Origin of the sequence: Pseudomonas sp. D47 (assembly GCF_045447305.1) — a bacterium.
Taxonomy (GTDB): domain Bacteria; phylum Pseudomonadota; class Gammaproteobacteria; order Pseudomonadales; family Pseudomonadaceae; genus Aquipseudomonas.
Genome location: NZ_JBJGXU010000003.1, coordinates 57,672 through 114,380, shown reverse-complemented (window position 1 = coordinate 114,380; position 56,709 = coordinate 57,672). Strand labels below are relative to the sequence as shown.

At 59.8% G+C, this 56,709-nt stretch carries 50 protein-coding genes and 1 other RNA gene (2 of these 51 running past the window's edge); 28 read left to right on the top strand and 23 right to left on the bottom strand.

The genetic code is table 11. The features are described from left to right. The 4 genes in view from ACI77I_RS04385 to ACI77I_RS04370 are tightly spaced (at most 40 nt apart) and all read right to left on the bottom strand, a layout consistent with a single transcriptional unit that may run on beyond the window. On the bottom strand, nt 1-1,275 hold the 5' portion of the coding sequence (locus tag ACI77I_RS04385; protein WP_406997020.1) for a methyltransferase domain-containing protein. Its footprint begins 561 nt before the window's first position; 1,275 of the gene's 1,836 nt are visible here — the first part of the coding sequence; its start codon is at nt 1,273-1,275; its stop codon lies beyond the left edge, outside the window. A gap of 40 nt (nt 1,276-1,315) precedes the next feature. Next, entirely contained in the window at nt 1,316-2,437 is a 1,122-nt protein-coding gene (gene wecB, locus ACI77I_RS04380; RefSeq protein ID WP_406997019.1) for a non-hydrolyzing UDP-N-acetylglucosamine 2-epimerase, read from the bottom strand. Continuing rightward, a complete protein-coding gene (locus ACI77I_RS04375) occupies nt 2,430-3,440 on the bottom strand; it encodes a polysaccharide biosynthesis protein (protein WP_406997018.1) in 1,011 nt (336 codons plus the stop codon). Before ACI77I_RS04375 ends, wecB begins: the two co-directional genes overlap by 8 nt. Before the next feature lie 17 nt (nt 3,441-3,457). Next, nucleotides 3,458-4,312: a dTDP-4-dehydrorhamnose reductase family protein gene (locus ACI77I_RS04370; protein WP_406997017.1), complete on the bottom strand. Its 855-nt coding sequence runs from the start codon at nt 4,310-4,312 to the stop codon at nt 3,458-3,460. 830 nt (nt 4,313-5,142) lie between these two features. On the opposite strand from ACI77I_RS04370, the gene ACI77I_RS04365 reads away from it, so the two are divergent. Continuing rightward, the gene (locus tag ACI77I_RS04365) at nt 5,143-6,708 is read left to right on the top strand and encodes a PAS domain-containing methyl-accepting chemotaxis protein (protein ID WP_263273770.1); all 1,566 of its coding nucleotides are present in this window, start codon (nt 5,143-5,145) and stop codon (nt 6,706-6,708) included. Nucleotides 6,709-6,822: 114 nt separating this feature from the next. On the opposite strand, the gene ACI77I_RS04360 is transcribed toward ACI77I_RS04365, so the two are convergent. Then, nucleotides 6,823-7,509, bottom strand: coding sequence for an alpha/beta family hydrolase (locus ACI77I_RS04360; protein WP_094949615.1), 687 nt, complete (start codon nt 7,507-7,509; stop codon nt 6,823-6,825). A gap of 79 nt (nt 7,510-7,588) precedes the next feature. Here ACI77I_RS04360 and ccoN (ACI77I_RS04355) point away from each other — a divergent pair, with 79 nt between their 5' ends. From ccoN (ACI77I_RS04355) to hemN, 16 genes are all read left to right on the top strand, one after another. Further along, nucleotides 7,589-9,013, top strand: a complete 1,425-nt coding sequence (gene ccoN / locus ACI77I_RS04355; protein ID WP_406997016.1) for a cytochrome-c oxidase, cbb3-type subunit I — start codon at nt 7,589-7,591, stop codon at nt 9,011-9,013. Nucleotides 9,014-9,023: 10 nt separating this feature from the next. Then, nucleotides 9,024-9,632: a cytochrome-c oxidase, cbb3-type subunit II gene (gene ccoO, locus ACI77I_RS04350; protein WP_094949613.1), complete on the top strand. Its 609-nt coding sequence runs from the start codon at nt 9,024-9,026 to the stop codon at nt 9,630-9,632. Between the two features lie 3 nt (nt 9,633-9,635). Further along, complete coding sequence (locus tag ACI77I_RS04345; protein ID WP_094949612.1) at nt 9,636-9,836, top strand: cbb3-type cytochrome c oxidase subunit 3; 201 nt, start codon at nt 9,636-9,638, stop codon at nt 9,834-9,836. Next, nucleotides 9,833-10,780 carry a cytochrome-c oxidase, cbb3-type subunit III gene (gene ccoP / locus ACI77I_RS04340; protein WP_094949611.1) on the top strand — a complete coding sequence of 316 codons (948 nt, stop codon included), beginning with the start codon at nt 9,833-9,835 and terminating at the stop codon, nt 10,778-10,780. Before ACI77I_RS04345 ends, ccoP (ACI77I_RS04340) begins: the two co-directional genes overlap by 4 nt. A gap of 349 nt (nt 10,781-11,129) precedes the next feature. Continuing rightward, nucleotides 11,130-12,572: a cytochrome-c oxidase, cbb3-type subunit I gene (gene ccoN, locus ACI77I_RS04335; protein WP_094949610.1), complete on the top strand. Its 1,443-nt coding sequence runs from the start codon at nt 11,130-11,132 to the stop codon at nt 12,570-12,572. Continuing rightward, nucleotides 12,572-13,180: a cytochrome-c oxidase, cbb3-type subunit II gene (gene ccoO / locus ACI77I_RS04330; RefSeq protein ID WP_003193167.1), complete on the top strand. Its 609-nt coding sequence runs from the start codon at nt 12,572-12,574 to the stop codon at nt 13,178-13,180. The genes ccoN (ACI77I_RS04335) and ccoO (ACI77I_RS04330) overlap by 1 nt, the downstream gene beginning before the upstream one ends. A 5-nt stretch (nt 13,181-13,185) precedes the next feature. Continuing rightward, nucleotides 13,186-13,371 carry a CcoQ/FixQ family Cbb3-type cytochrome c oxidase assembly chaperone gene (locus ACI77I_RS04325; protein ID WP_003183474.1) on the top strand — a complete coding sequence of 62 codons (186 nt, stop codon included), beginning with the start codon at nt 13,186-13,188 and terminating at the stop codon, nt 13,369-13,371. Next, nucleotides 13,368-14,345 carry a cytochrome-c oxidase, cbb3-type subunit III gene (gene ccoP, locus ACI77I_RS04320; RefSeq protein ID WP_406980197.1) on the top strand — a complete coding sequence of 326 codons (978 nt, stop codon included), beginning with the start codon at nt 13,368-13,370 and terminating at the stop codon, nt 14,343-14,345. The genes ACI77I_RS04325 and ccoP (ACI77I_RS04320) overlap by 4 nt, the downstream gene beginning before the upstream one ends. Before the next feature lie 157 nt (nt 14,346-14,502). Then, on the top strand, nt 14,503-14,757 hold the full coding sequence (locus ACI77I_RS04315; protein WP_016979309.1) for a type II toxin-antitoxin system Phd/YefM family antitoxin: 255 nt from the start codon (nt 14,503-14,505) through the stop codon (nt 14,755-14,757). Then, nucleotides 14,757-15,167 carry a type II toxin-antitoxin system VapC family toxin gene (locus tag ACI77I_RS04310; RefSeq protein ID WP_406980198.1) on the top strand — a complete coding sequence of 137 codons (411 nt, stop codon included), beginning with the start codon at nt 14,757-14,759 and terminating at the stop codon, nt 15,165-15,167. Before ACI77I_RS04315 ends, ACI77I_RS04310 begins: the two co-directional genes overlap by 1 nt. A 207-nt stretch (nt 15,168-15,374) precedes the next feature. After that, nucleotides 15,375-16,790, top strand: coding sequence for a cytochrome c oxidase accessory protein CcoG (ccoG, locus tag ACI77I_RS04305; RefSeq protein ID WP_242151798.1), 1,416 nt, complete (start codon nt 15,375-15,377; stop codon nt 16,788-16,790). Nucleotides 16,791-16,821: 31 nt separating this feature from the next. Continuing rightward, a complete protein-coding gene (locus ACI77I_RS04300; RefSeq protein ID WP_094949606.1) occupies nt 16,822-17,361 on the top strand; it encodes a FixH family protein in 540 nt (179 codons plus the stop codon). A 149-nt stretch (nt 17,362-17,510) separates the two neighbouring features. After that, nucleotides 17,511-19,961: a heavy metal translocating P-type ATPase gene (locus ACI77I_RS04295; protein ID WP_406997014.1), complete on the top strand. Its 2,451-nt coding sequence runs from the start codon at nt 17,511-17,513 to the stop codon at nt 19,959-19,961. Nucleotides 19,962-19,983: 22 nt separating this feature from the next. After that, entirely contained in the window at nt 19,984-20,196 is a 213-nt protein-coding gene (ccoS, locus tag ACI77I_RS04290; protein WP_017735332.1) for a cbb3-type cytochrome oxidase assembly protein CcoS, read from the top strand. After that, nucleotides 20,189-20,872: a sulfite exporter TauE/SafE family protein gene (locus ACI77I_RS04285; protein WP_094949604.1), complete on the top strand. Its 684-nt coding sequence runs from the start codon at nt 20,189-20,191 to the stop codon at nt 20,870-20,872. Before ccoS ends, ACI77I_RS04285 begins: the two co-directional genes overlap by 8 nt. 103 nt (nt 20,873-20,975) lie before the next feature. Further along, nucleotides 20,976-22,358, top strand: coding sequence for an oxygen-independent coproporphyrinogen III oxidase (gene hemN, locus ACI77I_RS04280; protein WP_242151809.1), 1,383 nt, complete (start codon nt 20,976-20,978; stop codon nt 22,356-22,358). A gap of 5 nt (nt 22,359-22,363) precedes the next feature. On the opposite strand, the gene ACI77I_RS04275 is transcribed toward hemN, so the two are convergent. Further along, entirely contained in the window at nt 22,364-22,828 is a 465-nt protein-coding gene (locus ACI77I_RS04275) for a hypothetical protein (protein ID WP_406997055.1), read from the bottom strand. 153 nt (nt 22,829-22,981) lie between these two features. Here ACI77I_RS04275 and fnr point away from each other — a divergent pair, with 153 nt between their 5' ends. Both fnr and ACI77I_RS04265 read left to right on the top strand, forming a co-directional pair. Next, on the top strand, nt 22,982-23,716 hold the full coding sequence (gene fnr, locus ACI77I_RS04270) for a fumarate/nitrate reduction transcriptional regulator Fnr (RefSeq protein WP_242151813.1): 735 nt from the start codon (nt 22,982-22,984) through the stop codon (nt 23,714-23,716). Between the two features lie 81 nt (nt 23,717-23,797). Then, the gene (locus ACI77I_RS04265; RefSeq protein ID WP_046035975.1) at nt 23,798-24,346 is read left to right on the top strand and encodes an adenine phosphoribosyltransferase; all 549 of its coding nucleotides are present in this window, start codon (nt 23,798-23,800) and stop codon (nt 24,344-24,346) included. A 123-nt stretch (nt 24,347-24,469) separates the two neighbouring features. Here the strand turns inward: ACI77I_RS04265 and ACI77I_RS04260 are convergent, their stop codons facing one another. The 5 genes from ACI77I_RS04260 to dnaX all read right to left on the bottom strand — a co-directional run bounded on the left by ACI77I_RS04260 (nt 24,470) and on the right by dnaX (nt 30,161). Continuing rightward, nucleotides 24,470-25,618 (bottom strand): acyl-CoA dehydrogenase family protein, encoded by a 1,149-nt coding sequence (locus ACI77I_RS04260; RefSeq protein ID WP_263273777.1) that lies wholly within the window; start codon nt 25,616-25,618, stop codon nt 24,470-24,472. A 189-nt stretch (nt 25,619-25,807) separates the two neighbouring features. Next, entirely contained in the window at nt 25,808-26,410 is a 603-nt protein-coding gene (recR, locus tag ACI77I_RS04255) for a recombination mediator RecR (RefSeq protein WP_094949599.1), read from the bottom strand. 66 nt (nt 26,411-26,476) lie between these two features. After that, entirely contained in the window at nt 26,477-27,511 is a 1,035-nt protein-coding gene (locus tag ACI77I_RS04250) for an NADP-dependent oxidoreductase (protein ID WP_406997012.1), read from the bottom strand. A gap of 194 nt (nt 27,512-27,705) precedes the next feature. Then, the gene (locus tag ACI77I_RS04245; protein WP_094949597.1) at nt 27,706-28,044 is read right to left on the bottom strand and encodes a YbaB/EbfC family nucleoid-associated protein; all 339 of its coding nucleotides are present in this window, start codon (nt 28,042-28,044) and stop codon (nt 27,706-27,708) included. Nucleotides 28,045-28,088: 44 nt separating this feature from the next. Continuing rightward, nucleotides 28,089-30,161 (bottom strand): DNA polymerase III subunit gamma/tau, encoded by a 2,073-nt coding sequence (gene dnaX, locus ACI77I_RS04240; protein ID WP_406997011.1) that lies wholly within the window; start codon nt 30,159-30,161, stop codon nt 28,089-28,091. 133 nt (nt 30,162-30,294) lie between these two features. Here dnaX and ACI77I_RS04235 point away from each other — a divergent pair, with 133 nt between their 5' ends. Then, entirely contained in the window at nt 30,295-31,056 is a 762-nt protein-coding gene (locus tag ACI77I_RS04235) for an ABC transporter substrate-binding protein (protein ID WP_094949595.1), read from the top strand. 54 nt (nt 31,057-31,110) lie between these two features. After that, nucleotides 31,111-31,482 (top strand): VOC family protein, encoded by a 372-nt coding sequence (locus ACI77I_RS04230; protein ID WP_242151825.1) that lies wholly within the window; start codon nt 31,111-31,113, stop codon nt 31,480-31,482. Here the strand turns inward: ACI77I_RS04230 and ACI77I_RS04225 are convergent. Continuing rightward, nucleotides 31,396-32,355: a DMT family transporter gene (locus ACI77I_RS04225; protein ID WP_242151828.1), complete on the bottom strand. Its 960-nt coding sequence runs from the start codon at nt 32,353-32,355 to the stop codon at nt 31,396-31,398. The two genes, ACI77I_RS04230 and ACI77I_RS04225, sit on opposite strands and share 87 nt — an antisense overlap. A gap of 102 nt (nt 32,356-32,457) precedes the next feature. On the opposite strand from ACI77I_RS04225, the gene ACI77I_RS04220 reads away from it, so the two are divergent. Further along, nucleotides 32,458-33,321 carry a LysR family transcriptional regulator gene (locus tag ACI77I_RS04220; RefSeq protein ID WP_406990966.1) on the top strand — a complete coding sequence of 288 codons (864 nt, stop codon included), beginning with the start codon at nt 32,458-32,460 and terminating at the stop codon, nt 33,319-33,321. A 60-nt stretch (nt 33,322-33,381) separates the two neighbouring features. After that, nucleotides 33,382-34,284, top strand: coding sequence for a DUF2167 domain-containing protein (locus ACI77I_RS04215; protein ID WP_406997010.1), 903 nt, complete (start codon nt 33,382-33,384; stop codon nt 34,282-34,284). Nucleotides 34,285-34,341: 57 nt separating this feature from the next. Here ACI77I_RS04215 and ACI77I_RS04210 read toward each other — a convergent pair whose 3' ends face one another. From ACI77I_RS04210 to ACI77I_RS04165, 10 genes are all read right to left on the bottom strand, one after another. Next, nucleotides 34,342-34,932, bottom strand: a complete 591-nt coding sequence (locus ACI77I_RS04210; protein WP_406997009.1) for a hypothetical protein — start codon at nt 34,930-34,932, stop codon at nt 34,342-34,344. A gap of 1 nt (nt 34,933) precedes the next feature. Further along, a complete protein-coding gene (locus ACI77I_RS04205; protein WP_242151833.1) occupies nt 34,934-35,980 on the bottom strand; it encodes an N-acetylmuramidase family protein in 1,047 nt (348 codons plus the stop codon). A 156-nt stretch (nt 35,981-36,136) separates the two neighbouring features. Continuing rightward, nucleotides 36,137-37,138: an N-acetylmuramidase family protein gene (locus ACI77I_RS04200; RefSeq protein WP_406997008.1), complete on the bottom strand. Its 1,002-nt coding sequence runs from the start codon at nt 37,136-37,138 to the stop codon at nt 36,137-36,139. A gap of 177 nt (nt 37,139-37,315) precedes the next feature. Further along, entirely contained in the window at nt 37,316-39,277 is a 1,962-nt protein-coding gene (locus ACI77I_RS04195; RefSeq protein ID WP_406997007.1) for a hypothetical protein, read from the bottom strand. 222 nt (nt 39,278-39,499) lie between these two features. Next, nucleotides 39,500-39,596, bottom strand: an RNA gene (ffs, locus tag ACI77I_RS04190) — signal recognition particle sRNA small type. Between the two features lie 145 nt (nt 39,597-39,741). Then, a complete protein-coding gene (locus ACI77I_RS04185) occupies nt 39,742-40,908 on the bottom strand; it encodes a putative zinc-binding metallopeptidase (RefSeq protein WP_263273786.1) in 1,167 nt (388 codons plus the stop codon). Nucleotides 40,909-41,041: 133 nt separating this feature from the next. Further along, on the bottom strand, nt 41,042-43,408 hold the full coding sequence (ligA, locus tag ACI77I_RS04180) for an NAD-dependent DNA ligase LigA (RefSeq protein WP_406997006.1): 2,367 nt from the start codon (nt 43,406-43,408) through the stop codon (nt 41,042-41,044). Nucleotides 43,409-43,495: 87 nt separating this feature from the next. After that, the gene (gene zipA, locus ACI77I_RS04175; RefSeq protein WP_242151847.1) at nt 43,496-44,359 is read right to left on the bottom strand and encodes a cell division protein ZipA; all 864 of its coding nucleotides are present in this window, start codon (nt 44,357-44,359) and stop codon (nt 43,496-43,498) included. Nucleotides 44,360-44,665: 306 nt separating this feature from the next. Continuing rightward, nucleotides 44,666-48,154, bottom strand: coding sequence for a chromosome segregation protein SMC (gene smc, locus ACI77I_RS04170; protein ID WP_094949583.1), 3,489 nt, complete (start codon nt 48,152-48,154; stop codon nt 44,666-44,668). A gap of 2 nt (nt 48,155-48,156) precedes the next feature. Beyond that, entirely contained in the window at nt 48,157-48,816 is a 660-nt protein-coding gene (locus ACI77I_RS04165; protein WP_094949582.1) for a GntR family transcriptional regulator, read from the bottom strand. A 280-nt stretch (nt 48,817-49,096) separates the two neighbouring features. On the opposite strand from ACI77I_RS04165, the gene xdhA reads away from it, so the two are divergent. From xdhA to guaD, 4 genes are all read left to right on the top strand, one after another. After that, nucleotides 49,097-50,545 (top strand): xanthine dehydrogenase small subunit, encoded by a 1,449-nt coding sequence (gene xdhA / locus ACI77I_RS04160; protein ID WP_094949581.1) that lies wholly within the window; start codon nt 49,097-49,099, stop codon nt 50,543-50,545. Beyond that, nucleotides 50,538-52,967: a xanthine dehydrogenase molybdopterin binding subunit gene (gene xdhB / locus ACI77I_RS04155; protein ID WP_406997005.1), complete on the top strand. Its 2,430-nt coding sequence runs from the start codon at nt 50,538-50,540 to the stop codon at nt 52,965-52,967. The genes xdhA and xdhB overlap by 8 nt, the downstream gene beginning before the upstream one ends. 62 nt (nt 52,968-53,029) lie before the next feature. Then, nucleotides 53,030-53,869 carry a xanthine dehydrogenase accessory protein XdhC gene (gene xdhC / locus ACI77I_RS04150; protein ID WP_406997004.1) on the top strand — a complete coding sequence of 280 codons (840 nt, stop codon included), beginning with the start codon at nt 53,030-53,032 and terminating at the stop codon, nt 53,867-53,869. A gap of 14 nt (nt 53,870-53,883) precedes the next feature. Continuing rightward, a complete protein-coding gene (gene guaD, locus ACI77I_RS04145; RefSeq protein WP_094949578.1) occupies nt 53,884-55,188 on the top strand; it encodes a guanine deaminase in 1,305 nt (434 codons plus the stop codon). A gap of 156 nt (nt 55,189-55,344) precedes the next feature. Here the strand turns inward: guaD and ACI77I_RS04140 are convergent, their stop codons facing one another. Continuing rightward, nucleotides 55,345-56,109, bottom strand: coding sequence for a GntR family transcriptional regulator (locus ACI77I_RS04140; RefSeq protein ID WP_242151861.1), 765 nt, complete (start codon nt 56,107-56,109; stop codon nt 55,345-55,347). A 226-nt stretch (nt 56,110-56,335) separates the two neighbouring features. Here ACI77I_RS04140 and ACI77I_RS04135 point away from each other — a divergent pair, with 226 nt between their 5' ends. Beyond that, on the top strand, nt 56,336-56,709 hold the 5' portion of the coding sequence (locus tag ACI77I_RS04135) for a benzoate/H(+) symporter BenE family transporter (RefSeq protein ID WP_406997003.1). 817 nt of this gene lie beyond the right edge of the window; 374 of the gene's 1,191 nt are visible here — the first part of the coding sequence; it begins with the start codon at nt 56,336-56,338; its stop codon lies off the right edge, out of view.

Sequence of the window (56,709 nt, the reverse complement as noted above, 5' to 3'; positions counted from 1 at the left end):
TGCCGCTTCACGCCGAGCGAGGTCTTCCTGAATGCCATTCAGGTTGTTTTCGTGATTCAGCAGGTGCACTTCTTTCTCGACAACCGCCGTTTCACGACGTACCAGGTCGGGCTCAGATTTGGAAATGGCGTTTTCGCGCTCATTTAAAGCCGTCTCAATGCCATTCAGGTTGGTTTCGTGAGTCACCAGCCGCGCTTCTTTTTCAAGAACCTTGGCCTCACGGCGCTGAATACCGCCTTCCGTCTCGGCAACGACCATTTGACGAGGGTGCTGGCCCGCCTCAATACCTTCCAGATTGGCGCCATGTTCAATCAGTTGCTGCTCTTTTTCTGCAATCGCAATTTCACGCTCGGCGAGGGCTGACTTGATGCCGTTGAGGTTCACCTCATGGTTGACAAGCTGCGCCTCTTTTTCCACGATCCATGCTTCACGCCGAAGAATATCTTCTTCCATGTTCTTCAGGTTGGCATGGTGATTTTCCAGCTGGGCTTCTTTTTCAACAAGCTGAGTTTGTTTCTGAAGCGACAGCAACTCAGCAGTCTGAATACTTGCCTCAAGTGATTCGATGCCCAAATTCTGCAAAAATTCTGGTTTCCACGCTGGGGCGGGAAAATCAATAAGCGCTTTTACCGACTTCAACTCCGCCGCACTGGAAATACACACAATGGAGTTAGGCGGATCTTCTTCATCGCGCGCCACCTTAGTTACACCATCCAACCCCTCATAAAAAAACTCTTTATTAGGGTAAGCATCAAAATGCTCTTCTTTGATACGGTGTACAAGATGGTGAATATTACCTTCCGACTCATTGAACGGTACATTCACCATCAGCCGACGACGACACGCAATCCCCAGCGCAAAGTTCAAACCATTTTCGACGTGCTCGAGCGCGTGACGCGAAACCACGTAATCAAAGCCTCTGGATTGACTGACATAGGCTTCAGCATCGCAATTGATATAGTCGATATTGTCCGAACCATAATTATCCTTTGCGTACTGAATGGACTCAATACTCGGGTCAATGCCGACAATCTTGACACCAAGAATAGTGTCAAGCATGTAGGTGCCGTGACCGGTACCGCAGCCGATATCGAGTACGGTGATACCCGCCTCTATCAGCGCCGGATTTTCTCGAATGTCAGATTCAATGATGTCGCGAAAAAGTTGATAACTGCTTTTATGGCGAACAATCTCTGCACGGTCATGAGTCTCTCCTGGTACCAGACGCTCTCCTGCGTTATATATTGCGTCCAGCGTCTCAGTATCTGTACTCATATCAAATATCTCGCTGTTTTTTAGGTATATACGTTTCCAATCACTTGGACCAAACTGTCCTATTAATAAAGTCTACATAGCTCAATACAACACGCAAAACTTTCTGTGAAACAATGCCACCTTCATAATCCGGAACGATGCGCGGCGCAACGGCGTCTTGATGTTGGCTGGTGACGATACGAACGGCGTCAAGGACGCGCTCGGTTTTCAGACCGCTCATAATCAGCGTTCCCTGGTCCATACCTTCAGGGCGCTCGTGAGCATTACGGATAGTGATGGCGGCCAGGTTTAGCAGAGACGCTTCTTCAGTGATCGTGCCGCTGTCTGACAACACACAAAACGCTTCCATCTGTAAGCGTATGTAATCAAAGAAGCCGAACGGCTTGAGAAACTGGATTCTTGCGTCCAACCCTTCCATGCCCAGAGCCTCGAGGCGCTGCCGAGTACGGGGGTGGGTGGAAACGATTACTGGTTTGTCATAGGTTTCAACCAGCGCCTGCAGCGTATTGAGCAGGTCCTGCAGGTTGGCGGGTGTATCAACGTTCTCTTCGCGGTGAGCGCTGACGATGAAAAATTCTTTAGGCTTCAATTCAAGTTTTTGCAGAATCTCGGACTGGGCAATCTTAGGCTTAAAGTACTCCAACACTTCCTGCATATGGGAACCGGATTTGATAATACGGTCCGGCGGGATCCCCTCGTCCAGCAAGTAACGACGTGCGTGCTCCGTCAGAACAAGGTTGATGTCGCTCAGGTGATCCAGGACTTTACGGTTCAGTTCTTCCGGAACACGCTGATCAAAGCAGCGATTACCGGCTTCCATATGAAATACCGGAATCTTGCGACGTTTAGCTGCAATGACTGACAGGCACGAATTAGTGTCACCGTACAACAGCAATGCGTCAGGCTTCTCGACCTCCATCACTTCATCGGCTTTTTCAATGACGCGGGCGATGGTTTGTGCAGCGTTGCTGCCGACCGCATCGAGGAAATAATCAGGCTTGCGAATATCCAGGTCATCAAAAAAAACCTGGTTCAACTCATAGTCAAAATTTTGCCCGGTGTGTACCAGGATGTGTTGAGTATGCTCATCAAACTCCGCAATCACCCGGGACATTTTGATCAACTCAGGACGCGTCCCGACAATGGTCATCACCTTAAGCATTGAGTTGCCCCTGAATGTACGGCAGTTTTAGAAGCAATTGTTTGACACCATCAACACTGAGCTGAACAGTGTTGTGCGACGTGTAGTCTTCGGAACCGGCAATACCCAGCTCACCCTCCACGACGAATTTCGCGTAGTTGAGATCCCTATTATCGGCCGGGACGCGATAGTACTGGCCCATGTCTTCTGCTTTTGCCAGCTCCTCACGAGACACAAGTGACTCGTAAAGCTTCTCGCCATGACGTGTGCCGATGACGCGAATTTCGTTGGTCTTTTCGAACAATTCCTTCAGCGCTTGGGCAAGCACTTCAATTGTCGATGCCGGCGCCTTCTGAACAAAGATATCGCCTTGGCGGCCGTGCTCAAATGCGTGCAATACCAGGTCCACGGAATCCTCAAGAGACATCAGGAAACGGGTCATGGTCGGGTCAGTGATGGTAATCGACTTACCTTCTTTCAACTGCTCGATGAACAGCGGTATCACAGAGCCTCGCGAGGCCATGACGTTGCCGTAGCGAGTGGCACAGAACACCGTTTCGCCACTGCGCTGCATCCGCGCCTTGGCGACCATGAGTTTTTCCATCATGGCCTTGGAGATACCCATCGCATTGATTGGATAAACCGCCTTGTCCGTGCTCAGCACAATAACTCGATCGACATTGTTATCGATGGCAGCCTTCATGACGTTTTCGGCACCCAAAACATTGGTGCGGATCGCTTCCATCGGGTAGAACTCGCAGGACGGCACTTGCTTGAGTGCTGCGGCGTGAAAGACATAATCGACGCCTTTCATCGCATCTCGAATGCTGTCGTAATTGCGCACGTCGCCGATATAAAACTTCAGCTTCGGATTATTCAGCGCAATTCGCATATCTTCCTGTTTCTTTTCGTCACGACTGAAAATGCGAATTTCCTTCACATCCGTCTTGAGAAAGCGATTCAAGACAGCATTACCGAACGAGCCTGTACCACCAGTGATCATCAACACTTTGTTATCGAACATCGCCAGATACCTGAAAATTAATTGAAATCGTGCATGTACTTGACCAGTGCCGGCCACTCCGGGGCCACATACCCTGTCGCCGTTCGAAACCTACTCGAGTCCAGCGAGCGATCAATAGACAGCTCATCGGACGGTAGTATTTCGATATCTTTTCCGTACACGTCAGCAATTAACCCCAACAAGTCATACTTGTTGATCGGCTGAGCAGACACGTGATAGAGGCCGTGCAACTCAGGATGAGGCAGCACATAGTCATTTATTACCCTCGCGAGTTCCATCGTGGGCAAGCCGGAAAATATCGCCCGCGTAAAGCCCTTGACCTGACCCTCTTGGGCGAGGAACCACCCAACAAGGCTGCGATTCCCGGACAACTCTTTACCGATGATAGAGGTGCGCAATGTAATCGCGTGCGGATAATCAACTTCGCCCAACAATTTGGAGCGACCGTACAGGTCATAGGCGTCTGGGAAATCTGATTCGATGTAGCCGCCCTTCGTGCCGGAGAAAACGCAGTCAGTACTTACATGTACCAGACGTGCCTCAGTGGTTTTGCATAGCGCGGCCAATCGATGGGGCAGCAATGTATTGATGGGAACGGCCAAGAGGGGGTCATTGGCATCGGCGAGCTGTTTTACCAAGCCCACACAGTTAACGACAACATCCGGCTGAATACTGCCGAATACTTTTATAAGTGAGTCGTAGCTTTCAACATCTACACCGAATACTAAATTCTCGGCCAAAGCGGGCGAAAAGTGATTACGAGCACTTTCGCTGCGTGCGGTACCAAAAACATTCAAACCAGGATTATCAGACAGCACGCGGTACACCGCGTTACCCAGCATCCCGGAAACGCCCAAAACCATAACTTTCATTGCTTCAACCTCCACTTCCCTGCTACTACAAAGCCGCTCACTCTCTAAACGTGAACAGACACCGTCTGTTGAAGCCTTCAAAGGTGTAACAAAAAACATCATTCCTAACGGACAACGCGGGGCACATATTTGTTCGCGTGACCGCCTGATGTTTTCTACTCACCCCAAACCGCAGGCTTCGCGAGAGCCGACCCTCAGGCAAGGAGACTCCGAAATCGTCGCTATAACCGCAATCCAGAAGGGTTTTTTGTCGCCCCCCCCCACATGCTAAAGAAAATCTTACAATAATAAAACCAGGAAACAAAAAAGACGAGCACGCCCGCCGCAACAGGATAGCCTTTAGCCATCATTGTAATGGCTGGCCTCTCGATTTACGTTCGATTTCAAGTCTATCGTCACTTCAGGAATTCGCTACATTCCACCCTCAACCAAGGGTATGTCGTTTGGATGACACTACGTAGCATGGTTGAATCCTGCTATTCCAGGCTCATCAACGATATGAGATATCTCCCAAATTTTTGGCCCCCTTCATCAAGGTCTGTACGCCCACAAAAACGCACTACCTGGTTGACACGGTCGCTATCGATCAGATCGGCAGTACCGACAATCCGCAACGGTGGAGCACAAGACGCCGCATCACTGACGACCCCGTCGTGATTTCATCGTAAAGCCACTTGAATCGACAGCAGCGTGAACCCTTCCCGTACCGTATGCGCCTCAAAACTAGAGTGGCAGGTGCGGAGGACCTGCCAGCTGATTATTACAAAATTAAGCTAAATAAAAGCCCGCTACGGCCGACAACCCCTGAAAGCCTTGCGGATTGAACAACCATGCGTAATAACCAACCCGTTACCCAGCGCGAACGTACCTTCCCCGCTCAGCAACGGTTGATCTCCACCACAGATGCCAAAGGGGTCATCACCTACTGCAACGACGCGTTTGTCGATATCAGTGGGTTCACCCGTGAAGAACTGATCCGGGCACCGCACAACTTGGTGCGTCACCCGGATGTGCCGCCGGCGGTGTTCGCGCATATGTGGTCCACGCTCAAACAAGGCTTGCCATGGATGGGCATCGTTAAGAACCGCTGCAAGACGGGCGATCACTATTGGGTTAACGCCTATGTGACGCCGGTTTTCGATGGCACCCAGGTGGTCGGCTATGAATCGGTGCGCATCAAGCCCACCGCCGAGCAGATCCGCCGGGCCGAAGCGCTTTATCAACGTATCAACCAAGGCAAGTCGGCTGTTCCTCGGCGTGATAAGTGGCTGCCGGTGTTGCAGGACTGGCTGCCGTTTATCCTGGTCAGCCAGTTGAGCTTCATGATCGGTGCGTCACTCAACTCTCACTGGGGCTTTGCCCTGGCTGCAGGGTTGTCGGTGCCGTTGGGCCTGCTGGGCCTGAGCTGGCAGCAGCGTGGGCTCAAGCGTTTGCTGCGCTTGGCCGAGCAGACCACTTCCGACCCGCTGATCGCGCAGATGTACACCGACAGCCGGGGTGCACAAGCACGCTTGGAGATGTCGATTCTCAGCCAGGAAGCGCGCTTGAAGACCTGCCTTACGCGCTTGCAGGACACTGCTGAACACCTCAACGCCCAAGCGGCGCAGTCCAATACCCTGGCGCATAACAGCTCCAGCGGCCTGGAACGCCAGCGCGTGGAAACCGAGCAGGTGGCCACCGCCGTCAACCAGATGGCGGCGACAACCCAGGAAGTGGCCAGCCATGTGCAGCGCACGGCTGACGCCACCCAGGAAGCCAATCGCCTGACGGGCCGTGGCCGCGATATCGCCGGGGAAACCCGCGAGGCGATCCAGCGGCTGTCGGTTGCCGTGGGTGAAACCGGTGTGACCGTGACCCAACTGGCCAAAGACAGCGACGAAATCGGCGGCGTGGTGGATGTGATCAAGGGCATCGCCGACCAGACCAACCTGCTGGCACTGAACGCCGCCATCGAAGCGGCCCGTGCCGGGGAGATGGGCCGTGGTTTTGCGGTGGTGGCTGACGAAGTTCGCCAACTGGCGCAGCGTACGGCTGAATCGACCGGGCAGATCCATGCCTTGATCGCCAAGCTGCAGCAGACGGCCGCCGTTGCCGTGCAAGCCATGGACGCCGGGCATCGCCAAGCCGAAGAAGGTGTGGCGCGGGTGCTGGAGGCGGATCAGGCGTTGGTAGGCATCAGTGAAGCGGTGGCCAATATCACCGACATGACCACGCAGATTGCCGCTGCCACCGAAGAGCAAAGCGCGGTGGCCGAAGAGATCAGCCGCAATATCAGCACGATTGCGCTGTTGGCGGACCAGACCTCGGAACAGGCGATGAACTCGGCGCAATTGAGTGAAGAGCTGACGCATACGGCGAATACCCAGTATTCGCTGGTGGAACGTTTTAACCGCTGATACAGATCGTTCCCACGCTCTGCGTGGGAACGCCTCCCGTGACGCCCTGCGTTACGACTTTAGAAGCGGACGCAGAGCGTCCAGGCTGCATTCCCACGCGGAGCGTGGGAATGATCAGTGGAGAAACCCAGCCACTTCCACCGCCGCCGCCTCCAAATGCTGCTCATGCGTAAACCCCGAAGCCTTCAACGGTTTCAAGTCATGATCCCCCGCCACCAGCCACATCACCTCGATGCTCGGCGACAAGTCATAGCCCTGCACCGCCGCCCGATTACCCAGGGCATCGCGCTCGCCCTGCACAATCAACGTCGGCGTCTTCAGCCCGGCCAAATGCTCGACCCGTGGTTTTTCCGGTTTGCCCACCGCGTAAAACGGATAACCCAGGCACACCAGCCCATCAGCGCCTAACTCATCAGCCAAAATGCTCGCCATCCGCCCGCCCATGGACTTGCCGCCAACGGCCAGTTTCCCCGCGACATGACGTCGCACCTCGGCATACACCTCACGCCAGCATTCCAGCAGTTTCGGCGCCGGGTTCGGTGGGCGTTTACCACCGTCCAAACGGCGTTGAGCCATGTATGGAAACTCGAAGCGCAACACGTTCACGCCATGCCCGGCAAGGCGTGCAGCCATGTCGTTCATAAAGGCTGAGTCCATCGGTGCGCCTGCACCGTGGGCCAGGATCAACGTCACAGGTTCGCGCGCGATAGACCCCGTCGCCGCATCCCACAACCAGCCACGTTCCCGCACACACTGCGCCCATTGATCCCCGTCAATACTGGCCTTGTGCTCTTTGCCCATGCTTGCCTCGCTTTTTAGTCTGCCTATAACTCCAGCCCAAGTGCCGCATTTGCTTGGGTTGAACCGTGGATGGGGAACCATGAACACTACTTTAAGTACCGCCTATAACTACAAGGTGGTCCGCCAATTCGCCATTATGACGGTGGTGTGGGGCATCGTCGGCATGGGGCTCGGGGTTTTTCTCGCCGCTCAATTGGTTTGGCCTGCACTCAACTTCGATTTGCCTTGGACCAGCTTCGGCCGCTTGCGCCCGCTGCACACCAACGCGGTCATCTTCGCCTTCGGCGGCTGCGCGCTGTTCGCCAGCTCGTTTTACTCGGTGCAGCGTACCTGCCAAACACAGCTGTTCGCGCCGAAAATCGCCGCGTTCTGCTTCTGGGGCTGGCAGTTGGTCATCCTGTTGGCCGCGATCAGCTTGCCGCTGGGCTACACCAGTTCCAAGGAATACGCCGAGCTGGAATGGCCGATCGACATCCTGATCACCATCGTCTGGGTTGCCTACGCCATCGTGTTCTTCGGCACGATCATGAAGCGCAACACCAAGCACATCTACGTCGGCAACTGGTTCTTCGGTGCGTTCATCATCACCGTGGCCATCCTGCACATCGTCAACAACTTGGAAATCCCGGTCAGCCTGACCAAGTCTTACTCCCTCTACGGTGGTGCGACAGATGCCATGGTGCAGTGGTGGTATGGGCATAACGCGGTAGGCTTTTTCCTCACCGCCGGCTTCCTTGGCATGATGTATTACTTCGTGCCGAAACAGGCCGAGCGGCCGGTGTATTCCTATCGCTTGTCCATCGTGCACTTCTGGGCGCTGATCACCCTGTACATCTGGGCCGGCCCTCACCACCTGCACTACACCGCGCTGCCCGATTGGGCGCAGTCGCTGGGCATGGTGATGTCACTGGTACTGCTGGCGCCAAGCTGGGGCGGCATGATCAACGGCATGATGACGCTCTCGGGCGCCTGGCATAAGTTGCGCAGCGACCCGATCCTGCGCTTCCTCGTCGTGTCCCTGGCCTTCTACGGCATGTCGACCTTCGAAGGGCCGATGATGGCGATCAAGACGGTCAACGCCCTCTCCCACTACACCGACTGGACCATCGGCCACGTACACGCCGGGGCGCTCGGTTGGGTGGCGATGATTTCCATCGGCGCGCTGTACCACATGATCCCGAAAGTCTTCGGTCGCGAGCAGATGTACAGCCTCGGCCTGATCAACGCGCACTTCTGGCTGGCCACTATCGGCACCGTGCTCTACATCGCCTCGATGTGGGTCAACGGCATCGCCCAGGGCCTGATGTGGCGTGCGGTCAACGAAGACGGCACCTTGACCTACTCCTTCGTCGAAACCCTGGTGGCCAGCCACCCAGGCTTCATCGTGCGGCTGGTGGGCGGAGCGATCTTCCTCAGCGGCATGTTCCTGATGGCTTACAACACTTGGCGCACCGTGCGTTCGGCGCAACCCGCTGAAGTCGCCACCGCCGCGCAGATGGCCTGAGGAGTCAGTGATGAAACACGAAACGATTGAAAAGAACGTCGGCCTGCTGATGCTGCTGATGGTGCTCGCCGTGAGCATCGGCGGCCTGACCCAGATCGTCCCGCTGTTCTTCCAGGACGTGACCAACAAACCGGTCGAAGGCATGAAGCCCTACACCGCACTGCAACTGGAAGGCCGCGACATCTACATCCGCGAAGGCTGCGTACAGTGCCACTCGCAGATGATCCGCCCGTTCCGCGCCGAAACCGAACGCTACGGCCACTACTCGGTCGCCGGCGAAAGCGTGTGGGACCACCCGTTCCTGTGGGGCTCCAAGCGCACTGGGCCGGACCTGGCCCGCGTCGGCGCGCGCTACTCGGACGACTGGCACCGCGCGCATTTGTACAACCCGCGCAACGTGGTGCCGGAGTCGAAAATGCCGGCGTACCCATGGCTGGTCACCGCGCAGGTCGACAACAGCCACACCGAGACCAAGTTGAAAGTGATGCGCACCCTCGGCGTGCCGTACACCGACGACGACATCAGTGGCGCCGTCGCCAGCCTCAAGGGCAAGACCGAGATGGACGCGCTGGTTGCGTACCTGCAAGTGCTCGGCACTGCCATCAAGAGCAAGAGGTGAGCCATGGGATTTGAATTCGATGCAGGCACCATCCGCGGCCTTGGCACGCTGGTGGTCGCCATCGCTTTTATCGGCCTGTCGCTGTGGGTGTTCAACAACCGGCGCAATGAGGAATTCGAGCAGGCCCGCCTGCTGCCCTTCGCCGATGAACCTTCTCCATCCGACGCTCAAGAAGAGCCTGTAACAAGGAGCACTCGCCCATGACTACCTTCTGGAGTACATGGATCTGCGTATTGACCCTCGGCAGCCTGATCGGCCTGACCTGGCTATTGGTCGGCACCCGCAAGGGCGAGACCAAGGGCAGCGTCGATCAGACCATGGGCCACGCCTTCGATGGCATTGAGGAATACGACAACCCGCTGCCGCAGTGGTGGTTCATGTTGTTCGCCGGCACGTTGGTGTTTGCCGTTGGTTACCTGATCCTCTACCCGGGCCTGGGCAACTGGAAAGGCGTGTTGCCGGGCTATGAAGACGGCTGGACCTCGGCCAAGGAATGGGACAAGGAAATGGCCAAGGCCGATACCAAGTTCGGGCCGATCTTCGCCAAATTCGCGGCCATGCCGGTGGAAGAAGTCGCCAAAGACCCGCAAGCGCTGAAAATGGGTGGCCGCCTGTTTGCCTCCAACTGCGCGGTGTGCCACGGCTCGGATGCCAAGGGCGCCTACGGTTTCCCAAACCTGGCGGACAACATCTGGCGCTGGGGCGGTTCGGCGCAAGCAATCAAGACGACCATCCTCAATGGTCGCCACGCGGCAATGCCAGCCTGGGGTGAAATACTGGGCGAAGACGGTGTGAAGAACGTCGCCGCCTTTGTGCGTCACGACCTGGCCAAGCTGCCATTACCCGCCGACAGCACCGCCGATCTGGCGGCCGGTCAAGCCGCTTTCAACACCACCTGCGTCGCCTGCCACGGCCCACAAGGCCATGGCATGGAAGCGATGGGCTCGCCGAACCTGACCGAGCCCGCCGGTTTCATTTACGGCACCAGCCTGGCGCAACTGCAGCAGACCATCCGCCACGGCCGCCAAGGCCAGATGCCGGCGCAGGAAGTGCTGCAAGGCAATGACAAGGTGCACCTGCTCGCAGCCTATGTTTACAGCCTGTCCCACAACGCTGATGGCGCAACGCCAGAAAGCCAACCGCAGTAACCGGTGACTGCCGCCCCAATGTGGGGCGGCAGCACTACCTTTCTAAGCGACCAAGTGTCGCACCCTTCCCGACATCCACTTTCCCCTCCTGCCATTCGGGTCTACGCTTGCCCAACAGCGGGCCGGTTTTGGCGCACGTAGCTGCTGGCGTTGCGACCTGAAATTTTTCCTGTCTACTCGATCAACTTTTTATTTCTGGTTTTGTCCTTACACCAAACATGGAAAGGGCGCAGAATCTGGCGTGGAACGTATTGATACAGGTCAGCCATTGCGTTGCAATGACCCCTCGCTTTCTACATACTTGCGGCCGATTTTACCTATAAAAAAACCTAAACCGTGGAACCTTAGAATGAGCACAGCAATCAGTCCGACTGCTTATAACTATAAGGTAGTCCGCCAGTTCGCCATCATGACGGTGGTCTGGGGGATCCTTGGCATGGGGCTCGGGGTGTTCATCGCCTCGCAATTGGTTTGGCCGGAGTTGAATTTCGGTTTGCCATGGACGACCTTCGGCCGCCTGCGCCCGCTGCACACCAACCTGGTGATTTTTGCCTTCGGTGGCTGTGCGTTGTTTGCCACCTCCTACTATGTCGTGCAGCGAACCTGCCAGACGCGACTGATCTCCGATGGCCTGGCCGCCTTCACCTTCTGGGGCTGGCAAGCCGTGATCCTCGGCGCCATCATCACCCTGCCGCTGGGCTACACCACCACCAAGGAATACGCCGAGCTGGAATGGCCGATCGCGATTTTGCTCGCTATCGTCTGGGTGACCTACGCCGTGGTGTTCTTCGGCACTATCGTCAAGCGCAAGACCAAGCACATTTATGTGGGCAACTGGTTCTACGGTGCCTTCATCCTGGTCACGGCGATGCTGCACATCGTCAACCACGCGTCGTTGCCGGTCAGCCTATTCAAGTCCTACTCGGCCTACGCCGGGGCGACGGACGCAATGATTCAGTGGTGGTACGGCCACAACGCCGTGGGCTTCTTCCTCACCACCGGCTTCCTGGGGATGATGTATTACTTCGTGCCCAAACAGGCCGAGCGTCCGATCTACTCGTATCGCCTGTCCATCGTGCACTTCTGGGCGCTGATCACCCTGTACATCTGGGCCGGCCCTCACCACTTGCACTACACCGCGCTGCCCGATTGGGCCCAGTCGCTGGGCATGGCGATGTCGATCATCCTGCTGGCCCCAAGCTGGGGCGGCATGATCAACGGCATGATGACCCTCTCGGGCGCCTGGCATAAATTGCGCACCGACCCGATCCTGCGTTTCCTGGTGGTGTCGCTGGCGTTCTACGGCATGTCGACCTTCGAAGGGCCGATGATGGCGATCAAGACCGTCAACTCGCTGTCCCACTACACCGACTGGACCATCGGCCACGTCCACGCCGGCGCTCTGGGTTGGGTGGCGATGATCTCCATCGGCGCGCTGTACCACATGATCCCCAAACTGTTCGGCCGTGCGCAGATGCACAGCGTCGGGCTGATCAATGCGCACTTCTGGCTGGCCACCATCGGCACCGTGCTCTACATCGCCTCGATGTGGGTCAACGGCATCACCCAAGGCCTGATGTGGCGTGCGATCAACGATGACGGCACCCTCACCTACTCCTTCGTCGAAGCGCTGCAAGCCAGTCACCCGGGCTACATCGTCCGCGCCATCGGTGGTGCATTCTTTGCCAGCGGCATGCTGTTCATGGCCTACAACGTGTGGCGCACCGTGCGTGCCTCCGACCCTGTAGAGGCTGAAGCCGCCGCCAAGATCGCCGTTGTGGGAGCTCACTGATGAAGCATGAAGTAGTCGAGAAGAATATCGGCCTGCTGGCCTTCTTCATGGTTATCGCCGTGAGTATCGGCGGCCTGACCCAGATCGTTCCGCTGTTTTTCCAGGACGTGACCAACAAGCCGGTCGAAGGCATGAAGCCGCGCACCGCGCTTGAACTGGAAGGCCGCGACGTCTACATCGCCAACGGTTGCGTGGGCTGCCACTCGCAGATGATCCGCCCGTTCCGCGCCGAAACCGAACGCTACGGCCACTACTCGGTCGCCGGTGAAAGTGTGTGGGACCACCCGTTCCTGTGGGGTTCCAAACGTACCGGCCCGGACCTGGCCCGTGTCGGCGGGCGTTATTCCGATGACTGGCAGCGTGCGCACTTGTACAACCCGCGCAACGTGGTGCCGGAGTCGAAAATGCCGGCGTACCCGTTCCTCGTGGAAAACAAGCTCGACGGCAAGGACACCGCGAAGAAGATGGAAGTCTTGCGCACGCTGGGCGTGCCCTACACCGACGAAGACATCGCCGGTGCAGCCGCAGCCGTCAAGGGCAAGACCGAAATGGACGCATTGGTGGCCTACCTGCAAGGCCTTGGCACCATCATCAAAAGCAAACGGTGACCTACATGGATATCGGGATGATTCGTGGCCTGGGCACCGTTGTGGTGATGGTGGCCTTTATCGGCCTGGCACTGTGGGTGTTCAGCCCAAAGCGCAAGTCGGAGTTTGACGACGCAACCCTGTTGCCCTTTGCGGATGACCCCGAAGCCATCAAGCACGTCGAGCAAGCGTCTAGGAGTAACAAAGAATGACTACGTTCTGGAGTCTGTACGTCACAGTCCTCAGTCTGGGTACCATCTTCGCCCTGACCTGGCTGCTGCTGTCGACCCGCAAGGGCCAGCGCACCGAACAAACGGACGAGACCGTCGGCCACTCGTTCGACGGCATCGAGGAGTACGACAACCCGCTGCCAAAATGGTGGTTCATGCTGTTCGTCGGCACCATCATTTTCGCCCTCGGCTACCTGGTGCTGTACCCAGGCTTGGGCAACTGGAAAGGCCTGCTGCCGGGCTACAACTACCTCGACAACGACAAGCAAACGGCCTTCGCCAACGGCCAGACCGGCTGGACCGGCGTGCACGAGTGGGAAAAGGAAATGGCCAAGTCGGACGCCAAGTTCGGGCCGATCTTCGCCAAGTTCGCCTCGATGCCGATTGAAGAAGTCGCCAAGGACCCGAAAGCCTTGAAGATGGGTGGCCGCCTGTTCGCCTCCAACTGCTCGGTGTGCCACGGTTCCGACGCCAAGGGCGCCTACGGCTTCCCCAACCTGACCGATGCCGACTGGCGCTGGGGCGGTGAACCCGCGACCATCAAGGAAACCATCATGAAAGGCCGCCACGCGGTGATGCCGGCCTGGGCCGAAGTCATTGGCGAGCAAGGCGTGGCCGACGTGTCAGCCTTTGTGCTGACCAACCTCGACGGCCGCAAACTGCCGGAAGGTGCCAAGGCCGATGTGGCCAACGGCGCGAAACTCTTCGCCGCCAACTGCGTGGCCTGCCACGGCCCTGCCGGTAAAGGCACACCTGCGATGGGCGCCCCCGACCTGACACACCCGGGCGCATTCATCTACGGCTCGAGCTTCGCGCAACTGCAGCAGACCATTCGTTACGGCCGTCAGGGTCAGATGCCTGCGCAGGAGTTGTTGCAGGGCAATGACAAGGTGCACTTGCTGGCGGCGTATGTTTACAGCTTGTCCCATGGCGATAAGCAAGCTGAGGAGCAGTAAGGCCTCGGCAACGAAAAAGCCCCGCATTGCGGGGCTTTTTCGTTTCTAACGCCTGAGCGATTCAATGGACGCATGACCGCTGGTAACGACGAGCTTGATGCCTGCCATCGGCAAGTAGTAACGTAACTACATATAGCCTGCCGAAGGGGGATTCCCCATGACCATCACCACCATTTCCAGCCGTGAATTCAATCAAGACACAAGCGGTGCCAAAAAAGCCGCCCGTCAGGGGCCGGTTTTTATCACCGATCGCGGCAAGCCTGCCCATGTACTGCTAAGCATTGAGGACTACCAGAAACTGACAGGCCTCAACGCCGACATCGTTGACCTGTTGGTGATGCCAGAAGCGGCCGAAATCGACTTCGAAACCGAACGCGCCGTGATCACTCATCGACCCGTGGACCTCTCTTGATGTATCTACTCGACACCAACGTAATCTCTGAACTTCGTAAACCCCAGGCCGACGCAAACGTGGTCGCCTGGGCCAAAAGCGTCATTGCGCTGCGTATGTTTATCTCCGCGATTACGCTTAAAGAATTGGAAACCGGGGTACTGCGCATGGAGCGCAGAGACCCGGCCCAGGGAAAGGTTTTGCGTACCTGGCTCAAGCGTCATGTCCTGCCGGCATTCGATGCCAGAATCCTGCCGGTCGATGCCGCAGTCGCTTTGCGTTGCGCCCATCTGCATGTGCCAGACCAGGCGAATGAACGTGATGCGCTGATTGCTGCCACTGCTCTGGTTCATGGACTTACTGTCGTCACGCGCAATGTCAGTGACTTCAAATCGAGCGGCGTTCCATTGCTTAATCCGTGGGGCGAATGACCAGCCTGCGCGCAAAAACCAGCCATACTTCACAAGTCAATTGATCCACGTCACCTACACCATCAATTGATTTCCCCCAACGCGACCAAAGGTCGCACCCTTTCAGCAGTATCAGGGGCGTATCATTACGCCACTGCAACAGCCTATTTTTGACCCCGGTTGGCACGTACTGGCCGAGGCAAATCTCCACCGCCGTGGGATGCAATGATGAGCAACCAAATACCGGTACATGACGTTACCCCGCCTGCCAAAAACTCGAGCCAATCCGTCGACCTCTATGCGTCGCGAGAGAAGATCTACACCCGTGCCTTCACCGGCCTGTTCCGCAATTTACGCATGCTCGGTGGCGCTGGCTTGTTCCTGCTCTACTTCGGCACTGTGTGGCTGAACTGGGGTGGCCATCAGGCCGTGTGGTGGAACCTGCCGGAGCGTAAATTCTTTATTTTTGGCGCGACTTTCTGGCCCCAGGATTTCATTCTGCTGTCGGGCATTCTCATCGTCGCTGCCTTTGGCCTGTTCTTTATCACGGTGTACGCCGGGCGCGTATGGTGTGGCTATACCTGCCCACAAAGCGTGTGGACCTGGATCTTCATGTGGTGCGAAAAGGTCACCGAAGGCGACCGTAACCAGCGCATCAAGCTGGATAAAGCGCCGATGGGCGCGAATAAATTCCTGCGCAAATTCAGCAAGCACACGCTGTGGTTGTTGATCGGATTTGTCACCGGCATGACCTTCGTCGGTTACTTCTCGCCGATCCGTGAATTGGTGTTCGATTTCTTCACCGGCCAGGCCGATGGCTGGTCGTATTTCTGGGTCGGTTTTTTCACCCTCGCCACCTATGGCAACGCCGGCTGGCTGCGCGAACAGGTGTGCATCTACATGTGCCCGTATGCCCGATTCCAAAGCGTGATGTTCGACAAAGACACCTTGATCGTGTCCTACGACCCGCGCCGTGGTGAGGTGCGGGGCCCGCGCAAAAAAGGCATCGACTACAAGGCCCAAGGCCTGGGCGATTGCATCGATTGCACGATGTGCGTGCAGGTGTGCCCCACCGGTATCGACATCCGCGACGGCCTGCAAATCGAGTGCATTGGCTGCGCCGCGTGTATCGACGCCTGCGACAACATCATGGACAAGATGGACTACCCGCGCGGCCTGATCAGCTACACCACCGAGCACAACCTTTCCGGGCAGAAAACCCACAAGCTACGCCCGCGCCTGATCGGTTATGCGTTGGTGTTGCTGGCGATGATCAGCTTGTTGGCCGGCGCATTTTTCATGCGCTCACTGGTGGGCTTTGATGTGAGCAAGGACCGTGTGCTGTACCGCGAAAACGCCGAAGGCCGGATCGAAAACGTCTACAGCCTGAAGATCATGAACAAGGACCAGCGCGACCACACCTACGTGCTAGACGCCTCGGGCCTGCCGGACCTCAAGCTGCAAGGCCGTCGCGAGATCAAGGTCGCCGCCGGAGAAATCTTCAGCATGCCGGTGGAGCTTTCCAGCGCACCGGAACAATTACCGTCGAGCACCAACGAGGTGCAATTCATCCTCAGGGATGCCGACGACGACAGCGTCCACATTGAAGCCAAGAGCCGATTCATCGGCCCCCAGGTTCGTTAATAAAAAACTCCGTTAACTAGAGAGCACAACAATGCCCGCAGCCACTGCCGCAAGCCCTTGGTACAAACACCTCTGGCCCTGGATCATCATTGGGATCCTGGCCTGCTCGGTGACCTTGACCTTGTCCATGGTGACCATTGCAGTGAAGAACCCGGACAACCTGGTCAACGACAACTACTACGAGGCCGGCAAAGGTATCAACCGCTCTCTGGACCGCGAGCTGCTGGCCCAGACCCTGCAACTGCGCGCCAAGGTGCACCTGGACGAGTTGACCGGTGAAGTCGAATTGCACCTGACCGGCAACAGCAACCCGTCGACCCTGGAGCTGAACCTGATTTCCCCGACCCAGCCAGAGAAGGATCGCAAGATCAACCTGGCCCGCAGTGACAGCGAACCCGGCCGCTACATCGGCCAGGTCACCGACAAAGTCGAAGGTCGGCGCTTCGTGGAACTGCTCGGTGTCGAGGGCGATAGAACCTGGCGCATGTTCGAAGAAGAACAGGTCAGCCACGACAAGGACTTGCTGCTGGGTGATGAGCCGTTGCAGGGCGCTGAAGACCTGAAGAATTAAACAGCCTGCGCTTAGATCGTTCCCACGCTCTGCGTGGGAATGCAGCCCGTGACGCTCTGCGTCACAACAGCGGACGCGGAGCGTCCAGCGAGGCGTTACCACGCAGAGCGTGGGAGCGATCATCGGACAGGCGACTAAGATCTATACCCATGAGCACCCCAACCCCCTGCTACCACTGCGCCCTGCCCGTGCCGCCCGGCAGCCGGTTTACCGCCGTAATCCTCGGCGAGCGCCGCGAACTCTGCTGCCCGGGTTGCCAGGCGGTGGCCGAGGCCATCGTGGCCGGTGGGCTGGAAAGCTATTACCAACACCGCAGCGAAGCCTCAGCCAACCCCGAGGCGCTGCCGGTGCAACTGGTCGATGAACTGGCGCTGTACGACCGCGCCGACGTGCAAAAACCCTTTGTGCGCCACGACGGCGACCTTGCCGAAACCACCCTGTTGATGGAAGGCATCAGTTGCGCCGCCTGTGGCTGGCTGATCGAGAAACACCTGCGCAGCCTGCCCGCCGTGGCCGAGGCGCGGCTGAACCTGTCCAACCACCGCCTGCACGTGCGCTGGGCCGACGGGCAATTGCCGTTGAGCCAGCTGCTCAGCGAGCTGCGCCACATCGGCTATGCCGCCCACCCTTACCAGGCGGATCGCGCCGCCGAGCAACTGGCTGGCGAGAACCGTCTGGCCCTGCGCCAACTGGGTGTGGCAGGGTTGCTGTGGTTCCAGGCGATGATGGCGACCATGGCCACTTGGCCGGAATTCAATGTCGACCTGAGCCCCGAGCTGCACGTGATCCTGCGCTGGGTGGCGATGTTTCTGACCACGCCCATCGTCTTCTACAGCTGTGCACCCTTCTTCAAAGGTGCCCTGCGTGACTTGCGCACGCGCCACCTGACCATGGATGTGTCGGTGTCCTTGGCGATTGGCGGCGCGTACCTGGCGGGCATTTGGACCGCCATCACCGGCGTCGGCGAGTTGTATTTCGACGCAGTGGGCATGTTCGCGCTGTTCCTGCTGGCCGGCCGCTACCTGGAGCGCCGAGCGCGGGAACGCACGGCCGCCGCCACCGCGCAGTTGGTCAACCTGTTACCCGCCTCGTGCCTGCGCCTCAAACAGGATGGCCAGAGCGAACGCATTCTGCTCAGCGAATTGGCCGTGGGTGACCGCGTATTGGTGCATCCCGGCGCGGTATTGCCTGCGGACGGGGTGATCCTCGATGGCCAGTCGAGCGTTGATGAATCGCTGCTCACCGGCGAGTACCTGCCGCAACCACGCCACGTGGGCGATGCGGTCACCGCCGGCACGCTCAATGTCGAAGGCGCGCTGACCGTCGAGGTGCGCGCCTTGGGCCATGACACACGCCTGTCCGCCATCGTGCGCCTGCTGGAACGCGCCCAGGCCGAGAAACCGCGCCTGGCGCAAATCGCCGACCGCGCCGCGCAGTGGTTCCTGTTGTGTTCGCTGATCGCCGCCGTATTGATCGGCCTGTTGTGGTGGGAGCTGGACGCGTCGCGGGCATTTTGGATTGTGCTGGCGATGCTGGTAGCGACCTGCCCGTGCGCGCTGTCCTTGGCCACGCCGACCGCCCTCACCGCCGCCACCGGCACCCTGCACACACTCGGGCTATTGCTGACCCGTGGCCATGTGCTGGAAGGCTTGAACCAGATCGATACGGTGATTTTCGACAAGACTGGCACGCTGACGGAAGGTCGCCTGGCGTTACGTGCGATCCGGCCCTTGAGCGCACTGAACAGCGATGAATGCCTGGGCCTCGCCGCCGCCCTCGAAAACCGCTCCGAACACCCGATTGCCCGCGCCTTCGGCCGAGCGCCGCTGGCGGCTGAAGAGGTTCTGAGTTTCCCCGGCCTGGGCCTGGAAGGCTGCGTGGGTGAGCGCCCGTTGCGTATCGGCCAGCCCGATTTTGTCTGCGAACTGAGCGGTTGCCCGATCCCCGCGTCACCGGACGAGGCCGGCCAATGGCTGCTGCTCGGCGACCGTAACGGCGCCCTCGCCTGGTTTGTGCTCGATGACCGCCTGCGCAGCGACGCGCCTGCCCTGCTGGCCGCGTGCAAGGCGCGGGGCTGGCGCACGTTGCTGCTGTCGGGGGACAGCTCGCCGATGGTCGCCAGTGTCGCCGCCGAATTGGGCATCGACGAAGCTCACGGCGGCCTGCGCCCCGACGACAAGCTGCAGGTGCTGCAACAACTGCACAAGGAAGGCCGCAAGGTGCTGATGCTCGGCGATGGCGTCAACGATGTGCCGGTGCTCGCCGCCGCCGATATCAGCGTGGCGATGGGTTCGGCCACCGACCTGGCAAAAACCAGCGCCGATGCCGTGCTGCTGTCCAACCGCCTCGACGCGCTGGTGCAGGCGTTTACCCTGGCGCGGCGCACGCGGCGGGTAATCATCGAAAACCTGCTGTGGGCCGGGCTGTACAATGGCCTTATGCTGCCGTTTGCGGCGCTCGGTTGGATCACCCCGATCTGGGCGGCGATCGGCATGTCCCTCAGCTCGTTGACCGTGGTGCTCAACGCCTTGCGCCTGACTCGCCTGCCGAGCGCGCCGGCTAAAAGCGCCACTTTAGTAAACCGCCCGTTGCCGGCTTGAGCCGCGCGGGCATGGAGTGCAGATGCCAGCTCTATACGTGATGATTCCGGCGGCGCTGCTGTTAGTGGGCGTGGCCATTTACATCTTCTTCTGGGCAGTGGACAGCGGCCAGTACGACGACCTCGACGGCCCTGCCCACAGCGTGCTGTTCGACGACCAGGACCCGAATCACTTGGCGGCTGTCGACGAAGCCAACGGGCCAGAGCAACCGCCCAAAGACCCGCCCCATGCTTGAACTGGCGCCGCTGCTGGTCTCCGCACTCATCCTCGGCCTGCTGGGCGGCGGCCACTGCCTGGGCATGTGCGGTGGGCTGATGGGCGCGCTGACCCTGGCGATCCCCAAGGAGCAACGCAGCCGCCGCTTTCGCCTGCTGCTGGCGTACAACCTGGGTCGCATCCTCAGCTATGCCGCTGCCGGGTTATTGATCGGCTTGGCCGGCTGGGCGGTGGCCAACAGCCCAGCGGCGATGTTCATGCGCGTGCTCGCCGGCTTGCTGCTGATCAGCATGGGCCTGTACCTGGCCGGCTGGTGGAGCGGGCTCACCCGTATCGAAAGCCTCGGGCGCGGCCTGTGGCGCTACATACAGCCCGTCGCCAACCGTTTGCTGCCGGTGTCCAGCCTGCCGCGCGCGTTACTGCTGGGCGCGCTGTGGGGCTGGCTGCCGTGCGGGTTGGTCTACAGCACGCTGCTGTGGGCCGCGAGCCAGGGGAATGCGTTGGACAGTGCATTGCTGATGCTGGCGTTTGGGCTGGGCACGTGGCCGGTGTTGCTGGCCACTGGGCTGGCAGCGGAGCGCGTTACGGCGTTGTTGCGCAAACGCAGTGTGCGCGTGGCCGGGGGACTGTTGGTGATCCTGTTCGGTATCTGGACGTTGCCAGGTCCACACCAGCACTGGCTAATGGGCCACTAAAAGGCCATGTGGCATAGCGCCGCTCCCCGTTGATGCAAATCAAGATGCCATACCCGCCACGCCCCTAGACTCGGCCCACTAGCCAATCCCGGGGACCGCCCGCATGCTCGACGCCATTCGTTGGGACACAGATCTTATTCACCGTTACGACTTGGCGGGGCCGCGCTACACGTCCTACCCCACCGCCGTACAATTCGACAGCCAGGTCGGCACTTTCGACCTGCTCCATGCCCTGCGCGACAGCCGCAAGGCCGTGCGCCCCTTGTCGCTGTATGTGCACGTGCCGTTCTGCGCGAACATTTGCTACTACTGCGCCTGCAACAAGGTCATCACCAAGGACCGTGGCCGCGCCCAGGCCTATCTGCAACGCCTGGAGCAGGAAATCCAGCTGGTAGCCTGCCACCTCGACCCGAAACAACCGGTGGAGCAGTTGCACTTCGGCGGTGGTACGCCGACCTTTCTCAGCCACGACGAACTGCGCCAGTTGATGGCAAGCCTGCGTCAGCATTTCAACTTACTCGACGATGACTCGGGCGACTACGGCATCGAGATCGACCCACGTGAAGCCGACTGGGCAACCATGGGCCTGCTGCGCGAGCTAGGCTTCAACCGCGTGAGCATCGGCCTGCAGGACCTCGACCCCGAGGTCCAGCGCGCGGTCAACCGCTTGCAAAGCCTGGAAGAAACCCGCGCAGTGATTGATGCGGCGCGCACCCTGCAATTTCGCTCGATCAACATCGACCTGATCTACGGCTTGCCCAAGCAAACGCCGATCAACTTCGCGCGCACCGTTGAAGAAGTGATCAACCTGCAACCGGATCGCTTGTCGGTATTTAACTACGCACACCTGCCGGAACGCTTCATGCCGCAGCGGCGCATCAACACCGACGACCTGCCCTCCCCGGCGGAAAAACTGTTGATGCTGCAAACCACCATCGAGCAGTTGACCCGCGCCGGCTATCGCTACATCGGCATGGACCATTTCGCCCTGCCGGATGATGAGCTGGCCATCGCCCAGGAAGAAGGCACGCTGCAACGCAACTTCCAGGGCTATACCACCCACGGGCATTGCGACTTGATTGGCCTGGGCGTGTCGGCGATCAGCCAGATCGGCGACCTGTACTGCCAGAACAGCAGCGACCTCAACCATTACCAGAACGCCTTGGCCGGCGCGCAACTGGCTACCAGCCGTGGCCTGGTGTGCACCACGGACGATCGGTTACGGCGTGAGGTCATTCAGCAGTTGATCTGCAATTTCAGCCTGAGATTCGAGCAGGTCGAACAGACTTTCAATATCGATTTTCGCGGCTATTTCGACGAACTATGGCCGCAACTGGAGACAATGGCCGCAGACGGGCTGATCGAACTGGACGCACAGGGCATTCGCGTACTGCCCGCCGGGCGCTTGTTGGTACGCTCGGTGTGCATGGTGTTCGATGCCTACCTGGAGCATCAGAACAGGCAGCGCTTCTCGCGGGTGATCTGAAGCAGTTACTTCATTGCCAGGCCGGCAGCCTTGACCGCATCAGCAGCGCTCATGTCTTTCATCGCCTTGGACAGGGACGCCTGGGCAGTGGTCAGCGCGCTCTGCAGCCCAGCCAAGGCAGTTTGCAGCCCGGCCACTTTGGCCTGGGCCTGCTCAGGGCTAAGACTTCTGTCAGCCATCACCGCAGCCATTTCGGCCTGCTTCTCAGCAATCTGTTTTCTGATCTCGCGAATCCTCTTCAGCAGATTTTTGAGGGTGTCAGACAGGCCGCTGTCGTCAATATCACTGTTAGACGTTTTTTCACCCGCTGCCGCTTTCATCGCCGCACCGGAAATGGTCACCGACACTGCAGGGTTGGAATCTTCAGCCGCAGGGTTAACCGCGTTGCTCTGAGCTGGCTCTTTTTTGGTCGTCTCGGGCAGCTTCTGAATCAAAGTGCGAGAGGCGAGTTCAGTACTAAGGGGAAGCATCTCTTGAACCTCCGAGTTCATGATCGATAGCTCCTTATCGACTATTTTCTCAAAATCTTTATACCCTGCTGCTTTTTTGTACACGCTGGCCTGATCGCCCCCCAGTGCGTTACCCTTACGTCTTATGTGTGTTTTCCCACAAGGATTTAAGAAATGTCCGAGCCAGCTAAACTGCGCGCTCACAGCCAGGTTCACTGCAAGGATTGCAGCCTGGCTCCCCTCTGCCTGCCACTTTCATTGAATTTGGAAGACATGGAAGCGCTGGACGACATCGTTAAACGCGGCCGCCCGCTGAAAAAAGGCGAGTTTCTGTTCCGCCAGGGCGACAAATTCGATTCCGTTTATGCAGTGCGTTCGGGGGCATTAAAGACGTTCAGCCTAAGCGACAGCGGCGAAGAGCAGATCACCGGCTTCCACCTGCCCAGCGAACTGGTTGGGCTGTCGGGCATGGACACTGAGATTCACCCGGTGTCGGCCCAAGCGCTGGAGACGACCTCGGTGTGCGAAATCCCCTTCGAGCGCCTGGATGAACTGGCCCTGCAATTGCCACAGTTGCGTCGCCAACTGATGCGCGTGATGAGCCGCGAAATTCGCGACGACCAGCAGATGATGCTGCTGTTGTCGAAGAAAACCGCCGACGAGCGCATCGCCACGTTCCTGGTCAACCTGTCGGCACGTTTCCGTGCCCGTGGGTTCTCGGCCAACCAGTTCCGCTTGAGCATGTCGCGCAATGAAATCGGTAATTACCTGGGCCTCGCGGTGGAAACCGTGTCCCGCGTATTCACCCGTTTTCAGCAGAACGAGCTGATTGCCGCCGAAGGCAAGGAAGTACACATCCTCGACCCGATCCAGCTGTGTGCGCTGGCCGGGGGCTCGCTGGAGGTCTGATCCAGACGCTTGCGGCCGCGCCAATCGGCGAGGCCGCAGGTATACTTCGAGTCCGTTTTCCGCTTCCAGGACTCTTCGACGATGACCTTCGATTCGTTCGACATCAAATCCCTGATCCGCCCTGTCATCGACTTCCCCAAGCCAGGGGTGATCTTTCGCGATATCACGCCGCTGTTCCAATCGCCGCGCGCCCTGCGCCTGGTCGCTGACAGTTTTGCCCAGCGTTATGTCGAAGCCGACTTCACCCATATCGGCGCGATGGATGCGCGTGGCTTCCTGATCGGTTCGATCATCGCCTACCAACTGAACAAACCGCTGATCCTGTTCCGCAAACAGGGCAAGTTGCCAGCTGACGTGCTAGCCGAGGGTTACCAGACCGAATACGGCGAAGCCTTCCTTGAAGTGCACGCCGACAGCTTGTGTGAAGGCGACTCGGTATTGATGTTCGATGACCTGATCGCCACGGGCGGCACCTTGATCGCCGCGGCTAATCTGGTGCGGCGCATGGGGGCGAAGATCTTCGAAGCGGCGGCAATTATCGATTTGCCGGAGCTGGGTGGCTCGCAGCGCCTGGAAGACATGGGGATTCCGACGTTTTGCCTGACGCAGTTTGCGCTGACTGAGCGTTAAAGGTTGTCTGTTAGGGCCTCATCGCGGGCAAGCCCGGCTCCCACATTGGAACGCGGCCACCTGTGGGAGCTGAGGTGCGACGATTCGACTTGCCTGCGATAGCGTTCGAAAGAGCACCACCGATCAAAGCCCCATCTGCTTACTGATGATTTCATTCATCACCTCACGCGTCCCGCCGCCGATGGAGAGGATGCGGTTGTCGCGGTACAGCCGCTCCACCAGACTGCCGCGCATATAGCCCTGGCCGCCGAGAATCTGCACGGCGTCGTAGGTCACGCGGTCAGCGGTGTCGGTGGCCAGGTTCTTGGCCATGGAAATTTCCTTGATCACACTCTTGCCGGCCGCCATCTTCGCCGCCTGGCGGTAGGTAAATTCCCGCGAGACCTCCACCGCAGTGGCCATTTCCGCCAACCGATGCTTGAGTACCTGAAATTTGCCGATGGGCTTGCCGAAGGCTTCCCGCTGGGCGGCCCACGTGAGGCTTTCCTCCAGCGCCAGCTGCGCGGTCATATTGGCCATCAACGCCAGGGCCAGGCGCTCGCTCTGGAAGTTGCCCATGATGCAGGCAAAGCCCATGTTCTCGACGCCGATCAGGTTGCCCACTGGCACCTTGCAATTATCGAAGAACAGTTCAGCCGTGTCCGACGCCCACCAGCCCATTTTCTTCAGCGGTTGGCCGACAGTAAAACCCGGCGTGTGTTTTTCGATGAGCAATAAGCTGATACCGCCAAAGCCCGGCCCGCCGGTGCGTACAGCCACGGTGTAGAAATCGGCACGGATGCCGCTGGTGATAAAGGTTTTACTGCCACTCACGCGGTAATGCTCACCGTCACGGGTGGCGCGGGTTTGCAGGTTGGCCACATCGGAGCCGCCACCGGGTTCGGTCACGGCCAGGGCGATGATCTTTTCGCCGGCCAAGACCTGGGGCGCAACACGCTCACGCACCTCGGGGCGCGCCCATTTGACGACCGGCGGCAGGCCGATATCCAGCGAACCCAGGCCGGCTACCACACCGCCGGAACCGCAGCGCATCAATTCTTCGCTGGCGGCGACCTTGGCGAACAGATCACCTTCATGGCTGCCGCCCAGGCTTTCGGGGTAACCGATGCCCAGGATCCCCGCCGCACCGGCCTTGAGGTACAGCTCACGGGGAAAGCTTTCGGCCTCCTCCCATTGCTCGATGCCCGGCAACATCTCGCGCTCGACAAAACGGCGCACGCTGTCGCGGACCAATTGGTGGCTGGGGTCGAAGTAGTCCTGATAGGCAGACATCGGCAAGCTCCACGGTGAGGTGGAGCGAACTTACCAAGCGCTTGCTTGGTTTTCAAGAGCTCACTTGCAACACAAAACCAATGTGGGAGCTGGCTTGCCTGCGATAGCGGCGTGTCAGGCGACATCACTGTCCCTGATCCACCGCCATCGCAGGCAAGCCAGCTCCCACATTTTGGACTGTGTTGTTCTTTAAAGCGCGATCGGTTTGCGACCCGCAAACGAATGCGCCAACGTCCCGCCATCCACCAACTCCAGCTCACCACCCAACGGCACGCCATGGGCGATACGCGAGGTAATCAAGCCTTTATTGCTCAGCAACTGGGCGATGTAATGCGCGGTTGCTTCACCTTCCACGGTCGGGTTGGTCGCCAGGATCACTTCGGTGAACGTGCCCTGTTCTTCGATACGCGCCACCAGTTGCGGAATGCCGATCGCCTCCGGCCCCAGGCCGTCCAGCGGCGACAGGTGCCCTTTGAGCACAAAGTAGCGCCCGCGATAACCCGTTTGCTCCACCGCGTACACATCCATCGGCCCTTCGACCACACACAGCAGCGTGTCATCGCGGCGTGTGTCAGCGCATTGCGGGCAAAGGTCTTCTTCGGTGAGGGTGCGGCACTGGCGGCAGTGGCCCACACCGGTCATGGCCTGGCTCAAGGCCTGGGCCAACCGTGTGCCGCCACTGCGATCACGCTCCAGCAGTTGCAGCGCCATGCGCTGGGCGGTTTTCTGGCCCACGCCTGGCAAGGTGCGCAGGGCGTCGATCAGTTGGCGAATCAGGGGGCTGAAGCTCATGAGCGAATGGTCCGACAAAACAACGAGACGCGGTTTATACCCGCGCCTCGGATTAGCGTCAAATGGTCAATCCTGCGCGACGCGTACCACCAACTTGCCGAAGTTGCGTCCCTCGAGCAAACCGATAAAGGCCTCGGGCGCCTGCTCCAGACCCTCGACCACGTCTTCGCGGAACTTGATCTTGCCATCGCGCACCCATGGCGCCATGGCGCTGAGGAATTCCGGCTGGCGATCGCCATAGTCGTCAAACACGATAAAGCCCTGGATGCGCACGCGCTTGGTCAGCAAGGTGCGTTGCAGCGCCGGCAAGCGGTCAGGCCCGCTGGGCGCTTCATGGGCGTTGTAGCCGGCGATCAAGCCGCACAGGGGCACCCGCGCCTTGGGGTTAAGCAGCGGCAGCACCGCGTCAAACACCTTGCCGCCGACGTTTTCGAAATAGATATCCACGCCTTCGAAGCACGCCAGGGCCAGCTCATTGGCGAAGTTGGCGCTCTTGTGATCGATGCAGGCGTCAAACCCCAGCTCGTCCACCACGTAGCGGCACTTGTCCGCGCCACCGGCGATCCCTACCACACGCAAGCCCTTGAGCTTGGCCACCTGACCCACCACTGAGCCCACTGCACCAGACGCCGCCGCGACCACCAGGGTTTCCCCGGCCTTGGGCTGGCCGATGTCCATCAGGCCCATGTACGCGGTCATGCCCGGCATACCCAGCACACCCAACGCCATCGACGGGCTGAGCAGGCCCTTGGGCACCGGCATCAGGTTGCGGCCATCGCAAATGCTGTGGCTTTGCCAGCCGGTGGAGCCGACCACCAGGTCGCCCACTGCAAATTTCGGAGACCGCGACTGCTCGACACGGCTGACAGAGCCACCGGTCATCACTTCGTCGATTTCCACCGGCGCGGCGTAGGACGGTGCGTCACTCATACGGCCGCGCATGTACGGGTCGAGGGACAAGTACAGCGTTTTCAAGAGGACCTGGCCGTCTGCCAGCTCCGGCAGATTCACACGCTCCAGGCGAAAGTTTTCCGGGGTCGGCGCACCTTGCGGGCGCGAGACCAGGACGATGCGCTGGTTGAGAATTGGTTCTTGAGGCATGAGGAGGCTCCTTTATCGAATCCATCGGTATAGGGTGCAGACCACGCTGACTCGACCGAGGTTCAGCTCGAGTGACGTACTGGGGGCGCTTCGCAGCCCAACGCGGGCGGTGCGCCGATTCGACAAGCCCGCTCGCCAGAGACAAAAATGCCAGGCGCGAGGCCTGGCATTTGAGTCTAGCTATTGGCAGCTGATCAGAACGGCAGCTTCATGCCCGGCGGCAGTTGCATGCCAGCGGTCACGCCGGACATTTTGTCCTGGCTGTTGGCTTCGATCTTGCGCACGGCATCGTTGACGGCCGCGGCGAACAGCGCTTCAAGCATTTCCAGGTCATCTTCGCTGGTGCCTGGCAACACGCTTGGGTCGATGCTCACGCGCTTGATGTCGTGACGGCCGGTCATCACCACGCTGACCATATCGCCACCGGCTTTACCGGTGACTTCGGCGTTGGCCAGTTCTTCCTGCATCTTGGCCATCTTTTCCTGCATCTGCTGTGCCTGCTTCATCAGGCCGGCCATGCCACCTTTCATCATGGGAATCACCTCAAAAGTACGTGGATCAAGTTAGTAGCCCGGTGTTATGACGCTGCCACCGGGGCTTCGACAGGTTCAATAGTATCGTGACGGACGACCGCACCGAACTGTTGCATCATTTGCTGGATAAGCGGATCCGCCTGGATCGAGTTCTCAGCATCACGCTGGCGGTTGATGCGTCGGCGTGACGCGGCCTGGGCCGGGGTTTCCTGCTCAGGCTTGATCAACTCGATGGCGACGGTCAGCGTGCGCTCATGGTACTGGTTCAGCGCGTCGTTGAGCCGGCGCTGCTGGGTCGCGTTGAACAGTGCGCTGTGAGCCGGGTCCAGGTGCAACAGCCAGTGGTCGCCTTCGATGGCGATCAAGGTGCAGTTGGCCGCGATGCTGCCGGTCATGCCGGAGATCGGCAGTTTCGGGAACAACTCCAGCCACTGCAACGCCAGGCCGGTGGCCGGGGCCGCAGCGGGTTCGGCTTCGGGCTCAGGCGCCGGTTCAGCGGTGTGCTCGCTGGCCAGGTCGTCCAGGTAGCTGTAGGCCGAATCTATGTCCGGCTCGATGTAGTCTTCGTCCAGCGGCGGCTCGTCGTCGAGGTCAATACCTGGGGTGGCGGCTTCGACTTGGGCAACGGTCGGCTCCGGCACTGGGGCGGACACCCACTCGGGCGCGGCGGGCACCACACTGTCCGGCGTCGGCGTTGGCATTGGCGTCAAGTCGGGCTGTTCACCGGCTGTCTCAAGCACCGGTTCAACGAAAGGCTGCAGTTCGGCTTCAGCCTCTACAGGCTCGTTCCACGGCAAATCGACCACCGCAGCCGGCTCGGGCTCGGGCTCGATCACCGGTTCCGGTGCGACCACAGGCGCGACAGCTACAGGCTCGGGCTCGGGCTCGGGCGGCTCAGGCTCAGGCGCAACCGGCGCAGGCGCAGCCACTACTGGCGCAACCACCGCCGCGCCAGCCACTGGTTTGGCGGAATCAACTGTGGCCTGGCTGATCCCCACTGGCTTTAGCGGCTGTCTCGGTGCGTCTGCCGTATCAGCCGGCCGGAACGCCAGCATTCGCAGCAGGACCATTTCAAAGCCACCGCGCGGGTCCGGTGCCAGGGGCAAGTCCCTGCGACCGATCAGGCCCATTTGGTAGTAGAACTGCACGTCTTCGGCCGGCAATGCCTGGGCCAACGCCAATACGCGATCGCGGTCGCCATGGCCGTTGTCGACACCCTCAGGCAAGGCCTGGGCGATGGCGACGCGGTGCAGCACATTGAGAATTTCCGAGAGCACGCCGTTCCAGTCCGGGCCTTGCTCCGACAAGTGGCGCACGGCCTCGAGCAACGCCTTGGCGTCGCCTTCGATCAGCGCGTGCAGCACGTCGAAGACTTGCCCGTGGTCGAGGGTGCCGAGCATGGCGCGCACATCGGCGGCCATGACCTTGCCTTCACCAAAGGCGATGGCTTGGTCGGTGAGGCTCATGGCATCGCGCATCGAACCATCGGCAGCGCGGCCGAGCAACCACAGGGCGTCGTCTTCGAACGGCACGTTCTCGACACCCAGCACGTGGGTCAAATGCTCGACCACACGCTCGGGGGTCATGTTTTTCAGGGAGAACTGCAGGCACCGCGACAAAATCGTTGCAGGAAGTTTCTGCGGATCAGTGGTGGCCAGGATGAATTTGACGTAGGGCGGCGGCTCTTCCAGGGTTTTCAACAAGGCGTTGAAGGAATGGCTGGAGAGCATGTGCACTTCGTCGATCAGGTAGACCTTGAAGCGGCCACGGCTCGGCGCGTACTGCACGTTGTCGAGCAGCTCGCGGGTGTCTTCGACCTTGGTGCGGCTGGCGGCGTCGATCTCGATCAGGTCGACGAAACGCCCTTCATCGATTTCCCGGCACACCGAACAGGTGCCGCAAGGCGTGGAGGTGATGCCGGTTTCACAGTTCAGGCATTTGGCGATGATGCGTGCAATGGTGGTCTTGCCCACCCCCCGAGTACCGGTGAACAGGTAGGCGTGGTGCAGCCGTTGGCTGTCCAAGGCATTGATCAGAGCCTTGAGCACATGGGTCTGGCCGACCATTTCGCGGAACGAGCGCGGACGCCATTTACGTGCAAGAACCTGATAACTCATCGAAAACCGTCGCAACTGGGAAGCGGAAGCCGGTAATGCTAGCGGAGCAAGGGGGAAATTGCATCCGGCACGCTCGTCTAATCTGACTAAGCTTGCCTGAATGGCCCCACAAAGGCCTGAACCCGGAGAGTGTATGCGCGTAGTCCTGGGCGCCTTATGGATGATTTCCCTTGCCAGCCTCGCGGCACCCGCGCCGTTGCGCTTCTCGGTTTCCGACAGCTGGGGGATGCCCATGGCCCAGATTGAGGACAACCGGCCGACCCAGGGCATTTTGTATGACGTGATGTTAAGCCTGGCCACTCAGGTCGAACGCCCGGCCGAGTTCCACGTCCTGGCCCGCGCGCGGATCGCCAATGCCATGGAGCACGGCGACATTGATGTGCGCTGTTATGTCGCCCAGGCCTGGGTCGACAACCTGTCCGGTGATTACACCTGGAGCGTGCCGCTGATGGTGCTGCGTAATGTGCTGGTCAGCGCTCGTGAGCAGCCAGTAGAGGTCACCTTGCTGGCCCCTCAGCCAATCGGCACCGTGCTCAATTACCACTACGCCGCCCTCGCCCCCCTCTTCGCCCAAGGCCAACTGACCCGCGACGACTCGCGCAGCGAAGAGCTGGTGCTGCACAAGCTGGTGGCCGGGCGTTTCGAATACGCGGTGATCAACGAATGGATATTGGACCGCTTCAACCTGAAGATGCCCCAGGATAAGCGGCTGCACAAGGTTGCAGTGATCGACGAGCAAAGCCTGGGCTGCATCGTGCGCAATGACCCGAACGTGCCGGTGCAGCGGATCTTGCGCACGCTGTTGCGGATGAAAATGTCCGGCGAAATCGATGACATCATCAAGCTTTACACCGGGGAAGATCCGCAACCCCTGCCGACTCCTGACAAGAACTGACAGCACCGCCTTATAGACTGGGCGCACTTAACCGCCTGTTCTCAAGGAGCCTGCATGAACACCGTCGCCCACTACTTCCTGCTGTATGTCGACAGCCCGGCCACCAGCGCCAACTTCTACAGCCGCCTGCTGGGCAAGCCGCCGGTGGAGCTCAACCCGACGTTTGCCCTGTTCATCCTCGACAACGGCGTGAAGCTGGGGCTGTGGTCGCGGCACACCGTGGAGCCGGCGGCGCAAATGACCGGCGGCGGTAGCGAAGTGGGCTTCTCACTGCCAGACCAGGCTGGTGTCGATGCGCTGCATGATCAATGGGCAGCATGCGGCGCGACGATTATTCAGTCACCGGCCCCTGTGGATTTCGGCTACACCTTTGTCGCCCAGGACCTCGACGGCCACCGGCTGCGCGCGTTCAGCCTGAGCGATTGACCGCCAACGGCCTTCCAGGCTGATGGCCGCGACGCTGGCCAGCACCATCACACCGCCGAGCATCACCTGCACGGCAATGTGCTCACCCAACAGTGTCGCAGCCATCACCATCGCCACTGGCGGAATCAGGTACATCGCCACCGATGCGCGGCTGACCTCGACATGCTTCAACACATACCCCCAGGCCACATACGCCAAGGCGCTGGGAAAGATACCGAGCACCAACACCGACAGGTTTTCCGGCAGCGGTGCCCGCGCTACGGCGGCTGGCAAGCCTGGCAGGTTCACACACAGCATCAGCGTGCCCGCCCACACCATGTAACACGCCATGGTCAGCGGGCTATAGCGATGGGCGTAGTGTTTCTGGATCACGAAGTACAGGCTCCACGACACTGCCGCCACCAGAATCAGCAGACCGCGCGGGTCCATATCCGCCACGCCATGATCGCCCCAGATCACCACCAACACGCCGAGCAGGCCCAGCAACACACAACCCCAACGCCAGGCACTGACCTGCTCCTTCAAGCAGAAAAACGCGATTAATACGCTGAACAGCGGCGCCGACTGCGCCAGCACACTCGACGCCGCCGCCGTCACCCACTGCTGCCCGTAATTGAGGCTGGTGTGGTGTAAAAAAACGCCGAAGAAACCCAGCACCAGTAGCCACGGCATGTCCCGCCAGCGCGGCCGGCCGATGCCCACCACCAAGGCCACGCCGCCCATGAATACCGACGCAATCAGAAACCGCAGCAGCGCCAGTTGGCCGGGGCTGTAGCTGTGCAAGCCCATGTGCACGCCAATCGGCGAATAGGCCCAACAGAGGATGACGCTGGCGATGACTAGCGTAAGCTTTACGGGTGACGGGGTATTCATCGACGGCGTCCGGCAACTGAGAAGGAATGCCGTCAGTCTTGGCCCGGGCACGGCGCAGGACAATTAAGCGTTTCTGACTTCTGAAATCACTGGAACTGAGCAATGGAACTGGCCCAACTGAAAATGGTGCGAGCCGTGGCGCAAACCGGCAGCGTGGCCCAGGCCGCCCTGCACTTGCATTGCGTGCCGTCCAACATCACCACGCGGATCAAGCAGTTGGAAAGTGAGTTGGGCACGCCGCTGTTTATTCGTGCGGGCCGCGGGCTGGTGATCAGTGCCGCCGGTGAGATCTTCCTGGATTATTGCGAACGCATCCTGGCGCTGGTGGACGAATCCAAACGCGCCGTGGACGCCAACGCCATTCCCCGTGGCACCTTGCGCATCGGCGCCGTCGAGTCCAGCGCCAGCGGCCGCCTGCCGCCGCTGCTGGCGGAATACCATCGGCGTTACCCGGACGTCTCGCTCGAACTGGTCACCGGCGCCTGGGCGCAACTGCTGGACGACTTGCAACATCACCGCCTCGACGTGGCGCTGGTGGCCTCGGGTGGCAAACGCGCCAAACTCGAACACAGCGTGGTCTACAGCGAACGCCTGGTGCTGATCGCCAGCGCGTCCAGTGCACCGATCAACAACGCCGAAGACCTGGCCGGGCGCACGTTGCTGGTCTGGCCGCCCGGCTGCCCCTATCGCGCGGCGCTGGAAAACTGGGTCAAGCCCCATGACTTCAAGCCAAGCATCGCCAGCTATGCCAGCTGGGGCACGATCATCGGCTGCGTCAGCGCCGGGATTGGCGTAGCGTTGGCGCCGGAAGGCATCCTGGCCCGCTATGAGCAGGCGAATCAGTTGGCATCTTATCGATTTGAGGAACTGCAGGCCGTGGATAACCTGCTGTTCTGGCACAAGGACACCCAGCGGCACTTGGCACGGGATGCGTTTGCCGGGCTGCTGCGCGAGACGTTTGGCTAACTCACGCAGCGAATTTCAGATATTCTCCCGCGAAATTAATTCAAAATGTAAGGGACTACCATGAATTACCTCCGCACGTTGATGGCGGCCGCCGCGCTGAGCCTGTCTGTCATACCCGCTTTGGCTGCCCCCACGCCTGTGCCCGAAGAAGCCAGCGCACCCGCCGAAACGGCCGAACACTTCCTCGCCTCTCTCAAGCAGAAGACCGGCACAGTCACGCTGCCCAGTGGCATTGCAACCCTCAAGCTCAACAATGAGTTCTACTACCTCGACCCCGCCGACACCGAGCGCTTGCTGACCGATGGTTGGGGTAACCCGCCCGGCTTCAAGACCTTGGGCATGATCGTGCCAAAAGCCGTCAGCCCGTTGTCGGAACGCGGCTGGGGTGTGATCGTCAGCTATAAGGCTGACGGGCACGTTTCCGACGAGGACGCGGCGAAAATCGACTACGCCGAACTGCTCCAGCAAATGCAGGAAGAAGACGAAGAAGACAACAAACAGCGCCAGAAACAAGGCTACGCGGGCCTGCACCTGCTCGGCTGGGCCGAGCCCCCGCGCTACGACGACACCACTCACAAGATGTATTGGGCACGCGAGCTTAAGGCCGACGACGCCCAGCAGACCACCCTCAACTACAGCATCCGCGTGCTGGGCCGTGAAGGCGTGTTGGAACTCAACGCCGTCGCCGCCATGGCCGACCTGGCCACCATCCAGCAGGAAATGCCCAAGGTCTTGGCCTTTACCAACTTTACCGATGGCAACCTGTACACGGACTTCAACCCGAAGACCGACAAACTTGCCACTTACGGTCTGGCGGCTTTGGTCGCGGGCGGGATAGCGGCCAAGGCCGGGTTGTTTGCCAAGATCGGCATATTCCTGCTGGCGGCGAAGAAGTTTCTGGTGATCGGCGTGGTGGCGCTGCTCGCTGTGATTCGCAAGCTGTTCAACCGCAACAAGGCCTGAACCCCGGATATAAAAACGCCGCAACGTGCATGACACGTTGCGGCGTAAAGGGTTGGCTCAGTTTTTTGGTGCAGACAAGCGACTGTATTGATCCTGGCTGATCCAGCCGGTAAACGTATGGTCCTTGGCATTGGTGAACTCAACCTGAGCCCAGCCATCCTTGAAGGCCAGCACCCCGACCACATCATCCTTGACGATGTACGGGTGTTTGCCCGCAGTCTCGCCAGGCTTTTCCAGCAGGGAGGCCTTTTCGGCAGTCACCGTCACCAGGCCGATCCATGGGTTGCTGGCGGTTTGAGTCAGGTCCAGGCCGTTGGCGATTTCCGGCATCAGCACGCTCAGGCAGCCCGGATGCTGACGGCCCTGCTCCACGGTCAGGATCACGCCGTCGGAGGAAGGCGCGACGCTGCCGGGGTAAGCCTCATCGAGCCAGGTGGTGAGCGCTTCGGGCGGGCCTTGCAGGTAGAACGCGCAGCTGCGAGTCACGCCCTCGCCCAGCTCTTCGGCGTAATAACCTTCGACCTGATGCTGCGGCGTGACCGCCAGCATCAACCCTTCGTACTTACCCGAGTGCAACGCGGTGGCGTCGGCAAACACGGGCGCCACGGCACATAACGACAACACACCAATCGCTAAAAAACGGGTCATCTTATTTCTTCCCTTCCAGTGCTTCGTAGGCCTTTTTGATACGGCTGTCATAGTCGCCGTAATCCTTGCCGTTATAGTTACGCGCCATGGCGACATAGTCTTTGTCTTTCATGGCCTTTATCAACGCCGGGCTTTTGCTGCAAAAACCGAGGAAAGCCTTTAGTTGATTACCGGCATTAATCTTTAATGCCGCCGCGAACTCAAACACCGTCTTGTAACCACAGGAGGTGTAGTTGAACCCCATGATTTGAAACATACCCCAGGACGCCGACATCAACGCCGCTTCCTGGTCAAGGGCAAACGCGGTGGCCATGGTTTCCCACGCCTTGGTCTGATCCTTGTTATTCGCCTGCCACTGCGGGCCGGCCTTTTTCACGTAAGGGTAGGACAGCAACGGGTGCGCTTGGTCGTAGATATGCTTGGTGTATTTGCGAAACAGGTGCCCTTCAAAAGCGATCACCGGCAACTTGGCCGGCCCGAAACCGGAGCGCCCGCCGGATTCCACGGTCGCGAAGGCCTTGATGATATTCACCGAAATACCGCTGCCCAACTGCGTGGCAGCGTTCTGGAAGTCGCTCTCGGTGAGCGTCATCCCCCCGTCACACGTGGCCTGGAGCATCAATTGCCGGTTACGCCGCTCGGCCTCGACCATCGCGCGCATGCGGTCCAGGTACACATTGACCGTGGCCTGCACGGCGTCGCCATTGTTATTGCCGAACACGTTGAGAAAGCTCGGGATGCGCATCGTCGGGAAGGCTTTCACCGGCACCTTCACCGCTTCTTCGATCAGGCTGTTGAAGGTCCGACCCGTGGGGTCGATCACCCCATCGGGGTGCGCGTACTTGAGATGGCGAAACTGATATTGGCTGATGCATTGCACCAACTGGCCGTCGCACTTGCCGTTTTCGGCGAGCGTAAAGCCCATCTTGGGAATGATCAAATTGAATAAATACTGGATGCACTGAACATCGGCAGGCAAGTTGCGCGCTTTCCCGGGCGCGCCTACCGATGCACTGATAAGACGGGGCAACCCTTGCAGGCTTTTCATCACAGACATCCTTGTTAGTTAAAGAAGTGATGGCACTTCAATATCAAGCCAGCACACTTGTTACACCTTGAAACAAGTGGCCGGCGCACGCTAACAAGATGCTTTTAAGTTGTCCAGTAGGGGTGTCGAGCGCTGTGAGACAGCCAGCATGCGCGGCTATTTTTTTCGTTCAAACGCCTCAAAAGCTTTTTGGATTCGCTTGTCGTAATCGCCATAGTCGCTCCCATTGTAGTTGCTGGCCATGCCAGCAAAGTCCTTACTCTTCATGGCTTTGAACAAGGCCGGGTTCTTGCTGCAAAACCCGACGAACGCCTTCAATTGCTGGCTGGCATTGAGCTTCATCGCGGTGACAAAATCGAACACGTTCTTGTAACCACAAGCGGCATAGTTGAAACCCATGATCTGAAACATGCCATAGGAGGCCGACATCAGCGCCGCCTGCTGATCCAACTTAAACGCATCGGCCAGTGTCCGCCATGCTGTCGCCTGGTCCTTGTTATTGGTCCGCCATTGCATGTCGGCCTTGGTCAGATAAGGGGCCGACAAATGGGGATGGCTCCTGTCGTATTTATTCTTGGTGTACTTGTGAAAGATGTGCCGCTCATACGCGATCATCGGCATTCCCGCTGGCCCGAACCCGGAACGCCCACCGGACTCAACGCTGGCGAAAGCCTTGATGATATTCACAGCAATAGCCCCACCCAACTGAGTGGCAGCGTTCTGATAGTCAGCGTCAGTCAGGTTCACGCCACCATCGCACGTGGCCTGCGTTACCAACTGCTGTTTGTCTGGAACAGCTTGGATCGGCGCCGAGGTGCGCTCAAGGCCCTGATTAACCTTGGCAGCGGGCGTTTCACTGGTTTGGGTATCAAGACTCGCCTTGCGCGCATCCTCAACCAAGCTGTTGAACGTTCGGCCTGCCGGGTCAATCACCCCGTCGGGTTTGGCAACCTTGATACGATTTAACTGATATTCGCTGATGCGCTGGACCAACAAGGGGCCGCACTTGCCGTCCTCCACTAACCGCGAAGCGGATTGGGGCGTGATCAGATTAAACAGGCGTTGAATGTTTTGAACATCAGCAGGCACATTGCGGGCCTTGCCTGGCGTGCCAACGGAAGCACTGATAAGACTGGGTAAAGCTTGGAGGCTGGGCATGGCAATCATCCTTGTTAAGGAAAGTGAGTGCCATCACTTCTTTACTACTCCAGCATCACAGTCATTTTTAAAAAATACGCATGACTGACGCTAGCAGGTGGCTCGGCGTTGTCCAGCAATGAGATTGAACGTTGTGAAAAGCGCCAAGGTTTCCACAACGTATTGGCTTTGTAGGACTCAAAAACCAAGGGTTTCGCGGTACTGCTGTTGGCTTTGGTACTCAATCCACTCAACCACATCGTAAGGAAGATAAAGCTGCTGCTTGGCACGAGAAATGGCGATGTACACCGCACAGATCCGCTCGTCCAGCGCATAAGCATTCTTGAATTTCACGTTGGTGAGCAGTTCGGTGGTCAGCAGAACCTGGTCAAACTCCATCCCCCCGGCCTCCTCTGCCAGCATCAGCAAGCAGCTCTGGCCGGGCGGGCCAATCATCCTGTTCAATTGGGTCAGATCGGCTACTTTGAAGCCGCTTTCCAACTTGGCTTCAACCCACAGAAACGACTCATCGAATTGGTTGGCCTCACGCACCTGTTTCCAGTCTGGCAGGTCGCTGAAGTAGGCGTGCACGCCCTGGGTGCTCTGGCCTGGGCTGTAGAAGTCCGACTTGAACAACTCGATGGCGGTGGTCATGAAATAGACCAGATCCCGATGCGCCCGTGGCTGCGCAAAACTGAACGCACACTGGGCATCGTGCAGTTGCAGGGCCCACTTCATCATGTCCCATTTGGACGCAGTCAGGACCACACAACCGAGTGGTGGCACGAAGCCTATCGGGTAAAACTCAATCCCGACGTCAGCGTCACGGGCCCCTTCGAAGGGCACCTTGATATTTTGCGAGTGCCGGTAAATCAACGGATTGACCAGTTGCTCGACATTGCGGCCTGAGCGCACGGAGTAGCTGATATTACTTTGTCGAACATCACGCGTTCGGTTGGGCAGGCCCCCACGCGTCTGCTGATACTGATCGCCAAGGGTGATCAGCACTTGGCGGCCACCCTCGATGATGTGCAACAGCGACTCGGGAACATCCTGGCTCTCGTCAATCAGTACGTGCGTATAACGAGGGGGCACCACATAACCCGCCAAACTTGCGCGCTTTATCATCAGCAACGCTTCAAACCCCGTCTGGCTGCTCCACAGCGGGTTCGCTTCAAGGTAGCGCCACACTCGGCTCGCATACTCAAGCAGCACCCTGATATCGACGCCGGTCAGAGGCAGTTTGAAAAACGGCAGGTGGCGCTCCGACAGGCTGTAATCCCGGGAGCGGCAATAGCACTCGAGCACCTTGAGGCAAACCTCCAAGGCGGCGGGTGCATCGAGGTGACGAAACCCCAGGATAGTCAGTTCCTGCGCCAGCGCTTCCCTGCTCGGCCCCCTCAACGGCGCCTTCGCCGGTTGTGGCCTTGGACCGTACAACAGGGTTCTCGCAAAGCCTTCGAACGTCTGGCCCGCTCGCTTCTCAGACGGCGTCACCATGCGCCGGCGCAGCGTTTCCAACTTTTCCTCTGTACGCGCCAGCAGCAATGTCTTGGCCGGCTGTAGATGTTCCATCAAGGCAACCAGCACGTGGCTCTTGCCGATCCCTGCATAGCCTTGCACATGCAGGTTCTCGTCCAGGTTGGCACGAAAGGTTCTGACCAGTTTGTCTTGCTCGGCGCTCAACCAGCGCTCGCGATGCCTGGGCGTGACCATTTGCTGACTGAACGGGTTGTTTCCCTGAAGGTGTCGCAGCTTGTACTGCGCGTCCCACTTGCCATCAGGCAACAGATACTCCTGCGCCAGGACTTCGTCCGACAGCAGAAAACGCAGCTTCAACTTCTTGACCACTTCCAGGCCGAAGTACACCTTGCGCGGGTCGAACAGACGCCGTGCTTCTGACTGTAAACCTTCACCCCCGGCCTTGCGGTTGTCGACAGCCCAGCCAATCAGTTTAGCCAGCACCTTCTCGGCAGCCTGCGCGGTAAGCTCTGTTTCAGCCACTTGCGCCAGGTTCTGGATGACCAGCAGCGCTGCCAACTCGGGGTCGGTCAGGGTGACGAGGGCTTTTGCATCAGCGGCTTCCAGCACCTCCTTGGCGGTTTCAACAGTGATGGGCAGGAAAACGGGGCTGGCTAAATCAAAATGTTCAGGGTGCATACATCCTCGAAAGCCAGTGAAGACGGGGCCAGGCTTCATTCATTTAGAGATTTTCATCTGACGCATACGTCGTTTCAGAGACCGAGCCCGAAGTATGCCACCCTTCAGCGCAGGTGATCGTTCTGGAGCGCACAGCACAAATCGATTCGCAGGCAGTGAATGCCGGCAAAAACTATAAGAAATGGAATAGGGGGATCTGCAAGGAGAGCGTTATGGAGGCAACCCCACCAGCCACACCCCGGCACACAATGTTCCCGCTGTGGCTGCTGCCTTCCGGCTCTGACCAGGTTCACGGGTAATCGTTGCGGGGGGACCGATGGGGTCACCATAACGACGCTAGCCTCTCGGCAAGCCGCGCCATTGTACCGATCTGATCGGAAGTTACAACCGTTGATGCCGGATTAAAATATGAAGGGGCTCAAGCACTTGCCATAGCCTTGAATGTCACCCCTCCCACATTTTGATCACTGGGCCTGTAATACCTCATCCGCCCTGCCGCCCTCTTCCTGGATCACCAAGTGAATGAAGTGCAGCTTGGCAATCACCGCCGGCGGCAACACAAAGGGATAGAAATCCGGCTGGCCCATGCTGCGCGACAGCTCGTTGAGCATGCCGGCCAGTTCGATCCACGCATTGACGAATGACAGGAACGCCGCGCCACCGGGGTGTTCGGGATCGTAAAGGGTGCTGAGGGGAAACGGCTGGTAATCCAGGTCCATCTCGCGGGCGCTCATGCCAAAGCCCAGGGCAGTGTCGACGGCGTCCATCATGTGCAGGTAGTGGGCCCAGGTTTCGGCCCAGTCTTCCCACGGGTGCATGGTGGCGTAGGCGCTGACACAGGTTTGCTGCCAATCCGGGCGCGGGCCGTTCTGGTAGTGGCGCTCGAGCGCCTCGGCATAACTGGCGCGTTCGTCGCCGAACAGGTTGCGAAAGGGCTCAAGCCAATGGCTATTGGCAATTAGCCGGTCCCAGTAGTAATGCCCAACTTCATGCCGAAAATGCCCCAGCAAGGTGCGGTAGGGTTCGCGCATTTGCACACGGATTTTTTCGCGGTGGGCGTCATCGGCTTCCTTGATGTCGAGGGTGATCAAGCCGTTGGCATGCCCAGTGGTGGGCGCGTTGCCCTCAAGGTCAATGCCGACGAAGTCGAAGGCCAGGCCAGTGTCTTCGTCAACGCTTTTGGGCACCACTTGCAGGCCCAGGCTGATCAGTTGCGCCACCAGCCGGCGCTTGGCGGTTTCGACTTTGCGCCAGCGATCGGGGTTTTCCGGGACGGACAGGTCGGGGATGGTGCGATTGAGGCTGCAGGCCACGCACAGCGGCGCGGTGCTATGGGCCGGAATCAGCCAATTGCAGGCTGCCGGGGTGTCGAGGTTGGCACAGCGACGGAAGGCGCCGGCAGCGAGGTTGTCGTCCGCCAGCCAGGTGTCGGCGACCGGCCCAGGTTGCAGGGACGATAATCGGCTCTGTTGTGGCTGGTAGCCCAGCAGCGCCTGGCAGGCCAGGCACTGGCTGTTGCGAAAGAACAGGGCTTGGCCGCAACGGCATTGCCACACCTTGCTGTTGCGCGAAGACTCGGCCATGAACGGTGCGGCGATGCGCGAACTGAGTTGCTCGAAGTAGCGGAACATGGCGATCTCTCCCTGGGTGACCAAGACTAGATCATATTCCGCCCGCAATCGTTCAACGTGTGATGGGGCTGCTGCGCAGCCCAACGCGGGGCAAGCCCGCTCGCCACACTAAGCTCTCTGCCCACGCGCGCCGTCAGACGGTGATGTTGTGCTGGGCCAGGAACGCGACGAACGCTTCTTCGTCGAGGACCTTGAGCCCCAACTCGGTGGCCTTCGCCAGTTTAGAACCCGCGCCCGGCCCGGCCACCACGCAATGGGTTTTCGCCGACACCGAACCCGCCACCTTGGCGCCCAGGCTTTCGAGCTTGTCCTTGGCCACATCGCGGCTCATCAGTTCCAGGGAGCCGGTCAGCACCCAGGTATGCCCGGCTTCCGGCAAGCCTTCGACGACCTTCTTCTCGCTCTGCCAGTGCATGCCGAAGTCCTTAAGCTGCTGCTCGATGGCCAGGGCGTGGTTGGCGTTGTCGGGGTTATCGAAGAAATCGCGCACCGCCTTGGCCTGCTTCTCAGGCAGCGCCTGGCGCATGTCCAGCCAGTCGGCCTTGATCACGCCTTCCAGGGAACCGAACTTGTCCGCGAGTTTCTGCGCGGCACCCGGCCCGACGCTGGGCACGTGCAGCTTGTCGAGCAGGCCGCCCAAGGTGGTGCTGGCAGCGAACTCGGCGCTCAGGTCGCCCTGATCCTGCAATTGCAGCGCGCATTCATCCGGCGACAACAGCGCGCCAATCACCTCTTGGTTATGGCTGTCTTCGAAGAAGCTGTGAATCTCGTGTGCCACTTCCAAACCCACGTCCGGCAAGTACGTCAGCACTTCAGGCAAGGCCTTCTGCACGCGGTCCAGGGACGCCAGGGAGCGTGCCAGCACCTTGGCGGTCTCCTCGCCCACGTCCGGAATGCCCAGGGCGTAGATAAAGCGCGCCAGGGTCGGGGTCTTGCTGTTTTCGATGGCGGTGATCAGCTTCTTGCTGGAAATGTCGGCGAAGCCTTCCAGGTCGATGATCTGCTCGTACTTGAGCGTGTAGAGATCCGCCGGCGAGCCGATGAGCTTTTCATCCACCAACTGCTCAATGGTCTTGTCGCCCAAGCCGTCGATGTCCATGGCACGGCGCGAGACGAAGTGAATAATCGCCTGCTTGAGTTGCGCACCACAGGCCAGACGCCCGACGCAGCGGTACACCGCGCCTTCGCTGACGGTTTCCTTGCCCTTGCTGCGCTTGACCAGTTGCGTGCGCTCCACATGGGAACCGCACACCGGGCAGCGCTCGGGGATCTGCACCGCGCGAGCGTCTTCTGGGCGGCGCTCGGTGACCACCGACACCACCTGCGGAATCACATCACCGGCACGGCGGATGATCACCGTGTCGCCGATCATCAGGCCCAGGCGCGCGACTTCGTCCATGTTGTGCAAGGTGGCGTTAGACACCGTCACACCGGCGACCTTGACCGGCTTGAGGCGCGCCACCGGCGTTACGGCGCCGGTACGGCCGACCTGGAATTCCACGTCGAGCAGTTCGGTCAGCTCTTCCATGGCCGGGAATTTATGCGCAATGGCCCAGCGCGGTTCGCGGGCGCGAAAGCCCAGTTCACGCTGGAAGGCAATGCTGTTGACCTTGAACACCACGCCGTCGATTTCATAACCCAGGCTATTACGCCGTTCGCCGATATCGCGGTAGTAGTCCAGGCATTCCTGAATGCCCTTGGCCAGCTTCAACTCGTGGCTGATCGGCATGCCCCACTGCTGCAACTGCTTCAAGTTGCCGATATGGGTATCGCTGATATCCGCCGTTACCTGGCCAATGCCATAGCAGCAGAATTCCAGCGGGCGACTGGCGGTAATCTTCGAATCCAACTGGCGCAAGCTGCCGGCGGCGGCGTTACGTGGGTTGGCAAAGGTCTTGCCGCCGACTTCCAGCTGCGAGGCGTTCAGCCGCTCGAAACCGGCCTTGGACATGAACACTTCGCCGCGCACTTCCAGGGTCGCAGGCCAGCCCGTGCCGTGCAGCTTCAGCGGGATATTGCGCACCGTGCGCACGTTGACGCTGATGTCCTCACCGGTGGTGCCGTCGCCACGCGTGGCGCCACGCACCAGTTCGCCGTCTTGATACAACAGGCTGACCGCCAGGCCATCCAGCTTGGGCTCGCAGCTGTACTCCACCACCGCGCCACCGCCAAACAGATCGCCCACCGGCAGGTCGAGCCCTTCGGTCACCCGGCGATCAAATTCGAGCAGGGTGGTTTCATCAAACGCGTTGCCCAGGCTGAGCATCGGAATTTCGTGCTTCACCTGAGTGAACGCCGACAGCGCCGCACTGCCAACCCGCTGCGTCGGTGAATCACGCGTTACCAACTCCGGGTGCTCGGCTTCGAGGGCTTTGAGCTCATGGAACAGCCTGTCGTACTCGGCGTCCGGAATGCTCGGCTCGTCGAGGACGTGGTAGCGGTAGTTGTGCTGATCCAGTTCAGCGCGCAATTGGAGGATGCGGGTATGGGCGGCGGTCATGGGTGTTCTCTCAGAAAGCAAAAGAGCAGCCGAAGCTGCTCAATATGTTAATGCGCTTATTCTACTGACAACGCTGAAGACCAAGCCTCAGCGTTTTTGTGTCAGGGCGCGACGTTCGAACTCAACGATGCGCTGACGGTAGTGTTCGATGGTCTGGGCAGTCAGGACGCTGCGTTGGTCGTCCTTGAGCTCGCCGTTCAATTCCTGCGACAGCTTGCGGGCCGCGGCCACCATCACGTCGAACGCTTGTTTCGGGTGACGCGGGCCTGGCAGGCCGAGGAAGAAGCTCACGGCCGGGGTGCTGAACAGGTCGATATCGTCCAGATCGAAGGTGCCCGGCTTGACCGCGTTGGCCATGGAGAACAGCACTTCACCGTTACCGGCCATGCTTTCGTGGCGGTGGAAAATATCCATCTCGCCAAACCGCAGGCCGCTTTCCAGGATGTTCTGCAACAGAGCCGGGCCTTTGAAACCGGCGGCGTCGCGGCAGATCACACTGATCACCAAGACTTCTTCGGCGGCCGGCTGATCGTTGACCGATTGGCGCGGCGCGCTCTTAGTCGGGGTTTCATCGGGAAAGTCGTCATCACGGCTGCTGAAGCTCGGGCCGTCATCGACGCCCAGGTTCAGGTCGCCTTGATGCGGCTCGGCCACCGCAGCGCTACCGCGCTTGCCACGTTTGGACGAGGGTTCACGGGCTTCACGCACCGGCGCGCTCATCGACGGCAAGTCGTGTTCGTCCAGTTGCGGCTCTTTATGGGTATCCAGCACACGAGGCGGCCCCAGCAACTCGGCGCTGCCGTCATCGTCGGGCAGGTTGGACAGGTTACGGTCCAGACGGAATTTGAGCTTGCCCTTGCCACCGCGCATGCGGCGCCAGCCATCAAAAAGAATACCGGCAATGACAATAATGCCGATGACGATCAGCCACTCGCGCAGACCGATTTCCATGTAATCCCGTGCCTCTATAAAAAAATGCTGAAAAATAAGGGGTTTAGCACCGTGCAAACCGCTTTAAAACGTGGCGCCAACTCTATGTTCTGACTGACGTTTTGCCCACGTATACGAGGAATTGACAATAAACTAGCACGACCTAAGATAACTTTACACAGTTGGCGCGAAATGTGTGGATCTGCCATCTTTTCGACAACATAGGCAATCTCCTACAGCAGGTGCCAACTGTGAGCTACGAGCCCTAAGCTACAAGCCTCAAGCTCAAAGCCAACTCACTTGCAGCTTTGCGCTCACAACCTGCTGCTAGGCGTCGACCATCGCCATCGCTTCTTCGACATCCACCGCCACCAAACGCGAACAACCCGGTTCGTGCATCGTGACACCCATCAGCTGATCAGCCATTTCCATGGCGATCTTGTTGTGGGTGATATAGATGAACTGCACCGTCTGGGACATCTCTTTAACCAACCGAGCGTAGCGTCCAACGTTAGCGTCATCCAGCGGGGCGTCAACTTCGTCGAGCATGCAAAACGGTGCGGGGTTCAACTTGAAGATCGCAAATACCAGGGCCAATGCCGTCAGTGCCTTCTCGCCGCCAGACAGCAAATGGATGGTGCTGTTCTTCTTACCTGGAGGCCGCGCCATGATCGTTACCCCTGTATCGAGTAGATCTTCGCCCGTCAGTTCCAAGTAAGCGCTGCCACCACCAAAAACTTTCGGGAATAACGCCTGTAAACCGCCATTAATCTGATCAAAGGTATCTTTGAATCGATTACGGGTTTCCTTGTCGATCTTGCGGATCACGTTTTCCAGGGTGTCCAGGGCTTCCACCAAGTCGGCGTTCTGGGCATCCAGATAACGTTTACGCTCGGACTGCTGCTGGTACTCATCGATGGCGGCGAGGTTGATCGCGCCGAGCCGTTGGATACGTGCAGCAATGCGCTCAAGTTCTTCTTCGGCGTCTTTCTCGTTGGCCTGGGCGGTCAGCGTATTGAGCACGCCGTGCAGGTCATAGCCGTCTTCCAGCAACTGGTCTTGCAGGGTCTTGCGGCGCACGGTCAGGGCTTGCCATTCCATGCGCTGTTGTTCGAGCTGGCCGCGAATCAACTGGGATTGTTGTTCGGCCTGGGTCCGGCGTTTTTCTGCATCACGCAGTTCACGGTCGGCATCTTCCAGGGCGATCTGCGCGGTCTTGAGTTCTTCGTCGACGGTCATGCGCTTGTCGAGCAACTCTTCAAGCTTGAGCCGCAACTCTTCCAGCGGCGCTTCGCCCTCCTCCAGGTTGAGGCTCAGTTGCTCGCGCTTTTCGGTGAGGCGCTCGGACTGCATCTCCAAGCGCTCAAGGGCTTGGCGCGTGGACGTGTGCTGAGCTTGCAGCGAGCCGAGGCGCACTGCCAGTTGGTGGGCATGGTCCTTGTGCTGGCGGGCTTCCTGGCGCACGCGGTCGAGGCGTTCGCGCAGGCTGTCGCGCTGGGCCAGCAGCAGTTCGCGCTGCTCGGTGTCGAGCGCCATGCTGTCGAGCGCTTCCTGCAATTGCAGGCGCGCTTCGCCGATTTGTTCGTGTTCCAGAGCGCGCTGCTCACCCATCTCCGCCACTTCTTCGTCGAGGCGGGTGCGGCGCAGGGACAGTTGCTCGACCTTGGCCTTGCTCGCCGACAGCTGGGCTTTGAGTTCGCCTTGCTGGCGCGCTTCGTCCTGCAACAGACGGCGCAGGTGTTCGCGGCCGGTCTCTTGCTGGCGCTGGGTGGCGCGCAGGGTTTGCAGTTCGGTTTCCAGGCTTTCCAGGGTCGCTTCGCGTTCTTCACGCTCGGCAATCAGGCTGACGATTTCCTGGCCACGCGCCAATACGCCGCTTTCCGCTTCGCTGGCACGGCGCACGCGCAAAAAGTGCCGGCCAACCCAGTAGCCATCTCGGCTGATCAGGCTTTCGCCGGCCGCCAGCTGACCGCGTTGAGCCAGGGCCTGTTCCAGGGAATCCACCGGTTTGACGTGGCCCAACCACGGCGACAGATCAATCGCCGCGTCAACTTTGTCGAGCAAACTGCCCGGCACCCGAGTGCCATCGGCCGCCGGGCTGAGCAAACGCAGATCGCCCTGAGTAAAGCCGGCCAGGTCAAAGCCGCCAAAATCATCGACCAGCACGGCCTGCAGGTCGGCGCCTAACACGGTTTCCACCGCCAGCTCCCAACCGGCCTCAACCTTCAAGCCTTCGGCCAGGCGTGGGCGCTCGGCCAGATGTTGGTCGCGCAGCCACTCAGCCGTGCCGGTGCCCGGGTCCAACGCGGCTTGCTGCAAGGCTTCAAGGGACGCCAAGCGCCCGTTCAACCGCTGCAAATCGCCCTGGGCCTGCTGCTGCCCCTGGCTCGCCTGTTGCAGTTGCTGACGCAATTGCTCCAGGCGCTCCACTTGCTGTTCTTCACTGGCTTCGAGCTCTTCCAGGGTCATTTCGCTTTCAGCCAGTTGCTCGCTCAGCTGCATGATCGCTGCGTCTTCCGGGTCGGCGGCGAGCAATACGCGCTCTTCCTGCAGACGGCGCTGACGTTCAGCCAGGCGTTCCATGCTGGTTTCCAACTGCTGGATGCGCGACTGCTGCACCTCAGCCTGGCGGCGTGGCTCGGCGGATTGCAGGTTGAAAGCGTCCCACTGCTCCTGCCAGCCGTGCATGGTGGTTTCGGATTCTTCCAGGGCGGCGGCGGCTTCTTCGGCGGCGGCGTTGGTGACTTCCTGCTCGGGGGTGAGCATGTCCAGCTCTTCGCCGAGGGTCAGCAGCAAGGTGCGGTCGTGGCCCAGGTGCGACTCGGTCTCCAGGCGCGCGCGTTCGGCTTCCTTCAAATCATCCTGCAACTGGCGCAGGCGCTGCTGGCCGTGCTGGATGCTCTGCTCGACCCGGGCAATATCGCCGCCCACCGAATAGAAGCGCCCCTGCACCAAGTTGAAGCGCTCGGACAAGTCATGATGGCCGTCACGCAGGCGCTCAATGCTGGCGTCGGCATTGCGCTGTTCGGCCACCAGCGCTTCAAAGCTGATTTCCTGGGTGCCGATGATCGCTTCGCGCTGGCCGACCTGATCATTCAGCGCCTGCCAACGCAGGGCCGAGAGTTGCGCCTTGAGCTGGCGTTCTTCGCCTTTGTATTCCTGATACTTCTCGGCGGCCTGGGCCTGGCGGTGCAGACGTTCAAGTTGACGCTCCAGCTCTTCGCGCAGGTCGGTCAGGCGGGCAAGGTTTTCGTGGGTGCGGCGGATACGGTTTTCGGTCTCGCGGCGGCGCTCCTTGTACTTGGAGATGCCGGCGGCTTCTTCGATAAAGTTACGCAGGTCTTCGGGCTTGGCTTCGATCAGCTTGGAGATCATGCCCTGCTCAATGATCGAGTAGCTGCGCGGGCCTAACCCTGTGCCAAGGAAGATATCGGTGATGTCGCGACGGCGGCACTTGGTGCCATTGAGGAAATAACTGTTTTGGCTGTCACGCGTCACTTTGCGGCGAATGGAAATTTCCGCGTAGGCCGCGTACTCGCCGACCAGCGTGCCGTCGGAGTTGTCGAACACCAGCTCGATACTGGCCTGGCTCACGGGCTTGCGGCTGGTGGAGCCGTTGAAGATGACGTCGGTCATCGACTCGCCGCGCAGGTTTTTTGCCGAGCTCTCGCCCATCACCCAGCGTACGGCGTCGATGATGTTCGACTTGCCGCAGCCATTGGGCCCCACCACTGCCGCCATGTTACTGGGGAAGTTCACCGTGGTGGGGTCGACGAAGGATTTGAACCCCGCCAGTTTGATGCACTTGAGCCGCACGCTTAGGCGTCCGCCAACGCAGCAATCACCAGCGAGCAACTGCGCTGGCCATAGGCCGACAGTACCTGGCGAATCTGCACCAGGTCACGCGCCAGCACGGCGGCGAGCAGCTGCGCGAACAGCGCCAGGTACTCGCTCATCTCGGCCTTGCGTTGATCCAGCGCCAGGTAATAGGCACGGTTCATCGCCGGCTGCAGGTTCTCGACGGTTTCCTGCAAATACGGGTTATTCGCGAAAGGGTAAGCGGCGCGCATCACGTTGAAGCTTTCTTCGACGAAGGCGCGGATGTCCTGGCGTTCGAAACTGGCGATCAAGCGCTGCTGGATCTGCAGGAACGGCGCCATGTCGGCCTGGGTCTGCCAGCCGTCGGCAACGGCGTTACCGAGCAGGATGTACAACTCGCCCATCAACGTGCACAGGCTCTGCACCTTGTGCGCGGTCAGCTCGGTCACATGGGCGCCACGGCGCGGCAGAATCGCGATCAGGTGGCGGCGTTCGAGGATCAATAAGGCTTCACGCACGGAACCACGGCTGACATTCAATGCCAGCGTGACTTTCTGTTCCTGGATCCGTTCCCCAGGCTTGAGATCGCCGCGAATGATACGTTCGGCGAGGTGGTGAGCAATTTGCTCGGCGAGACTGTCCGGCGCCTTGAACGTCATGTTTTCCCTTCAGAATCTTCTATCTATACAAGCGCGGCAGTGTAGCGCATTGGCTGGCTGATGGCGCTACGCCCACCAGGGCGAATTTGGCATGAAATAAGCAACGCTGAAAACCCACACACCGCCAAAAACGCCGGTTCCAGAAGACTGAACCATAATTGAAAGTGTTGTGATCGCAATTTCTTGACCTTCCGGTCAGAAAATCATTGACCGAAAAGTCAGACATGACTAGATTCGGCGCAAAGCGGTTAACAACAATAATGAGTCTGCGAGGCCTTCCGTGATCCAGTTTTTACTTAACCAGGAACTCCGTAGTGAGCACGCCCTGGACCCCAACCTGACCGTGCTCAACTATTTGCGTGAGCACCTGGGCAAATCCGGTACCAAGGAAGGCTGCGCCAGCGGCGACTGCGGCGCGTGCACCGTGGTGGTCGGTGAGTTGCACACTGACGCGCAAGGCGCGGAGCAGATTCGTTACCGCAGCCTCAACTCGTGCCTGACGTTTGTGTCGTCGTTGCACGGCAAACAATTGATCAGCGTCGAAGACCTCAAGCATCAAGGCCAACTGCACAGCGTGCAACAGGCCATGGTCGAGTGCCACGGCTCGCAATGCGGTTTTTGCACCCCAGGTTTCGTGATGTCGCTGTTCGCCCTGCAAAAGAACAGCGACGCGCCCGACAGCCAAAAAGCCCACGAAGCCCTCGCCGGCAACCTGTGCCGCTGCACCGGCTACCGCCCGATCCTCGCCGCCGCCGAACAGGCTTGCTGCAACAAACCGGTGGACCAGTTCGACAGCCGCCAGGCCGACACCATCGCGCGCCTCAAAGCCATCGCGCCGACGCAAACCGGCGAACTTAATAGCGGCGACAAGCGCTGCCTGGTGCCACTGACCGTCGCCGACCTGGCCGACCTCTACGACGCCTACCCGCAAGCCCGGCTGCTGGCCGGCGGCACCGACCTGGCGCTGGAAGTCACGCAGTTCCACCGCACGCTGCCGGTGATGATCTACGTCGGCAATATCGACGAGATGAAGCGCATCGAAAACTTCGACGACCGCCTGGAAATCGGCGCCGCCACTGTGCTGTCCGACTGCTACAGCGCGCTGCACCACGAATACCCGGACTTCGGCGACTTGCTGCACCGCTTCGCCTCCCTGCAAATCCGCAATCAGGGCACCTTGGGTGGCAACATCGGCAACGCCTCGCCGATTGGTGATTCGCCGCCACTGCTGATCGCGCTCGGCGCACAGATCGTGCTGTGCAAGGGCAATGTGCGCCGTACCTTGGCGCTGGAAGACTACTTCATCGACTACCGCGTCACGGCACGCCAGGACAGCGAGTTCATCGAGAAAATCATCGTGCCCAAGGGCCATTCGCTGTTCCGCGCCTACAAGGTTTCCAAGCGCCTGGACGATGACATTTCCGCCGTGTGCGCGGCCTTCAACCTGAAGATCGAGAACGGCGTGATCAACGAGGCACGCGTCGCCTTCGGGGGCATGGCCGCCACGCCCAAACGCGCGAAAAGCTGCGAAGCAGTATTGGTCGGCGCCACCTGGAACGCCGCCACCGTGGAAAAAGCCTGCGCCGCCCTCGCCGAGGATTTCACCCCGCTGTCAGACTTCCGCGCCAGCAAGGAATACCGCCTGCTCAGCGCACAGAACCTGCTGCGCAAATACTTCATCGAACTGCAAACACCGCACATCGAGACTCGGGTGACCGCTTATGTCTAACCATCACGCCGTCGTTAAAACCCAGGCCGAACTGGCCGAGCTGTTTGCCCAGGACCTGACCTCCGGAGTCGGGCGCAGCGTCAAGCATGACAGCGCCGCCAAGCACGTCAGCGGTGAGGCGCAGTACATCGATGACCGCCTGGAATTCCCCAATCAGTTGCACCTGTATGCGCGCATGTCCGACCGTGCCCACGCCCGGATCATCAGCATCGACACCGCGCCCTGCTACGCCTTTGATGGCGTGCGCATCGCTATCACCCATGAAGACGTGCCGGGCCTGAAAGACATCGGCCCGTTGATGCCAGGCGACCCGTTGTTGGCTATCGACACCGTGCAGTTTGTCGGCCAAGTGGTGCTGGCCGTGGCCGCCCGCGACCTCGAAACCGCGCGCAAAGCCGCCATGGCTGCGGTGATCGAATACGAAGACCTGGAGCCGGTGCTGGACGTGGTCGAGGCCTTGCGTAACAAGCACTTTGTGCTCGACAGCCACACCCACCAACGCGGTGATTCGGTGGGCGCGCTGGCAACGGCAAAAAACCGTATCCAGGGCACGCTGCACATCGGAGGCCAGGAACACTTCTACCTGGAAACCCAGATCTCGTCGGTGATGCCCACTGAAGACGGCGGCATGATCGTCTACTGCTCCACGCAAAACCCCACCGAAGTGCAGAAGCTGGTGGCCGAAGTGCTCGACGTGTCGATGAACAAAATCGTGGTCGACATGCGCCGCATGGGCGGTGGTTTCGGCGGCAAGGAAACCCAGGCCGCCAGCCCCGCGTGCCTGTGCGCGGTGGTCGCGCGCCTCACCGGCCAGCCGACCAAAATGCGCCTGCCGCGCGTCGAAGACATGCTGATGACCGGTAAGCGTCACCCCTTCTATATCGAATACGACGTGGGCTTTGACGACAGCGGCCGCCTGCACGGCATTAACTTGGAACTGGCGGGTAACTGCGGCTGCTCGCCCGACCTGTCGAACTCGATTGTCGACCGCGCGATGTTCCACGCCGACAACGCTTATTACCTCGGTGACGCCACGGTCAACGGCCATCGCTGCAAGACCAACACCGCGTCCAACACCGCCTATCGCGGCTTCGGCGGCCCGCAAGGCATGGTCGCCATCGAAGAAGTCATGGACGCCATCGCCCGCCACCTGGCGCTGGACCCGTTGGCGGTGCGCAAGGCCAACTACTACGGCAAGACCGAGCGCAACGTCACCCACTACCACCAAACCGTCGAGCACAACATGCTCGAGGAAATGACCGCCGAGCTTGAGGCCAGCAGCCAATACGCCGAGCGCCGCGAAGCGATCCGCCTGTACAACGCCCATAGCCCGATCCTGAAAAAAGGCATGGCGCTGACGCCGGTGAAGTTCGGTATTTCGTTTACCGCCAGCTTCCTGAACCAGGCCGGCGCGCTGATCCACATCTACACCGACGGCAGCATCCACCTGAACCACGGCGGCACCGAGATGGGCCAGGGCCTGAACACCAAGGTTGCGCAGGTGGTGGCCGAAGTGTTCCAAGTCGAAATCGACCGCGTACAGATCACCGCCACCAACACCGACAAGGTGCCCAACACCTCGCCAACGGCGGCTTCCAGCGGTGCCGACCTGAACGGCAAGGCTGCGCAGAACGCCGCCGAAACCATCAAGCAACGCTTGGTGGAGTTTGCCGCGCGCAAGTACGACGTGAGCGAAGCGGACGTGGAATTCCACAACGGCCATGTGCGCGTGCGCGATCAGATCCTGACCTTTGAGAGCCTGATCCAGCAGGCATATTTCGCCCAGGTCTCGTTGTCGAGCACCGGCTTCTACAAGACCCCGAAAATCTTCTACGACCGCAGCCAGGCGCGGGGGCGGCCGTTCTATTACTTCGCGTTCGGCGCGGCCTGTTGCGAAGTGATCGTCGACACCCTCACCGGTGAATACAAGATGCTGCGCACCGACATCCTCCATGACGTAGGCGCCTCGCTGAACCCGGCCATCGACATCGGCCAGGTCGAAGGCGGCTTTATCCAGGGCATGGGTTGGCTGACCATGGAGGAGCTGGTGTGGAACAACAAAGGCAAGCTGATGACCAACGGCCCGGCCAGTTACAAGATCCCGGCCGTGGCTGACATGCCGCTGGATTTGCGCGTGAAGCTGGTGGAAAACCGCAAGAACCCGGAAGACACGGTGTTCCACTCCAAGGCCGTGGGCGAGCCGCCGTTTATGCTCGGGATTGCCTCGTGGTGCGCGATCAAGGATGCCGTGGCGAGTTTGGGTGAGTATCGCCATCAGCCCAAGATTGATGCGCCGGCGACACCGGAAAGGGTGTTGTGGGGGTGTGAGCAGATGCGGCAGTTGACCGCTGCGAAGGCGGTCGATCGTTCCCACGCTCTGCGTGGGAATGCCGCCATGGACGCTCTGCGTCCGCTCTTGTGACGCAGCGCGTCACGGTATGCATTCCCACGCGGAGCGTGGGAACGATCTGACTGGAGGTGACTATGAACAACTGGATCAGCGCCCTCGCCGACCTGCAGAACAGGGGTGAACCCTGCGTGCTGGTGACCATCATCGAAGAGCTCGGCTCCACCCCGCGCAATGCCGGCTCGAAGATGGTGATCAGCGCCGCGCAGACCTTCGACACCATCGGTGGCGGGCACCTGGAATACAAGGCGATGCAGATTGCCCGCGACATGCTCGTGCGCGGCCAGCAGAACACCCACCTGGAGCGCTTCAGCCTCGGCGCAAGCCTGGGCCAGTGCTGTGGCGGTGTGACCGTGCTGCTGTTCGAACCCATGGGCCAGGTGCAGGCGCAGATTGCGGTGTTCGGCGCCGGCCATGTCGGCCGTGCGCTGGTACCGCTGTTGGCGAGCCTGCCGTGCCGGGTACGCTGGATCGATTCCCGAGACCAGGAGTTTCCGCAGCATATCCCCCAGGGCGTGCGTAAAATCGTCAGCGAAGAGCCGGTCGATGAAATTGCCGACTTGCCGGTGGGCAGTTACTGCATCGTCATGACCCACAATCATGCGCTGGACCTGGAACTCACCGCCGCCCTGCTCAAACGCAATGACTTTGCCTACTTCGGCTTGATCGGTTCCAAGACCAAACGGGTCAAGTTCGAACACCGCCTGCGTGATCGCGGTTTCGACACCGCGCAACTGCAACGCATGCGCTGCCCCATGGGCCTCACCGAGGTGAAGGGCAAATTACCGGTGGAGATCGCCATCTCCATCGCCGGCGAAATCATCGCCACCTATAACGCGAACTTCGGCCAGCATACCGCGAGCGCCGAACCCATTGCCAAACTGCTGCCGGCCTCGCGCCGCAGCCAAGCTATCTAAACATTGAGATCACCATGCCTTTGACTCGCAAAGCCTACCGTGCCGCCATCCTGCACAGCATCGCCGACCCTGCTGAAGTGGGGATCGAAGCGTCCTATGAATACTTCGAAGACGGCCTGCTGGTGATCGATAACGGTCAGATCAGCGCCTTGGGCCACGCCAGCGATTTGCTGCCGACGCTGCCCGCCGACATCGAGGTCACCCATTACCAGGATGCGTTGATCACCCCAGGCCTGATCGACACCCATATCCACCTGCCGCAAACCGGCATGGTCGGTGCGTATGGCGAGCAATTGCTGGATTGGCTCAACACTTACACGTTCCCGTGCGAAAGCCAGTTCGCCGACAAGGCCCACGCCGAAGAAGTCGCGGATATCTTCATCAAGGAACTGCTGCGCAACGGCACCACCACCGCGCTGGTGTTCGGCAGCGTGCACCCGCAGTCAGTCAATTCGTTTTTTGAAGCGGCCGAGAAACTCGACCTGCGCATGATCGCCGGCAAGGTGATGATGGACCGCAACGCGCCAGACTACCTGACCGACACCGCCGAATCCGGCTACCAGGAAAGCAAAGCGCTGATCGAACGCTGGCATGGCAAAGGCCGTTTGCACTATGCGGTGACGCCACGTTTCGCACCGACCAGCACGCCGGAACAACTGACCCTGGCCGGGCAACTGCTGGGCGAATACCCGGACCTGTACATGCAGACTCACATCAGTGAAAACCTGCAGGAAGTCGAGTGGGTGAAAGAGCTGTTCCCGGAGCGCAAAGGCTATCTGGACGTGTACGACCACTACAAACTGCTGGGCGAACGCTCGGTGTTTGCCCACGGCGTGCACCTGTGCGACGACGAATGCGCGCGATTGGCGCAGACCGGTTCGGCGGTGGCGTTCTGCCCGACCTCGAACTTCTTCCTCGGCAGTGGCTTGTTCAACCTGCCGATGGCCGAGAAGCACAAGCTGAATGTGGGCCTGGGCACCGACGTGGGCGGCGGCACCAGCTTCTCGCTGCTGCAAACCCTGAACGAAGCCTACAAGGTCATGCAGTTGCAGGGCGCGCGGTTGAGCCCGTTCAAGTCGCTGTACCTGGCCACCTTGGGCGGCGCGCGGGCACTGCGATTGGAAGATAAGATCGGCACGTTGCAGCCGGGCACCGATGCGGACTTTTTGGTGTTGGATTACAACGCCACGCCGCTGCTCAGCTATCGCTTGAAGCAGGCCAATAACATTGCCGAGACGTTGTTTGTGTTGATGACGTTGGGGGATGATCGGGCGATTCTGCAGACCTACGCAGCCGGCAATCTCGTGCATCAACGCTAATTTCAGCCACAACACAAAACAGTTGTGGGAGCTGGCTTGTGTGGGAGCCGGGCTTGCCCGCGATGCAGGCACCGCGGTGTATCAGGTACACCGCGGTGATGCCATCGCAGGCAAGCCAGCTCCCACACAAGCCAGCTCCCACATTTTTGATCGGGGTTACAGTTTTACCGAAGAGCGCCCAGGCTTCTTGGTCTGCAACAGATGCGAGAACACCGCATGCAAATCATCCGACGCGCTTTCCTCATCGAGGTTGAGCTTGCTGTCGATGTGATCCATGTGGTGCATCATCAAATTCACCGCCAGCACCGCGTCGCGTGCTTCGATCGCGTCGATCAGTTGGGTGTGTTCATCGTAGGAGCAGTGCGAGCGGTTGCCGCTTTCGTACTGGGCGATGATCAACGAGGTCTGGGACACCAAACTGCGCTGGAAGCTGATCAGTGGCGCGTTCTTCGCCGCTTCGGCCAGCTTGAGGTGGAACTCACCGGAGAGGCGGATACCCGCACCACGGTCGCCGCGCGAGAAGCTGTCGCGCTCGTCGTTGACCATCTGGCGCAATTCGGCCAGTTGTTCAGCCGTGGCGTGCTGCACCGCTAATTCAGTGATCGCCCGCTCAACCAGGCGCCGAGCCAGGAACACTTGACGTGCTTCTTCGACACTTGGGCTCGCCACCACCGCACCACGATTGGGCCGCAGCAATACCACGCCTTCATGGGCCAGGCGCGACAGCGCGCGGCGAATGATGGTGCGGCTGACGCCGAAGATTTCGCCCAGTGCCTCTTCACTCAATTTGGTTCCGGGCGCCAGGCGTTGTTCAAGGATGGCCTCGAAGATATGCGCGTAGACGATATCGTCCTGGGTTCCGGTGCGACCGGCCTTGCCGGCTCGCGGTTGTTTCTTGAGAGGTTGCAACTGTTCGTTCATGGGCACTCGGGTTTGGAGAACGGCGGCGAATTAACGGTAATACGGCAAGCGCGTGTCGCTGGCAAGTATCACCTAAAAACACGGCACATTGTACACAACCCAGTGCGCCAACACACTGTACGGCTGTTTGCGGCGTCGGCTGTATTGCAATGAGTAGTTACGTTTGAGTTTAGGCTTGAATCTGCGCCTTCACCGGCAAACACCCAGGTAAAAGGAACAGCGCCTCATGACCGACGCCACCCAAGCGCCTTTGCGCCCGCTGGCCGATACCTCCCCGTCGGCCGTCGTCGCCGGCTTCATCGCCATGATGACCGGCTACACCAGCTCCCTGGTCCTGATGTTCCAGGCCGGGCAAGCCGCCGGCTTGACCACTGCGCAAATTTCTTCGTGGATCTGGGCCCTCTCCATCGGCATGGCGGTGTGCAGCATCGGCCTGTCCCTGCGCTATCGCACGCCGATCACCGTCGCCTGGTCTACGCCTGGCGCGGCGCTGCTGATCACCAGCCTGGGCGGCGTGAGTTACGGCGAGGCGATTGGCGCCTACATCACCTGCGCGGTGCTGGTGACACTCTGCGGGCTGACCGGCAGCTTCGAAAAAAT

What these genes read in the sequence shown, in the direction of transcription:
- wecB (WP_406997019.1), bottom strand. Translation starts at nt 2,437, where the DNA reads ATGCTTAAGGTGATGACCATTGTCGGGACGCGTCCTGAGTTGATCAAA.
- ACI77I_RS04375 (WP_406997018.1), bottom strand. Translation starts at nt 3,440, where the DNA reads ATGTTCGATAACAAAGTGTTGATGATCACTGGTGGTACAGGCTCGTTC.
- ACI77I_RS04370 (WP_406997017.1), bottom strand. Translation starts at nt 4,312, where the DNA reads ATGAAAGTTATGGTTTTGGGCGTTTCCGGGATGCTGGGTAACGCGGTG.
- ACI77I_RS04365 (WP_263273770.1), top strand. Translation starts at nt 5,143, where the DNA reads ATGCGTAATAACCAACCCGTTACCCAGCGCGAACGTACCTTCCCCGCT.
- ACI77I_RS04360 (WP_094949615.1), bottom strand. Translation starts at nt 7,509, where the DNA reads ATGGGCAAAGAGCACAAGGCCAGTATTGACGGGGATCAATGGGCGCAG.
- ccoN (WP_406997016.1), top strand. Translation starts at nt 7,589, where the DNA reads ATGAACACTACTTTAAGTACCGCCTATAACTACAAGGTGGTCCGCCAA.
- ccoO (WP_094949613.1), top strand. Translation starts at nt 9,024, where the DNA reads ATGAAACACGAAACGATTGAAAAGAACGTCGGCCTGCTGATGCTGCTG.
- ACI77I_RS04345 (WP_094949612.1), top strand. Translation starts at nt 9,636, where the DNA reads ATGGGATTTGAATTCGATGCAGGCACCATCCGCGGCCTTGGCACGCTG.
- ccoP (WP_094949611.1), top strand. Translation starts at nt 9,833, where the DNA reads ATGACTACCTTCTGGAGTACATGGATCTGCGTATTGACCCTCGGCAGC.
- ccoN (WP_094949610.1), top strand. Translation starts at nt 11,130, where the DNA reads ATGAGCACAGCAATCAGTCCGACTGCTTATAACTATAAGGTAGTCCGC.
- ccoO (WP_003193167.1), top strand. Translation starts at nt 12,572, where the DNA reads ATGAAGCATGAAGTAGTCGAGAAGAATATCGGCCTGCTGGCCTTCTTC.
- ACI77I_RS04325 (WP_003183474.1), top strand. Translation starts at nt 13,186, where the DNA reads ATGGATATCGGGATGATTCGTGGCCTGGGCACCGTTGTGGTGATGGTG.
- ccoP (WP_406980197.1), top strand. Translation starts at nt 13,368, where the DNA reads ATGACTACGTTCTGGAGTCTGTACGTCACAGTCCTCAGTCTGGGTACC.
- ACI77I_RS04315 (WP_016979309.1), top strand. Translation starts at nt 14,503, where the DNA reads ATGACCATCACCACCATTTCCAGCCGTGAATTCAATCAAGACACAAGC.
- ACI77I_RS04310 (WP_406980198.1), top strand. Translation starts at nt 14,757, where the DNA reads ATGTATCTACTCGACACCAACGTAATCTCTGAACTTCGTAAACCCCAG.
- ccoG (WP_242151798.1), top strand. Translation starts at nt 15,375, where the DNA reads ATGAGCAACCAAATACCGGTACATGACGTTACCCCGCCTGCCAAAAAC.
- ACI77I_RS04300 (WP_094949606.1), top strand. Translation starts at nt 16,822, where the DNA reads ATGCCCGCAGCCACTGCCGCAAGCCCTTGGTACAAACACCTCTGGCCC.
- ACI77I_RS04295 (WP_406997014.1), top strand. Translation starts at nt 17,511, where the DNA reads ATGAGCACCCCAACCCCCTGCTACCACTGCGCCCTGCCCGTGCCGCCC.
- ccoS (WP_017735332.1), top strand. Translation starts at nt 19,984, where the DNA reads ATGCCAGCTCTATACGTGATGATTCCGGCGGCGCTGCTGTTAGTGGGC.
- ACI77I_RS04285 (WP_094949604.1), top strand. Translation starts at nt 20,189, where the DNA reads ATGCTTGAACTGGCGCCGCTGCTGGTCTCCGCACTCATCCTCGGCCTG.
- hemN (WP_242151809.1), top strand. Translation starts at nt 20,976, where the DNA reads ATGCTCGACGCCATTCGTTGGGACACAGATCTTATTCACCGTTACGAC.
- ACI77I_RS04275 (WP_406997055.1), bottom strand. Translation starts at nt 22,828, where the DNA reads ATGCTTCCCCTTAGTACTGAACTCGCCTCTCGCACTTTGATTCAGAAG.
- fnr (WP_242151813.1), top strand. Translation starts at nt 22,982, where the DNA reads ATGTCCGAGCCAGCTAAACTGCGCGCTCACAGCCAGGTTCACTGCAAG.
- ACI77I_RS04265 (WP_046035975.1), top strand. Translation starts at nt 23,798, where the DNA reads ATGACCTTCGATTCGTTCGACATCAAATCCCTGATCCGCCCTGTCATC.
- ACI77I_RS04260 (WP_263273777.1), bottom strand. Translation starts at nt 25,618, where the DNA reads ATGTCTGCCTATCAGGACTACTTCGACCCCAGCCACCAATTGGTCCGC.
- recR (WP_094949599.1), bottom strand. Translation starts at nt 26,410, where the DNA reads ATGAGCTTCAGCCCCCTGATTCGCCAACTGATCGACGCCCTGCGCACC.
- ACI77I_RS04250 (WP_406997012.1), bottom strand. Translation starts at nt 27,511, where the DNA reads ATGCCTCAAGAACCAATTCTCAACCAGCGCATCGTCCTGGTCTCGCGC.
- ACI77I_RS04245 (WP_094949597.1), bottom strand. Translation starts at nt 28,044, where the DNA reads ATGATGAAAGGTGGCATGGCCGGCCTGATGAAGCAGGCACAGCAGATG.
- dnaX (WP_406997011.1), bottom strand. Translation starts at nt 30,161, where the DNA reads ATGAGTTATCAGGTTCTTGCACGTAAATGGCGTCCGCGCTCGTTCCGC.
- ACI77I_RS04235 (WP_094949595.1), top strand. Translation starts at nt 30,295, where the DNA reads ATGCGCGTAGTCCTGGGCGCCTTATGGATGATTTCCCTTGCCAGCCTC.
- ACI77I_RS04230 (WP_242151825.1), top strand. Translation starts at nt 31,111, where the DNA reads ATGAACACCGTCGCCCACTACTTCCTGCTGTATGTCGACAGCCCGGCC.
- ACI77I_RS04225 (WP_242151828.1), bottom strand. Translation starts at nt 32,355, where the DNA reads ATGAATACCCCGTCACCCGTAAAGCTTACGCTAGTCATCGCCAGCGTC.
- ACI77I_RS04220 (WP_406990966.1), top strand. Translation starts at nt 32,458, where the DNA reads ATGGAACTGGCCCAACTGAAAATGGTGCGAGCCGTGGCGCAAACCGGC.
- ACI77I_RS04215 (WP_406997010.1), top strand. Translation starts at nt 33,382, where the DNA reads ATGAATTACCTCCGCACGTTGATGGCGGCCGCCGCGCTGAGCCTGTCT.
- ACI77I_RS04210 (WP_406997009.1), bottom strand. Translation starts at nt 34,932, where the DNA reads ATGACCCGTTTTTTAGCGATTGGTGTGTTGTCGTTATGTGCCGTGGCG.
- ACI77I_RS04205 (WP_242151833.1), bottom strand. Translation starts at nt 35,980, where the DNA reads ATGAAAAGCCTGCAAGGGTTGCCCCGTCTTATCAGTGCATCGGTAGGC.
- ACI77I_RS04200 (WP_406997008.1), bottom strand. Translation starts at nt 37,138, where the DNA reads ATGCCCAGCCTCCAAGCTTTACCCAGTCTTATCAGTGCTTCCGTTGGC.
- ACI77I_RS04195 (WP_406997007.1), bottom strand. Translation starts at nt 39,277, where the DNA reads ATGCACCCTGAACATTTTGATTTAGCCAGCCCCGTTTTCCTGCCCATC.
- ACI77I_RS04185 (WP_263273786.1), bottom strand. Translation starts at nt 40,908, where the DNA reads ATGTTCCGCTACTTCGAGCAACTCAGTTCGCGCATCGCCGCACCGTTC.
- ligA (WP_406997006.1), bottom strand. Translation starts at nt 43,408, where the DNA reads ATGACCGCCGCCCATACCCGCATCCTCCAATTGCGCGCTGAACTGGAT.
- zipA (WP_242151847.1), bottom strand. Translation starts at nt 44,359, where the DNA reads ATGGAAATCGGTCTGCGCGAGTGGCTGATCGTCATCGGCATTATTGTC.
- ACI77I_RS04165 (WP_094949582.1), bottom strand. Translation starts at nt 48,816, where the DNA reads ATGACGTTCAAGGCGCCGGACAGTCTCGCCGAGCAAATTGCTCACCAC.
- xdhB (WP_406997005.1), top strand. Translation starts at nt 50,538, where the DNA reads ATGTCTAACCATCACGCCGTCGTTAAAACCCAGGCCGAACTGGCCGAG.
- xdhC (WP_406997004.1), top strand. Translation starts at nt 53,030, where the DNA reads ATGAACAACTGGATCAGCGCCCTCGCCGACCTGCAGAACAGGGGTGAA.
- guaD (WP_094949578.1), top strand. Translation starts at nt 53,884, where the DNA reads ATGCCTTTGACTCGCAAAGCCTACCGTGCCGCCATCCTGCACAGCATC.
- ACI77I_RS04140 (WP_242151861.1), bottom strand. Translation starts at nt 56,109, where the DNA reads ATGAACGAACAGTTGCAACCTCTCAAGAAACAACCGCGAGCCGGCAAG.